Annotated in this window: 55 protein-coding genes, 3 tRNA genes and 1 pseudogene (1 of these 59 running past the window's edge); 51 read left to right on the top strand and 8 right to left on the bottom strand. The window is 43.4% G+C overall.

Annotated elements, in window-relative coordinates; all coding sequences use genetic code 11:
- Window positions 1-128: 128 nt before the first annotated feature.
- From OCV47_RS02165 to OCV47_RS02175, 3 genes are all read left to right on the top strand, one after another.
- Window positions 129-200, top strand: a tRNA-Asn gene (locus OCV47_RS02165).
- Window positions 201-235: 35 nt separating this feature from the next.
- Window positions 236-307, top strand: a tRNA-Glu gene (locus OCV47_RS02170).
- A gap of 58 nt (window positions 308-365) precedes the next feature.
- Window positions 366-437: transfer RNA gene (locus OCV47_RS02175), tRNA-Cys, on the top strand.
- A 118-nt stretch (window positions 438-555) separates the two neighbouring features.
- Here OCV47_RS02175 and OCV47_RS02180 read toward each other — a convergent pair.
- Window positions 556-729 carry a hypothetical protein gene (locus tag OCV47_RS02180; RefSeq protein ID WP_256299671.1) on the bottom strand — a complete coding sequence of 58 codons (174 nt, stop codon included), beginning with the start codon at window positions 727-729 and terminating at the stop codon, window positions 556-558.
- Between the two features lie 55 nt (window positions 730-784).
- The gene (locus OCV47_RS02185) at window positions 785-1,936 is read right to left on the bottom strand and encodes an IS91 family transposase (RefSeq protein ID WP_262653456.1); all 1,152 of its coding nucleotides are present in this window, start codon (window positions 1,934-1,936) and stop codon (window positions 785-787) included.
- 412 nt (window positions 1,937-2,348) lie between these two features.
- Here OCV47_RS02185 and OCV47_RS02190 point away from each other — a divergent pair, with 412 nt between their 5' ends.
- Both OCV47_RS02190 and OCV47_RS02195 read left to right on the top strand, forming a co-directional pair.
- Complete coding sequence (locus tag OCV47_RS02190) at window positions 2,349-2,618, top strand: hypothetical protein (protein ID WP_256298449.1); 270 nt, start codon at window positions 2,349-2,351, stop codon at window positions 2,616-2,618.
- The gene (locus tag OCV47_RS02195; RefSeq protein ID WP_256298451.1) at window positions 2,615-2,971 is read left to right on the top strand and encodes a hypothetical protein; all 357 of its coding nucleotides are present in this window, start codon (window positions 2,615-2,617) and stop codon (window positions 2,969-2,971) included. The genes OCV47_RS02190 and OCV47_RS02195 overlap by 4 nt, the downstream gene beginning before the upstream one ends.
- Window positions 2,972-2,980: 9 nt before the next feature.
- Here the strand turns inward: OCV47_RS02195 and OCV47_RS02200 are convergent, their stop codons facing one another.
- A complete protein-coding gene (locus tag OCV47_RS02200) occupies window positions 2,981-3,235 on the bottom strand; it encodes a GIY-YIG nuclease family protein (protein ID WP_262653461.1) in 255 nt (84 codons plus the stop codon).
- Window positions 3,236-3,404: 169 nt separating this feature from the next.
- Entirely contained in the window at window positions 3,405-4,100 is a 696-nt protein-coding gene (trhA, locus tag OCV47_RS02205) for a PAQR family membrane homeostasis protein TrhA (protein WP_117448104.1), read from the bottom strand.
- A 255-nt stretch (window positions 4,101-4,355) separates the two neighbouring features.
- Here trhA and OCV47_RS02210 point away from each other — a divergent pair, with 255 nt between their 5' ends.
- From OCV47_RS02210 to OCV47_RS02285, 16 genes are all read left to right on the top strand, one after another.
- Window positions 4,356-5,627 (top strand): 5-bromo-4-chloroindolyl phosphate hydrolysis family protein, encoded by a 1,272-nt coding sequence (locus OCV47_RS02210; protein WP_262653463.1) that lies wholly within the window; start codon window positions 4,356-4,358, stop codon window positions 5,625-5,627.
- Between the two features lie 47 nt (window positions 5,628-5,674).
- Window positions 5,675-6,835 (top strand): toxic anion resistance protein, encoded by a 1,161-nt coding sequence (locus OCV47_RS02215; RefSeq protein WP_256298456.1) that lies wholly within the window; start codon window positions 5,675-5,677, stop codon window positions 6,833-6,835.
- A gap of 113 nt (window positions 6,836-6,948) precedes the next feature.
- Window positions 6,949-7,410, top strand: a complete 462-nt coding sequence (gene mscL, locus OCV47_RS02220; RefSeq protein WP_262653465.1) for a large conductance mechanosensitive channel protein MscL — start codon at window positions 6,949-6,951, stop codon at window positions 7,408-7,410.
- Window positions 7,411-7,440: 30 nt separating this feature from the next.
- Entirely contained in the window at window positions 7,441-9,279 is a 1,839-nt protein-coding gene (gene glmS, locus OCV47_RS02225; protein WP_256298460.1) for a glutamine--fructose-6-phosphate transaminase (isomerizing), read from the top strand.
- A 48-nt stretch (window positions 9,280-9,327) separates the two neighbouring features.
- Complete coding sequence (locus tag OCV47_RS02230; protein ID WP_262653471.1) at window positions 9,328-10,230, top strand: hypothetical protein; 903 nt, start codon at window positions 9,328-9,330, stop codon at window positions 10,228-10,230.
- Window positions 10,220-10,465 carry a transcriptional regulator gene (locus tag OCV47_RS02235; protein ID WP_117448011.1) on the top strand — a complete coding sequence of 82 codons (246 nt, stop codon included), beginning with the start codon at window positions 10,220-10,222 and terminating at the stop codon, window positions 10,463-10,465. The genes OCV47_RS02230 and OCV47_RS02235 overlap by 11 nt, the downstream gene beginning before the upstream one ends.
- Window positions 10,466-10,469: 4 nt before the next feature.
- Complete coding sequence (locus OCV47_RS02240) at window positions 10,470-10,985, top strand: hypothetical protein (RefSeq protein WP_117448012.1); 516 nt, start codon at window positions 10,470-10,472, stop codon at window positions 10,983-10,985.
- Window positions 10,986-11,050: 65 nt separating this feature from the next.
- Window positions 11,051-13,255, top strand: a complete 2,205-nt coding sequence (locus OCV47_RS02245; RefSeq protein WP_262653474.1) for a DNA topoisomerase III — start codon at window positions 11,051-11,053, stop codon at window positions 13,253-13,255.
- Window positions 13,256-13,271: 16 nt separating this feature from the next.
- Window positions 13,272-14,624: a M18 family aminopeptidase gene (locus OCV47_RS02250; RefSeq protein WP_262653476.1), complete on the top strand. Its 1,353-nt coding sequence runs from the start codon at window positions 13,272-13,274 to the stop codon at window positions 14,622-14,624.
- Between the two features lie 17 nt (window positions 14,625-14,641).
- A complete protein-coding gene (pfkB, locus tag OCV47_RS02255; protein WP_262653478.1) occupies window positions 14,642-15,568 on the top strand; it encodes a 1-phosphofructokinase in 927 nt (308 codons plus the stop codon).
- 47 nt (window positions 15,569-15,615) lie between these two features.
- Window positions 15,616-16,488, top strand: coding sequence for a YitT family protein (locus tag OCV47_RS02260; protein WP_262653479.1), 873 nt, complete (start codon window positions 15,616-15,618; stop codon window positions 16,486-16,488).
- 115 nt (window positions 16,489-16,603) lie between these two features.
- Entirely contained in the window at window positions 16,604-18,457 is a 1,854-nt protein-coding gene (locus OCV47_RS02265; RefSeq protein ID WP_262653481.1) for an ATP-binding protein, read from the top strand.
- A 267-nt stretch (window positions 18,458-18,724) separates the two neighbouring features.
- Entirely contained in the window at window positions 18,725-19,522 is a 798-nt protein-coding gene (locus tag OCV47_RS02270) for a hypothetical protein (RefSeq protein WP_256298474.1), read from the top strand.
- Between the two features lie 298 nt (window positions 19,523-19,820).
- Window positions 19,821-20,213: a Fur family transcriptional regulator gene (locus tag OCV47_RS02275; protein WP_117448017.1), complete on the top strand. Its 393-nt coding sequence runs from the start codon at window positions 19,821-19,823 to the stop codon at window positions 20,211-20,213.
- Window positions 20,214-20,365: 152 nt separating this feature from the next.
- Entirely contained in the window at window positions 20,366-20,953 is a 588-nt protein-coding gene (locus OCV47_RS02280) for a rubredoxin-like domain-containing protein (protein WP_117448018.1), read from the top strand.
- A 218-nt stretch (window positions 20,954-21,171) separates the two neighbouring features.
- On the top strand, window positions 21,172-21,393 hold the full coding sequence (locus OCV47_RS02285) for a hypothetical protein (protein ID WP_256298477.1): 222 nt from the start codon (window positions 21,172-21,174) through the stop codon (window positions 21,391-21,393).
- Between the two features lie 62 nt (window positions 21,394-21,455).
- On the opposite strand, the gene typA is transcribed toward OCV47_RS02285, so the two are convergent.
- Window positions 21,456-23,291 (bottom strand): translational GTPase TypA, encoded by a 1,836-nt coding sequence (gene typA, locus OCV47_RS02290; protein ID WP_256298479.1) that lies wholly within the window; start codon window positions 23,289-23,291, stop codon window positions 21,456-21,458.
- 262 nt (window positions 23,292-23,553) lie between these two features.
- Between typA and OCV47_RS02295 the strand changes: the two genes are divergently transcribed.
- The 10 genes from OCV47_RS02295 (at window position 23,554) to OCV47_RS02340 (ending at window position 33,009) form a co-directional block, all read left to right on the top strand.
- Entirely contained in the window at window positions 23,554-24,180 is a 627-nt protein-coding gene (locus OCV47_RS02295; protein WP_117448021.1) for a single-stranded DNA-binding protein, read from the top strand.
- 52 nt (window positions 24,181-24,232) lie between these two features.
- A complete protein-coding gene (locus tag OCV47_RS02300; protein ID WP_256298481.1) occupies window positions 24,233-24,811 on the top strand; it encodes a cob(I)yrinic acid a,c-diamide adenosyltransferase in 579 nt (192 codons plus the stop codon).
- Between the two features lie 176 nt (window positions 24,812-24,987).
- Window positions 24,988-25,881: a 4-hydroxy-tetrahydrodipicolinate synthase gene (dapA, locus tag OCV47_RS02305; RefSeq protein WP_262653482.1), complete on the top strand. Its 894-nt coding sequence runs from the start codon at window positions 24,988-24,990 to the stop codon at window positions 25,879-25,881.
- Between the two features lie 100 nt (window positions 25,882-25,981).
- Window positions 25,982-26,737: a 4-hydroxy-tetrahydrodipicolinate reductase gene (dapB, locus tag OCV47_RS02310; RefSeq protein ID WP_256298484.1), complete on the top strand. Its 756-nt coding sequence runs from the start codon at window positions 25,982-25,984 to the stop codon at window positions 26,735-26,737.
- Window positions 26,738-26,914: 177 nt separating this feature from the next.
- Complete coding sequence (locus OCV47_RS02315; RefSeq protein WP_262653483.1) at window positions 26,915-27,991, top strand: hypothetical protein; 1,077 nt, start codon at window positions 26,915-26,917, stop codon at window positions 27,989-27,991.
- A 145-nt stretch (window positions 27,992-28,136) separates the two neighbouring features.
- The gene (locus OCV47_RS02320) at window positions 28,137-29,000 is read left to right on the top strand and encodes a DegV family protein (protein WP_256298488.1); all 864 of its coding nucleotides are present in this window, start codon (window positions 28,137-28,139) and stop codon (window positions 28,998-29,000) included.
- 31 nt (window positions 29,001-29,031) lie between these two features.
- On the top strand, window positions 29,032-30,363 hold the full coding sequence (locus OCV47_RS02325; protein ID WP_262653485.1) for a polysaccharide deacetylase family protein: 1,332 nt from the start codon (window positions 29,032-29,034) through the stop codon (window positions 30,361-30,363).
- Between the two features lie 10 nt (window positions 30,364-30,373).
- Complete coding sequence (locus OCV47_RS02330) at window positions 30,374-30,871, top strand: hypothetical protein (protein ID WP_262653486.1); 498 nt, start codon at window positions 30,374-30,376, stop codon at window positions 30,869-30,871.
- Window positions 30,872-30,950: 79 nt separating this feature from the next.
- Window positions 30,951-31,649, top strand: coding sequence for a polysaccharide deacetylase family protein (locus OCV47_RS02335; protein ID WP_256298494.1), 699 nt, complete (start codon window positions 30,951-30,953; stop codon window positions 31,647-31,649).
- A gap of 40 nt (window positions 31,650-31,689) precedes the next feature.
- Window positions 31,690-33,009 carry a replication-associated recombination protein A gene (locus OCV47_RS02340; RefSeq protein ID WP_262653490.1) on the top strand — a complete coding sequence of 440 codons (1,320 nt, stop codon included), beginning with the start codon at window positions 31,690-31,692 and terminating at the stop codon, window positions 33,007-33,009.
- Between the two features lie 45 nt (window positions 33,010-33,054).
- Here the strand turns inward: OCV47_RS02340 and mnmM are convergent, their stop codons facing one another.
- Window positions 33,055-33,618 (bottom strand): tRNA 5-(aminomethyl)-2-thiouridylate-methyltransferase MnmM, encoded by a 564-nt coding sequence (gene mnmM / locus OCV47_RS02345; RefSeq protein ID WP_262653493.1) that lies wholly within the window; start codon window positions 33,616-33,618, stop codon window positions 33,055-33,057.
- A 139-nt stretch (window positions 33,619-33,757) separates the two neighbouring features.
- Between mnmM and mnmL the strand changes: the two genes are divergently transcribed.
- The 6 genes from mnmL to OCV47_RS02375 all read left to right on the top strand — a co-directional run bounded on the left by mnmL (window position 33,758) and on the right by OCV47_RS02375 (window position 40,288).
- Complete coding sequence (mnmL, locus tag OCV47_RS02350; protein ID WP_262653495.1) at window positions 33,758-34,711, top strand: tRNA modification radical SAM protein MnmL/YtqA; 954 nt, start codon at window positions 33,758-33,760, stop codon at window positions 34,709-34,711.
- Window positions 34,708-35,220 (top strand): DUF4364 family protein, encoded by a 513-nt coding sequence (locus OCV47_RS02355; protein WP_117448031.1) that lies wholly within the window; start codon window positions 34,708-34,710, stop codon window positions 35,218-35,220. The genes mnmL and OCV47_RS02355 overlap by 4 nt, the downstream gene beginning before the upstream one ends.
- A gap of 19 nt (window positions 35,221-35,239) precedes the next feature.
- Window positions 35,240-37,003 carry a B12-binding domain-containing radical SAM protein gene (locus OCV47_RS02360; protein ID WP_262653498.1) on the top strand — a complete coding sequence of 588 codons (1,764 nt, stop codon included), beginning with the start codon at window positions 35,240-35,242 and terminating at the stop codon, window positions 37,001-37,003.
- 189 nt (window positions 37,004-37,192) lie between these two features.
- A complete protein-coding gene (locus OCV47_RS02365; RefSeq protein WP_262653499.1) occupies window positions 37,193-38,773 on the top strand; it encodes a VanW family protein in 1,581 nt (526 codons plus the stop codon).
- Window positions 38,774-38,777: 4 nt separating this feature from the next.
- Window positions 38,778-39,782 (top strand): AIR synthase-related protein, encoded by a 1,005-nt coding sequence (locus tag OCV47_RS02370; RefSeq protein ID WP_262653501.1) that lies wholly within the window; start codon window positions 38,778-38,780, stop codon window positions 39,780-39,782.
- A gap of 5 nt (window positions 39,783-39,787) precedes the next feature.
- A complete protein-coding gene (locus tag OCV47_RS02375; RefSeq protein WP_117448035.1) occupies window positions 39,788-40,288 on the top strand; it encodes a tRNA (cytidine(34)-2'-O)-methyltransferase in 501 nt (166 codons plus the stop codon).
- 50 nt (window positions 40,289-40,338) lie between these two features.
- Here OCV47_RS02375 and OCV47_RS02380 read toward each other — a convergent pair whose 3' ends face one another.
- Entirely contained in the window at window positions 40,339-41,025 is a 687-nt protein-coding gene (locus OCV47_RS02380; protein ID WP_117448036.1) for a response regulator transcription factor, read from the bottom strand.
- Between the two features lie 42 nt (window positions 41,026-41,067).
- A complete protein-coding gene (locus tag OCV47_RS02385) occupies window positions 41,068-43,449 on the bottom strand; it encodes an endonuclease MutS2 (RefSeq protein ID WP_262653503.1) in 2,382 nt (793 codons plus the stop codon).
- Between the two features lie 167 nt (window positions 43,450-43,616).
- On the opposite strand from OCV47_RS02385, the gene OCV47_RS02390 reads away from it, so the two are divergent.
- The 14 genes and pseudogenes from OCV47_RS02390 to OCV47_RS02455 all read left to right on the top strand — a co-directional run.
- The gene (locus tag OCV47_RS02390) at window positions 43,617-44,564 is read left to right on the top strand and encodes a 3'-5' exoribonuclease YhaM family protein (protein ID WP_262653505.1); all 948 of its coding nucleotides are present in this window, start codon (window positions 43,617-43,619) and stop codon (window positions 44,562-44,564) included.
- A gap of 14 nt (window positions 44,565-44,578) precedes the next feature.
- On the top strand, window positions 44,579-45,955 hold the full coding sequence (gene rlmD, locus OCV47_RS02395; RefSeq protein WP_256298512.1) for a 23S rRNA (uracil(1939)-C(5))-methyltransferase RlmD: 1,377 nt from the start codon (window positions 44,579-44,581) through the stop codon (window positions 45,953-45,955).
- 265 nt (window positions 45,956-46,220) lie between these two features.
- Complete coding sequence (locus OCV47_RS02400; RefSeq protein WP_055181289.1) at window positions 46,221-46,910, top strand: response regulator transcription factor; 690 nt, start codon at window positions 46,221-46,223, stop codon at window positions 46,908-46,910.
- On the top strand, window positions 46,886-48,151 hold the full coding sequence (locus OCV47_RS02405; protein WP_262653508.1) for a sensor histidine kinase: 1,266 nt from the start codon (window positions 46,886-46,888) through the stop codon (window positions 48,149-48,151). The genes OCV47_RS02400 and OCV47_RS02405 overlap by 25 nt, the downstream gene beginning before the upstream one ends.
- A gap of 113 nt (window positions 48,152-48,264) precedes the next feature.
- Window positions 48,265-48,939: an ABC transporter ATP-binding protein gene (locus tag OCV47_RS02410; RefSeq protein ID WP_262653510.1), complete on the top strand. Its 675-nt coding sequence runs from the start codon at window positions 48,265-48,267 to the stop codon at window positions 48,937-48,939.
- A complete protein-coding gene (locus OCV47_RS02415) occupies window positions 48,936-51,365 on the top strand; it encodes an ABC transporter permease (RefSeq protein WP_262653511.1) in 2,430 nt (809 codons plus the stop codon). Before OCV47_RS02410 ends, OCV47_RS02415 begins: the two co-directional genes overlap by 4 nt.
- A gap of 16 nt (window positions 51,366-51,381) precedes the next feature.
- Window positions 51,382-51,513 (top strand): Maff2 family mobile element protein, encoded by a 132-nt coding sequence (locus tag OCV47_RS02420; RefSeq protein ID WP_117448107.1) that lies wholly within the window; start codon window positions 51,382-51,384, stop codon window positions 51,511-51,513.
- Between the two features lie 147 nt (window positions 51,514-51,660).
- Window positions 51,661-52,032, top strand: a complete 372-nt coding sequence (locus tag OCV47_RS02425; protein WP_028087677.1) for a GntR family transcriptional regulator — start codon at window positions 51,661-51,663, stop codon at window positions 52,030-52,032.
- A gap of 15 nt (window positions 52,033-52,047) precedes the next feature.
- Complete coding sequence (locus OCV47_RS02430; RefSeq protein WP_262653513.1) at window positions 52,048-52,911, top strand: ABC transporter ATP-binding protein; 864 nt, start codon at window positions 52,048-52,050, stop codon at window positions 52,909-52,911.
- Entirely contained in the window at window positions 52,899-53,531 is a 633-nt protein-coding gene (locus tag OCV47_RS02435) for an ABC-2 transporter permease (protein WP_262653514.1), read from the top strand. The genes OCV47_RS02430 and OCV47_RS02435 overlap by 13 nt, the downstream gene beginning before the upstream one ends.
- Before the next feature lie 41 nt (window positions 53,532-53,572).
- Window positions 53,573-53,959 (top strand): annotated as a pseudogene (locus tag OCV47_RS02440) (radical SAM family protein); the annotation flags it as partial.
- A gap of 490 nt (window positions 53,960-54,449) precedes the next feature.
- A complete protein-coding gene (locus OCV47_RS02445) occupies window positions 54,450-55,379 on the top strand; it encodes a reverse transcriptase domain-containing protein (protein WP_331481126.1) in 930 nt (309 codons plus the stop codon).
- Between the two features lie 83 nt (window positions 55,380-55,462).
- The gene (locus OCV47_RS02450; RefSeq protein ID WP_262653516.1) at window positions 55,463-56,503 is read left to right on the top strand and encodes a ParA family protein; all 1,041 of its coding nucleotides are present in this window, start codon (window positions 55,463-55,465) and stop codon (window positions 56,501-56,503) included.
- Window positions 56,504-56,775: 272 nt separating this feature from the next.
- Window positions 56,776-57,671, top strand: the 5' portion of a protein-coding gene (locus OCV47_RS02455) for a virulence RhuM family protein (protein ID WP_262653517.1). 97 nt of this gene lie beyond the right edge of the window; 896 of the gene's 993 nt are visible here — the first part of the coding sequence; the start codon lies at window positions 56,776-56,778; its stop codon lies beyond the right edge, outside the window.

Consider the following 57,671-nt stretch of genomic DNA (forward strand, 5'->3'; position numbering starts at 1 on the left):
GAGGTGGAAGTGCAGTAATGTATGGAGCTGACTGTCACTAATAGGTCGAAGGCTTGACCTAAATAGTCTGGGAAACACGGATGAAAAAGTATTTACCGTATGCGGTTTTGAAGGTACAACCTTCATATTCCTCGATAGCTCAATGGTAGAGCACTCGGCTGTTAACCGAGGGGTTGTTGGTTCGAGCCCAACTCGGGGAGTTTTTTCATATAAAGCTATATGAAAGATATCTTTTGGCTCCATGGTCAAGCGGTTAAGACACCGCCCTTTCACGGCGGTAACAGGGGTTCAAATCCCCTTGGAGTCATTAATCTATGAAAATAGATTGACAAACATAGCAGTATCTGCTATAATATATTTGTTACGGCGCAGTAGCCAAGTGGTAAGGCAATGGTCTGCAACACCAGTATCCACCGGTTCAAATCCGGTCTGCGCCTCTTAAGAGTTCGAAGAGATTCGAGCTCTTTTTTACTTTATAGGAAAGACCGCCTTCGGCGCTCTCTTGAATTAAAATAGCCCGCGCAAAGGCGGGCATGACAAAACGATGATCATGAATCAGAACAGGAAAAAATCTTCTTCTGCAAATTCATCATCAAAAATATCTTCATTTAGGAAATAGTCCATATCCAGAAGTTCCTCCTCGCTCATATGGCGGATGTCCGCAGAGGTCATACCTTCTGGTGGATTATTTATATATTTTTCGCGTAGTTTCTCTATATCAGGTTTCATAAGCACACAATCCTCCTTTTCGAGAATTGTACCATAAAACAAGGAAAAGAGGAAACTATGCAGAAGACCTTTTTCCACGAGAACGGGACATTGCTTTCTCGTACATTTCTTCAAGAGAAACACGTTTATGAGCATAATAGAGTTCCAGAAACTCCATTTTATGCTTACAGACAGGGCATTCCAGAGGATCATAGCCAAAAGAAAGAAGAATAGATGTGCGCCACTGATGAAAACTCTGGTAAATACGATGTTTTTCTTTGGAAATGGATCTGCGAAGTTTTTTATCAATATCCCGGTGTCTCGCATAAATACCGCCGTAGCGGATCATTTTGAAATGTTTTTCAGGAATATGCCGGATAAGGCGTTGAATAAATTCCATGACAGGAATGGTTTCTTCCACATATTTGTTATCTTCATGACGGTTATAATGGAAAGTTACGTACTTTCCGTCGTAACGGTCAATGCGGGAAGTAGCAATCACAGGCCGCCCGAGGTAACGACCGATGTATTTCGTAACGATTTTCGGGTCACATTTGTTTGGCTTGGCGTAGACATAAAAGCCTTTTTTGTGCTTGTCATAGCATCTGGCTTTCTGCTTTTTGAAAGAGGGACCTATAACAGTCTGCATTTCATTAAGAAGGGCAGTGCGAAAAGCGTTACGCAGGAAAGTATAATCAAAATGGGAAACATTACGCCAGAAACCGTCATCACTGTAGCCGCCTTCAGAGATAAGGCAGTGGATATGGGGATTCCATTTCAAATCCCTGCCAAAGGTGTGAAGAACCATAATAAATCCAGGAGTAAAATTTTGGGATTTATTGAGTTTGTGAAACATACGGCAGATCACGCTGGTAACAGAGTGGAAAAGGCAGTGAAGAAGATCGGGATAGTCTAGAAAAAAATGTCTGAGGTCTTCATCAATAGTAAAAACACAGTGCCGGTGCTGGACAGGAATGAGCTTAAAGGACATACTGGTAGCACGTTCCATAGAGTATTTGTTCCCGCAGGTAGGACAGAAACGGCTGTGACAGCGGAAAGGGACAAATTTCATGTTCCCACAGTGAGGACAACCGTACATGGCACCACCAAAAGCGGGATCGCCGCAATGGATCATTTTATCTACGTTTTCTACAACAGAATGATGTGGATGTAATGTATAGATCATTTCTTCATAATAGTCAGTAAAGATTTTCTGTAAGATATTCATAAGAGTATTATGAAGGAAAATGAAGCAAAAAGAAACCCCCTATCCCCTCAAGATTGAGGGGCAGGGGAGTTGAAGTGTCGAAGACACTTTTTTATTGTTATACCAGGAAGGCTTTTTTTCGGTGCCTTCCTATATGAAATAATATCGTTCAAATCGATTTGCCCATACAAAGACTTGAAAAAGGACATAAGTGGTTGGGCGTCTATGTATTCTAAGGTAAGAATTTTTTGTTTCAGCATCCGGTGACAAATAAAAAATATGTATTTCGTATCAATTATGGAAGCCAAATGCACCTGGAAAATCAAATTGCCTACGAATTTGGAACACTTCAGTTATTAAAAACATCTGGCAGAACACCAATACCGGTTTTTTAGATGACAGCAAACAGTTTTTTTTACATGGGATTTTGGTGATGGAATTTATAGAAGGACGTCCGCTTTCTTATGAAACAGATTTAAAGAATGCAGCAATCTGTCTTGCGGATGTTCATGCAATGGAGATTAGCGAACCAGATAAACTTATTGAAATTAAGAATCCGATTATGGGCATTTTGAATGAATGCGAGGAAATGTTTAAGGTTTACAAAGAGTCTGACGTTTCCAACCCAAAAACAGTTCAGACAATTAAAAAACTGATGGAGCTTGCTTATGAAAAAGCAAAACTACTGGTTTTGTATCAATGATTGATTGGGAAAAGCCACTTTGGGGTGATCCGGCACAGGATCTTGGACATATGCTGGCACCAACGACAACTTTTTGGAAAACGGATGTGATTTTGGAAGATTGCATCGTGCAGGACTTTATCACAGAGTATCAGGTAGCCGTGAATGGAAGAATCAACATGGGAGACTTACGCACGCGGGTAAACATTTTTTTGCCAGTAACCTGCCTGCGAGGAATTACCTGGTGTGCTATGGCGTATGTAGAGTACAGGAAACCTGGACGTGCAATTGCTAATCCAGAAACATTTGAAAAAATAAAAGCATATTTATCAGATGATTTCCTGGAGAAAATTCATTTATTTTTATTAAAATAATGCAGTATGCTATTTTGGTGATAACTGATTAGAAATTAAATGTTCTTTTTGATGACGGGAAAGATGTTTAATGGCATATTCTCGGCGCATTGCTTCTTGCTTTGTAGCAAAAGCTTCATAATAAACAAGGGTAACCGGAAGACGGGGACGGGTGTATTTGGCACCCGTCCCTGCATTATGTGATTTGATACGTTTTTTCAGATCATTGGTCCAGCCGGTGTAGTAAGTACCATCGCTGCACTGGACAATATAAGTGTAATTCATAACAAGCTCCTGAAATCTATCAGATTAAGCAATCGGGATTGCGGTATCTTGACTGGGAATCAGATAAAGAAGATTCGGATTGAAGAATGTAACACTGCCAGACGATTGCTAATGATATCTGATTTATTATACGCCATTTAGAGAAATTTGTGTGGAGAATTCTACTGTTCTAGGCCAGATAACAGAACATAAAAATATAATGGCACAGGCTGCCGCCCATCACGAACAGATGGAAGATCTCATGGGATCCGAAGTATGGATGCTTTGAGTTAAAAATCGGCAGCTTCAGTGCATAGATCACACCTCCAATGGTGTATATAATGCCGCCGGTCAGCAACCAGAAGAATGCACCAGGTGTCAGAGAGCGTACGATCGGCCCGAAAGCCAGAACGCAGGTCCATCCCATGCCAATGTATAATATAGAAGAAAACCATTTTGGACAATAAATCCAGAAAGCTTTGATCAGAATGCCAGTGATTGCCAGTCCCCAGACAATGCCAAGAAGGATCAGACCAAGACGGTCGTTCAGAACCAGCAGGCACACTGGCGTATAACTTCCTGCAATCAGGACAGATATCATCATATGATCCACCTTTTTCAGTAATTTGTTGACAGATGGTGAAACATCAAAAGTATGATAAGTGGTGCTGGCGGCATAGAGCAGAATCATACTGGCCATGAAGACTGCCATGGAAATCATATAAATCGGGCTGTCGTGGCGGCCTGCCCGGACAAGTAATGGGGCAGTTCCAAGAGCAGCCATAATTAATCCAATAAAATGGGTGATCGAACTTCCGGGATCTTTAATTGTCATTTTGCGAATCGGAGTAGATGGAATAGTCCGATATACGCTGGTTGATGTCATATCTTTCATGGAAAACCTCCTTACATGCAATCAATATTGATAACTATTATATGTAGTATTCAAAACTACATCATATAATACACAAATAATATCTCTTTTTGAACAGAATTGCAAGGGGAAAATCATGATTCATAAATATTTTGTAATTCATGCCGGATAAGTCCTGGTGCAAGAAAGCTAAGGTATTCTTGAAACCTGGTATGATTTGCGATATACTTGAAACTATAGCAAAACAGATAGAAAAGGCGGTAAACAATGTCAGATTCAAAATATAGCAACCTTGGCAGTGAGATCAGTGATATGGTGCAGAAGGCCATAGACAGTCAGGATTTCAGCCAGTTGAGTACAACAATACAGAATTCGGTCAGTCAGGTAGCCAATATCGTAGCAGATACGGTGGCTTCTTCTGTAGTGGATGAACCACAGAAAGATCATCGGCCAGATTATATGAAGAATGCACAGCACAAGATGGAAGCTGCGCAGAATCCATGGAAAAGCGCAGTAAAATCAGTGCCTGAGATGGCAGAGACGACTGCGGTATCAGAACGGGGGCTTTATTCACCGGGAGGAAACGGACGATTAAAGGGATATTTTCTGTTTACTTTGGGACTGGCTGGAATTCTTGGGTGTGCAGCAGGCCTGCTGACCCTGGCGATTGCCAGCAAGATTACAGGGGTGTCACTGATGGTGCCGGAAGTGATATTGCTTATTGGAGTGGTTGGATTTGGGGGTATGAGTATAAAGGGCAGTGGAACCCTGAAGCAGATTCGCAAATTCAAGAATTATGTGAAAAAGATTGGAAAACGAGATCATATCTCTATAGAAGAACTGTCCTCTGCCAGTGGACGGAATGAAAAAGAGGTCTTAAAAGATATTCAGGATATGCTGCAGGAAAATATGTTTCTGCAGGGACATCTGGATCAGGAATCAAAGACACTGTATGTGACGGATCAGGGATATCAGACTTTTTTACGGGAGAAGAATCGGAGGCTGGAACAGCAGAACAGAGAAAAAGAAGAACAGGCCAGAATAGAGAGGGAAACACAGGAGCTTCCACCGGAAGTGAGAAAGCTGATTGCAGATGGAAATGCTTATATTGAGAAGATCCGCAGAAGCAATGAAGCAATCAGTGATGAGACAGTATCCAGAAAATTATATGATCTGGAGACAGTCACCCGGAAGATCTTTGATTATGTAAAGACACATCCACAATGCGCAGATGATACCAAGAAAATGATGAAGTATTATCTTCCAACCACGATCAAGCTGCTGGATTCTTATGAAAAACTGACTGAAGAAGAACTGAGCGGACAACATCCGGATCAGCTGACCAATATTGCAAAGTCCAAGAAAGAGATCGAGAACACGCTGGATACTTTGAATCTGGCATTTGCGAAGTTGTTCGATAATCTGTATCAGGATACGTCTATGGATATTACAGCAGATATCTCTGTGCTTCACACATTGCTGGCACAGGAAGGTCTGACGGGTGAAGAGATCAGGGATGCCATGAAAGGCATAAAGTAAAAGAGGACATGAAAGCAGAAATTATTCGATGAAAAAGGAGAACAAAGATGAGTGATGAATTTGAAAAACTGGCAGGAACCGCACCGACTTTAACATTGACTCCGTTTCCGGAGAAAAAAGAAGAACTGCCGCAGAAGACAGAGGAACAGGCCGTGGCAGAAGTGAAGGAGAAGATGGAAGAAGAATCCAGATTTACAACGGAGGAGCAACAGCAGATTCAGGCATTTTCTCAGCAGATTAATATCTCTGACAGTAATATGATTCTTCAATATGGTGCCGGAGCACAGCAGAAGCTGGCAGATTTTTCAGAAAAAGCATTGGAGAATGTGAAATCCCAGGATCTCGGTGAAGTAGGAAATATGCTGACGGATGTGGTAGCAGAACTGAAGAACTTTGATGTGGACAATGAGAAAAAAGGGTTCCTTGGGCTTTTCCACAAAGGAGAAAATAAGCTGGATGCCATGAAGGCAAAGTACGATAAGACAGCTGTGAATGTGGACAAGATCTGTGATGCACTGGAAGAGCATCAGGTACGTCTGTTAAAGGACACTGCCATGCTGGATCAAATGTATGACCTGAACCTTACTTATTATAAAGAACTTTCCATGTATATTGCAGCAGGAAAGCAGAAACTGGAAGAGGTAAGATCTACGCAGTTGAAGGAACTGATGGAAAAAGCACAGTCCGGCAATGACCAGGTATTGGCACAGGAGGCGAAGGATCTGGCCAGCTATTGTGACCGTTTTGAAAAGAAGCTGCATGACCTGGAACTGAGCCGGATGATTTCCATGCAAACCGCACCACAGATCCGCCTGATCCAGAATAATAATACTATGATGGTAGAAAAGATTCAGTCTACATTGGTGAATACCATCCCGTTGTGGAAGAATCAGATGGTGATAGCACTGGGACTGGAGCATGCACAGAGAGCAGCAAAGGCGCAGAATGCAGTGACCGATATGACCAATGAACTGCTGAAGAAGAACGCAAATGCGCTTCATGAAGCAACTGTTTCTACGGCAAAAGCATCCGAGCGGGGCATTGTGGATATTGAAACACTAACCCAGACCAATGCAGAGCTGGTGAAGACCTTTGATGAGGTATTGCAGATCCAGAGTGAAGGACGTCAGAAACGTTTGCAGGCTGAGGCAGATATGGTCAGAATGGAAAACGAGTTAAAGCAGAAGCTGTTGGAGATTCGCAAATAGTGTGGTGACGAATGCAGGGAGAATTTGACGATCGTTCACAGATTGACAGTATTACCTGCAAAGTTTATAATATTTGACGGTAAAGTGTAAGAAGAGACAAAGGGTCAGGGAAGATGAAGAACTTTATAGAAGAATTTAAGAAGTTTATTATGCGTGGAAATGTCATGGATCTGGCAGTCGGTGTTATCATCGGCGGTGCATTCCAGGCCATTATCAATTCACTGGTAAATGATGTGATTATGCCTCTGATCGGGCTGATTACCGGAGGACTGGATTTTTCCAATCTGTTTATTCAGCTCAGTGGTGAAAAATGCGCAACACTGGCAGAAGCACAGGCAGCTGGTGTGGCTGTATTTGCATATGGAAATTTTATTACAGCAGTATTGAATTTCCTGATCATTGCATTCGTGATTTTCCTTATGGTAAAAGGAATGAATCATTTGGCGGAAGGCAGACAGAAGGATAAGAAGGAAGAAGAACCAGTGACGAAGATCTGTCCGTTTTGCCAGAGTGAGATTTCTATAAAGGCAACTCGCTGCCCACATTGTACTTCTGTGCTGAAAGAAAAAGCATAAGATAAAAGATGAAGAAGATTGGAGATATGTATGTGTGGAATAGTTGGATATGCAGGTGAGCGTCAGGCTGCACCGATTCTGTTAGACGGACTGGCAAAGCTGGAATACCGTGGTTATGATTCAGCGGGGCTGGCCGTACGTAACGGAGCGTCCGATCCGGAAATTGTAAAGGCAAAAGGAAGACTGAAGGCGTTGGCTGAGAAGACCAATGATGGAAAGTCTCTACTGGGAGACTGCGGTATCGGTCATACCAGATGGGCAACTCATGGAGAGCCGTCTGTAGAAAATGCACATCCGCATTGCAGTGATGATAAAAATGTGGTGGCAGTTCATAATGGAATTATTGAAAATTATCAGGAATTAAAAGATAAACTGATCCGTAAAGGATATCAGTTTTATTCGGAAACGGATACAGAAGTAGCAGTAAAACTGATCGATTATTACTACAAAAAATACGAAGGAACACCGGTGGATGCACTGAATCATGCCATGATTCGTATTCGTGGCTCTTATGCACTGGCGGTAATGTTCAAAGATTATCCAGAAGAGATCTATGTGGCAAGAAAAGACAGCCCGATGATTCTCGGCCTGGGAGATGGAGAAAGTTATCTGGCATCAGATGTACCGGCTATTTTAAAGTATACCAAGAAAGTGTACTATATTGGTAATCTGGAGATCGGACGCCTGCAGAAGGGAAATATTACCTTTTACAATCTGGATGGCGATGTGATCGAGAAAGAACTGGTAGAGATCAAGTGGGATGCCAAGGCCGCAGAAAAAGCAGGATATGAGCATTTCATGATGAAAGAGATTCAGGAACAGCCAAAGGCAGTATTGGATACCCTGAATTCTGTGATCAAAGATGGACAGATTGACTTAAGTGAACTGGGGCTGGATGAAGAGGAAATCAGGAAGATATCTCAGATCTATGTGGTAGCCTGTGGATCTGCCTATCATGTAGGTGTGGCCGCACAGTACGTGATAGAGGATCTGGCAAGGATTCCGGTTCGTGTAGAACTGGCATCTGAATTCCGTTACCGTAAGCCGATTCTGGATCCGAACGGACTGGTGATTATTATCAGTCAGTCTGGAGAGACTGCTGACAGTCTGGCTGCACTGCGTGAGGCCAAAAGCAAAGGAATCCGTACGCTGGCAATCGTCAATGTGGTAGGATCTTCCATTGCAAGAGAGGCGGATAATGTATTTTATACATTGGCCGGTCCGGAGATTTCTGTGGCAACCACCAAAGCTTACAGTACACAGCTGATAGCAGCATATTGCCTGGCAGTACAGTTTGCTCTGACAAGAGGAGAAATCACAGAAGAATATTACACTGAGCTGATTGCAGAGATGCAGACAATCCCGGATAAGATCAGAAAAGTACTGGCTGATAAAGAACGTATTCAGTGGTTTGCAGCAAAGCAGGCAAATGCAAAAGACATCTTCTTTATTGGAAGAGGACTGGATTATGCAATTTCCCTGGAAGGCAGTCTGAAGATGAAGGAGATCAGTTATATTCATTCCGAGGCCTATGCAGCAGGAGAACTGAAGCATGGAACGATTTCTCTTCTGGAGGATAATACTCTGGTTATTGGTGTACTGACTCAGGCAGACTTATACGAAAAGACACTGTCCAATATGGTAGAGTGTAAGAGCCGTGGCGCATATCTCTGCGCGGTAACCAGCTATGGCAACTACAGCATGGAAGATACAGCAGACTTTGTAACATACATTCCGAAGACAGATGCACATTTTGCAACTTCTCTGGCGGTGATCCCATTGCAGCTCATGGGATATTATGTCAGCGTTGCGAAGGGTCTGGATGTGGATAAACCGAGAAATCTGGCGAAGAGTGTGACGGTAGAATAAAGATCTGTAACCGTCCGGTCAGAATATGAAGTAAAGAGGACGGGTAGTATGCTGGACAGAGAGCAGTTTTTTAAAGAATATAAAGTGGAGCAGGAATTCCTCTATTCCGGTTTAAGCTGGGAAGTACTGGAGGAGATTTATGATGATTATTGCAGGCGCCAGCCAGAGCTGGAGGCCTGCTGTGATGCATTCGTAGATTATTTCCTGGAGGGAATGCCGATACCGATTCATTCCATCAGAACGCGGGCGAAAGATCCAAAACATCTGATAGAGAAGATCATCCGTAAGCGGGGAAAATATCAGAATAAAAAATATCTGAATATTAGTGTGAATAATTATATGGATATTGTGCAGGATCTGGTGGGAGTCCGTGTATTGATCCTGGCAAAGGAAGAATGGGAAGGGGTCTTTGACTGGATCATGGAGAGATTCCAGACAAAAGCTACATCGGAAGCTTATCTGGCAGAGCCACCGGTAGCCTATACCAGATACGGGGACCGGAATATTTTTGGGGATAAAATCTACCGGGAGCATACCGACCGGGGATATCGTTCCCAGCATTATATCATTCGTTTTCAGAAGTATTTCTGCGAAGTACAGGTGCGTACGCTGGCAGAAGAAGTCTATGGAGAGTTTGACCACAGAGTCAAATATCCATACCGCAATGAGAATCATTTTCTGCTGCGTTATACCAATACCGTAGCGCAGCTGGCAGATTCTATTGATGAGATTATTTCTACCTGTTTTGAAATGGGAGAGCAGGGATGGGAAAGCTGTGCACAGTATTACAGTGGAGATACTTATGCAGACTGGCGCCATATTTCTCAGTCGGGAACTACTGAGCGAAAGAAAGAGAAAGAACCGACAGACTCAAATGAGGAAACGGTGATCGATGCAGCGGCTTATATTCATTCTGTGTTGCTGCGAAAGGGAAAGCAATATGCAAAGTAGGAAAAGTCAGGGACGTCAGAATCATTTTCGGAAATTGGTATCAGAGGCATTGAATGGGGAATATCCAATGGAGAAACTCCCAAGTCCGGCCTATGATTTCGCAGAAGAGCGACAGGCAGTGTATTATTCCAAGATGCGCTATAATATGGAGTCGGACATGAGTGTTATGGTGATGAAGCATCACCAGCAGCTTACGGAACTGGAGCTGATGAAAAAATGGAAAAAGGAAGCGTGAACACATGAATTCCGAGTACAGCTATGAAGATATGATTGAGAAAATCGGGGAAGACAGACTTCACGAAAAATATACAGAGGTACTGGCTTCCGCCAATCATTTTATTGAAGAAGCAGGGTATGAGTCTCATGTAGAATGTAATGAAAGAATCCTGTTCAGTCTGATTCTGGATTATTATGCAGATCTGTTTCGTTTGAAAGATTTTCATGGTATTGAATGGATTCGGACGGAGAAGAGTTTTGCCTATCTGATTGCCTGGATTGTACGAAGAAAGCCTCTTCAGTTTGTACATTATACAGAGGATGAAAAAGATATCTATATTAATGAACGATTTGCCACATTTTTGATGCTGAATGAATGTCTGTTGTGTGGTGAAAAACGATTTGTTGGAAGAGAGAATCAATCCAGACTGGATGAATACATCAATTTACTGTTTTATTATTTCAAATATCGGGAATGCAATCCGCAGGTGATTGAGCTTGCGATTGAATCCTTCAAAATGGGAACCCTGGTGTCTTAGAAAATGAAAGGCTGTTGCACAATATACTGTAGCAGTCTTTTTTATCATATAGGAGTATAAAAGAGATGAAATCACTGGTGATAGCAGAAAAGCCGTCTGTAGGACGGGACATTGCAAGAGTGCTGCATTGCAGCAAGCCTTCCGGGGGTGCACTGGAAGGGGATCAATATGTAGTTACCTGGGCGCTGGGCCATCTGGTAACACTGGCGGATCCGGAGGAATACGATAAGAAGTATCAGAAATGGGATATGGATACGTTGCCGATGATGCCGGAAAAAATGCAGCTGGTCGTGATCCGTCAGACTGGGAAGCAGTTTCAGACGGTGAAGACACAGCTGTATCGTAAGGATATCGGAGAGATCATTATTGCAACAGATGCAGGACGGGAAGGCGAGCTGGTGGCCAGATGGATTCTGGAAAAAGCCAATTGCCATAAGCCAATCAGGCGGCTGTGGATCTCATCTGTAACAGATAAAGCCATTCGGGAAGGGTTTGCTCATCTGGAGGATGGGAGAAAGTACCAGCATCTGTACGAAGCAGCAGTATGCCGTGCGGAGGCAGACTGGCTGGTGGGTATGAACGGAACCAGAGCACTGACCTGCAAGCACAATGCACAGCTGTCCTGCGGAAGAGTGCAGACACCGACCCTTGCGATGATCGCAAAAAGAGAAGCACAGATAAGAGAATTTGTGCCACAGGAATATTATGGAATTTCCCTGCGTGACGGTCAGGTATGCTGGACCTGGCAGGATAAAAAAAGTGGTGGATACCGCAGCTTTGATAAAGAACGCATGGAAAAGATCTGCAGGGAATTAAAGGGAAAACAGCTTACAGTAACAGAAGTCAAAGAGAGTAAAAGCAGCGTACCGTCCCCGGGGCTGTATGACCTGACCGAGCTGCAGAGGGATGCCAGCCGTAAGTTTGGCTATTCAGCGAAACAGACACTGAATATTATGCAGCAGCTTTATGAACATCATAAAGTGCTGACTTATCCACGGACAGATTCCAGATATATCTCAGCAGATGTGGCAGAAACTCTGAAGGAGCGGCTTCGTGCCATCAGCATCGGACCATATAAGAAGCTGGCCGGCAGTCTGATTATGCAGCCACTGCGTCTGAACAAGAGCTTTGTGGATGATAAAAAAGTCAGTGACCACCATGCCATCATTCCTACAGAGCAATTTGTACAGATGGACAAGATGAGTACAGAGGAACGAAGAATTTATGATCTGGTAGTACGAAGATTTTTAAGTGTGCTGTATCCGCCGTGTGTCTATATGCAGACCTCTCTGAAGGGAGAAGCAGCAGGGGAGAACTTTGCAGCCAGAGGAAAAGTGATGCTGGAGCAGGGCTGGAGAGTGGTTTATGACCAGCAGGACAAAGAGGAAAACGAAGAAACAGAAGAGAGCCTGCGGGAACAGACGCTGCCGGTGATGAAAAAAGGCGAAACCAGAAACATCCAGAAGATGGAGCTGACGAAGGGAAAAACGAAGCCGCCAGCTTATTTCACAGAGGCTACCCTGCTGTCAGCAATGGAAAATCCGGTGAAATACATGGAAAGCCGGGATGCACAGGCTGTGAAGACTCTGGGAGAGACTGGAGGACTGGGAACCGTGGCCACCCGGGCTGATATCATCGAAAAGCTGTTCAACAGTTTCCTTATGGAAAAGCGTGGCAATGAGATTCATCTGACTGGAAAAGCACGCCAGCTGCTGACCCTGGTACCGGAAGATTTGAAAAAACCGGAACTGACCGCAGACTGGGAGATGAAGCTTTCCAGAATTGCAAAAGGCCAGATGAAGAGAGATGTCTTTATGAAAGAAATCGATGCCTATACCAGAGAGATTGTGGAAGAGATCAAGGCAGATGATGGAGTGTTCCGCCATGATAATCTGACCAGTCATAAATGTCCGGTATGTGGCAAGCGTATGCTGGCGGTGAATGGAAAACAGGCAAAGATGCTGGTCTGCCAGGATCGGGAATGTGGTCATCGAGAAGTGATCTCCAGAGTGACGAATGCCCGTTGTCCAAAATGTCATAAGAAAATGGAGATGTACGAAAAAGGCGGTGAGAAAACCTTTATCTGTAAGTGTGGATATAAGGAACGGCTCTCGGCATTCCAGGCCAGAAGAGAAAAAGAAGGCGCCGGAGTCAGCAAGAAGGATGTTCAGCGCTATTTAAATAAGCAGAAAAAAGAAGCTCAGGAACCGGTGAATAATGCGTTTGCTCAGGCGCTTGCCGGAATTCGGCTGGATCAGAAACAGAAATGAAAATGAGGATAAGAATATGAAGAAAACAGCAGAAAAGCTGATTGCATTTATCAAGGAAAGCCCGGATGCTTTTCATGCGGCAGCAGCGGTAAGTGAAAGATTGGAAGAAAAAGGATATCAGAAGCTGGCAGAAAAGGATCACTGGTCTCTGGAAGCAGGAAAAGGATATTATGTGACAAGAAACGAGTCCGCAGTGATTGCATTTCGTATGCCGGAAAAAGAGATTACCGGATATCAGATCATGGCCAGCCATAGTGACTCTCCTGCCTTTAAGATTAAGGAACGGCCAGAAATGGTGATAGATGGACATTATGTAAAGCTGAATGTGGAGAAATACGGCGGCATGCTGATGGCGCCATGGTTTGACCGTCCACTGTCAGTATCCGGAAGAGTGATGGTAAAAGAGACGACACCGGATGGCAGAAAGAAGATGGTATCTAAACTGGTAAATATTGACCGGGATCTTCTGCTGATCCCGAGTCTGGCTATTCATATGAACCGGGAAGTAAATGGAGGTTACAACTATAATGCACAAAAAGATATGCTGCCACTGATGTCCTGCGGATGTGAACCAGGACAGTTTCAGAAGCTGGTAGCAGAAGCTGCAGGTGTAAAAGAAGGGGACATCTGTGCACAGGAGTTATTCCTGTACAGTCGCTCTCAGGGAAGTATCTGGGGTGCTGAAGAGGAATTTATCTCCAGTGGAAGACTGGATGACCTTCAGTGTGCCTATGCGGGGCTGATGGGATTTTTGGAGTCAGGAGACCACAGGCTGAAAGAAATGGATGGATCAGTTTATGATACCTGGCAGGCAGGCGGTGTCGTACCGGTATATTGCATGCTGGATAACGAAGAGGTGGGAAGTGGTACCAAGCAGGGAGCGGCATCCACATTTTTGAAGGATGTACTGACCAGAATCAATCTGGCAGCAGGCGGCAGTGAAGAAGAATATCTGCGTGCGCTGGCAGGCAGCTTTATGGTATCTGCGGATAATGCCCATGCGCTGCATCCAAATTATGCAGATAAGACAGATCCGACTAATCATCCATTTATGAATCAGGGAATTGTAATCAAACACAGTGCCAATCAGAAATACACCACAGACGCTGTTTCGGCAGCAGTATATCGTTCTATTTGCGAGGCCGCAGAAGTACCGGTACAGGATTTCTTTAACCGGTCGGATATGCCAGGTGGCTCTACACTGGGCAATATTGCCAATACGCAGACTCCAATGAATACAGTAGACATTGGACTGCCACAGCTGGCGATGCACTCTGTTTATGAGACCGCAGGGGTAAAAGATACGGAGTATCTGATTCGCGCAACCACATTGTTCTACCTGAGTAATGTGGCGGAACTTTTACAGTAGGCGAAGGAGGAAGATTGATGATCACAACAATAACCCTGAATCCGGCCATTGACTGCATCATAAAAGTAAAGAAATTACAACCAGGAACCCTGAACCGGGCAGTGGAAGAAGCTGTATTTCCAGGGGGAAAGGGTGTCAATGTGTCTCTGGTACTGTCTGAACTGGGTATGGATACCTGTTGCTGTGGATTCCTGGCAGGAGCTACCGGAAAGGCTTATGAAGCCATGCTGGAAGAACGGGGGCTAAAGCAGCAGTTTCAGTTTGTGACAAATGGGTTTACCAGAATCAATACCAAGGTCAGTGCAATGGAAGAGACAGAGATCAATGGAGCAGGACCGGTTCCTGGATGGGAAGATGTAGATCGTCTTTGTCAGGTGATACAGAGCCTGGCGGATGGGGATTTCCTGGTGCTGTCTGGGAATGTACCATCCAGCATCAAAGGAGCATATGAATATATACTGAAAAATATGCCGGAAGGAAAAGTAAAGCCGGTGGTGGATGTGACCGGGGAGGAACTGAAAAAGACCCTGCCATATCATCCATTCCTGATCAAGCCCAATCTGGAAGAACTGGGAGATCTGTTTGGTGTCCGTATAAAAACAGAGGAAGAAGTCAAACACTATGCGGGAGAACTTCAGAGTGCAGGAGCCAGAAATGTGCTGGTTTCCATGGGGGCATTGGGCATGTTGCTGCTAACAGAAGATGCACGGGCTTTCTTTGCAGAAGGCGTAAAAGGTGAGGCTGCCAATACTGTAGGAGCCGGAGATTCAGCAGTGGCAGGATTTCTGGCAGGCTGGGAGCAGAGTCATGACTGGGAAAAAGCGCTTCGTCTGGCGGCTGCAGCAGGAACCGCTACTGCTTTTACGTATGGAACGGCAGATGGCGCGGCGATCCGCAGGGTGGAAGGACAGATACAGATTCGTATGTTAGAGGCTCTTGATTAGAGAACAAAGGCGGCATGCTTTATATCACATAAGAGATGGGGGAAATCATGAAAGAAAATGCAAAAAGAATCAGTATAGATGTGCTGGTGGATATTATAGGCGGCATTTTGCTGACCATAGCAACCTATAGCTTTGCTGTTCCGGCAGACTTCCCGATGACTGGGGTATCCGGTGTGGCACTGATCTTTTATCAGTCATTTGGTCTGCCGGTAGGTGCACTGACAGTGATCCTGAATATTCCAATTATTATCTGCTGTTACAAGACACTGGGAAAGCAGTTTTATATAAAGTCCCTGCGATCTACACTGATTACATCAGCGGTGATGGATATTTTGGGACCGCAGCTGCCGCTGTATCAGGGCGATCTGATTCTGGCAGCTATCTGCACCGGTGTCTTGCTGGGAATCGGTTATGCAATTATCTTTATGAGGGGATCATCCACCGGAGGATTTGATTTTATTATGATGGCAATCAAATACTATCGCCCACATCTGTCTCTGGGTAAGATTGGATTCGCTCTGGATGCTATGGTTATCCTCATCGGAGCAGTCACTATCGGAAATGGTATGGACAGTGTGATCTATGGACTGGTGCTGAATTATCTTTATTCCACTGTGCTGGACCGGCTGATCAGTGGTACCAGTTCTGGAAAACTGACGCTGATCATATCGGATCATCCACGGGAAATTGTAGATGAGATCGATAAGCTGGTGGATCGGGGCTCCACACTTTTAAAGGCGATTGGCGGATATACCGGGGAAGAAAAAGAAGTGGTCATGTGTGCCAGCAGCAGTAAGGAAATGTATGCGATTCGTAAAAGGGTACATGAGATCGATGAACGGGCTTTTGTCATCGTGGTAGAATCCAATGAAGTGATCGGAGAAGGGTTCCGTTTGCCGGACGACACAAATTTGATGTAAAGAATATTTACAATGGTTATGAAACGTTATAAAATAAAAAGTAACGATTTATAACCATTTTTTGATGCATGAACATCTGAGAAAATACGGATTTTGTCAGAAAGGAGGAGCAGAAATGCCAAGTCCAAAAGAGAGGATTCAAGAGATTGATGTGATGTTAAGTCATGGGATGATATTGGAATGGAAAAAAAGGCGGGAACTAGTCAGAGAAAAAAGACGGTTAATAGCTTATATAAAGACCTTGACGGGTATATTGAACGAAAATCCATATCTGGATGCCAGTGTGGGGTGTGGATACCAAAATTTTCAGGATTTTGCCTGCGGCAGACAGTTCTATGTAGATAAGACGCACTTTATTGCAGAATGGTTGAAGAGCATAGCGAAAGTGACTTTGATTACAAGACCGAGGCGTTTTGGAAAAACAATTATGCTCAGTACAGTAGAGAATTTTCTGGATCCCAGATTCACCGGTCATCCGGAATATTTTGACAGGCTGAAGGTATGGAAGGATGAAAAAATCAAAAAATACTATGGAAAAATACCGGTAGCTTCTGTTACATTTGGCAACTGTAAGGGGAGGGACTACAGGCAGGCTATTCAGGGAATGACTGACAGCCTGGCTATACTTTATGAAGCACATAGATATTTACTTCATAGTACAAAGCTGGATGAATACGAGAAAAATGAGTATCGCTATATTCTGGACGGTTTGCGTAAAGGAGAGGAAGCGAACGTTGGAACTGCGATATCACGCTTGTGCCGTCTTCTTTATCGCCATTATGATGTAAAACCAATGATTCTGATTGATGAATATGATACGCCATTGCAGGAGGCATATACAGATGGTTACTGGGATGATATGATCGGAACATGCCGCCAGCTTTTTCATGGTACATTAAAGGAAAATCCTTATTATGACCGGGCCATTGTCACTGGTGTGACAAAAATTACACGGAATTCGCTGTTTTCGGATTTGAATAATGTGGAAGTGAATACAGTGACTTGCGAAGCATACAGTGACTGCTTTGGATTTACAGAAAAAGAAGTAATGGATGCACTAAAATGTCAGAACATGGACAGCCTGCAGGAAGTGAAAGCCATGTACGATGGATTTATCTTTGGCAAACGAAAGGATATCTACAATCCATGGTCTATCTGTAATTATCTACGCCATGGGGAATTATTGTCTTACTGGACGAATACCAGCAGTAATAAGCTGATCGGGGATATTATCCGAAAATATCCGGTACGCAGTAAGTATGAGATCGAACAGCTCATGACAGGAAAGACAGTGCATAAAAAGATTAATGAGAATGTTGCATTTCAGTATCTGGATGGAAGTGAGAATAGTCTCTGGTCCTTACTGCTGGCAGTTGGTTATATTAAAGCAGATCATGTGAAGAAATATGGAGAGATTACGGAATGTGATGTGTCAGTAACCAATCGGGAAGTCATGGAGATGTTCCGATATGAGATCCTTGCCATGTTTGAAAATGGAAATGAGATCTATAGCAGCTTTATACAGGCTCTTTTATCCCATAATGTGGAAGAACTGGAAGAAATTCTGATGGACATTTCCTATACATCCATGAGCTATTTTGATGTGGGAAAGAGACCAGGCCAGGCACCGGAAAACTTTTACCATGGTCTGGTGCTGGGATTGATTGTGTCATTGAAAGACAGATACCGGATTGTGTCTAACCGGGAAAGTGGGCGTGGACGGTATGATATTGCCATGTATCCACTTCAGGCCGGGGAGGATGCATTTATCATCGAATTTAAAGTCTGTGATGGAAAGAAAGGGGAGACGCTGGAAAAAGCAGCAGAGAATGCTTTACAGCAGATAGAAGAAAAAAGATATGAAGCAGATCTCCTGGCAGAAGGAATTCTGAAGGAAAGGATCTATAAGCTTGGAATAGCGTTTTCGGGAAAGGATGTATATGTGAAGCAGGCAGCAGCGAGAGCATAGGATGAACAAAAGAACATGCGTATTTTGCATTGCTTTTTGCACAAATATACGATATCATGGGCTCATACGGATATAAGAAATATCGTAACGGTTCAGTACCTTCACAGTTACGAGTCAAAATCCATTGAAAATCGCCTATGGCGATGGGATTTTGCCTTGCCTGCCTCGGGATTTTGGCATTTTCATGCCAAAACACCTCGCGGGACAGTGGGTTCTGAATAGTTACGAAATATCCAAAAATCTATAGTTTCTGGGAGGGAGAAAGCTATGAAGACAAAGAGAAGCAACAAAAGATGGATGCCGATGTTACTACTGAGCATGCTGATGGCAGTATTGTTTGGTATGAGTGCGCTGGCAGCGGGAAATGTAGTTGACATGAAGGATGAGGGAAAAGGAATATATTCTTATTCCGAATTTTCAGGGACCAATACCGGTGATGTATACCATAAGATTACAATTCCGTATTCAGGAGATGTGATTATAACCGGGAATGCAATTACTTCATTGGGTTCAACTTACTCTATGCGAGTCGTTCTCTGCAATACCAAGGGAACTGAGCTGACCGATGCTGCCTATGTAGACAGCAACGGAGAAAAAGCTATTCTTTATGGCGTAAAGAAAGGTACTTACTACATTAAGACAACCGGTAAGAAATACTATGCATTGGTTGCGAAGATCGAAAAACGTACGGATAAAGGTGGCACCAGGAAGAATAAAGCAACTACAATCAAGCATAAAAAGCAGATCATGGGTGTAATGCCGGCAGGCGAAAAAGCAAGTGCAGCAGACTGGTACAAGATCAAGATGCCAAAGAAGAAAAAGCTGGAATTATCTATTTCACAGGAAGGAAGCGGAGCATTCCAGTTCTATCTTTATGGTCCAAGTTATAAAAAGGGTATTCGGATTGACACATTAGAAAATGCATCTGGCAAATATACCAGCATTGATGCAAGAACAAGAAAGGCCTCTAAGATTAAAGGCGGTACATATTATATCAAAGTATGTCGTCCATCCTATGATAGAAAGGCAAATGGTATCTACACCATTAAATGGAGAGCAAAATAGAATCACGGAAAGCCAAAAAGGCCCCCGAAGTGTGAAAGCTTTGGGGGCTGTCTTGTTGGATACTGTTGTATTTTTATACACGAAGATATTCCATCACTTCTTCAAATCCTTCATCGTTGCAATGAACGGAATATCCCCGTCCAGCCTGGTACAGAAAGAAAGTCTCCTTTCTGGTAATAGAGAACGTTAGCAAATTTTATATTTTACTGTTGACAAATCTGTTTAAGGATACTATACTGATATCAATAACAGTAATAGTTATTATTTTTAAAATTAGTTTTCAGAAAGGAAGGATCACATGAACTATAGTCGTCAGAGAGAATCCATCAAAGACTTCTTAAGTACACGGAAAGATCATCCTACTGCTGATACAATCTATATGAATATCAGAAAGCAATTTCCAAATATCAGCTTGGGAACAATTTATCGCAATTTAAACCTTTTATCTGATATTGGAGAAATCACCAGATTGACCACCGGAGATGGATGTGACCATTACGATTTCAATACTGCTCCACACAACCATTTTGTATGCACCAGATGTCACAGTGTACTCGATCTGGAGATGGACAGCATTGATGATATCGTAGAGGTGGCACGGAAGAACTTTCCGGGTAGGATTGACCGACATTGCACATATTTTTATGGAATTTGTGCAGAATGTATGGACACATCCGAAGAAGCAAGCTGACAGAGCAAGTTATTTGTCAAAAGTAAAAAGTAAGAATAATTACTGATTTTACTTGACATAAGCAAGAAGATGTGATAATCTAAAATCAGTAAACAATACTGATTTTAAAACAAAATAAAATATAAATTCAAAAAGAAAAGGAGAACAAAACAATGGCAAAATTTGTATGTAAAGTATGTGGTTATATCTATGAAGGCGAAGCAGCACCGGCTGAATGTCCAGTCTGTCATGCAAAATCCGACATGTTCCAGAAAGTAGAAGGAGAACTGGTTCTGGCTGCTGAACATGAATACGGTATCTATGCAAAAACTGTAAAAGACAACAAAGACATCAGCGATGAAGATAAGAAGTTCATCTTCGATCAGTTAAAAGCTAACTTCAATGGTGAATGTTCAGAAGTAGGTATGTACCTGTGCATGGCTCGTATTGCTCATCGTGAAGGATATCCGGAAATCGGTCTCTACTGGGAAAAAGCAGCTTACGAAGAAGCAGAACATGCAGCAAAATTCGCTGAGATGCTGGGCGAAGACCTTGAGCCAAACATGAAAGCTACTACAAAAGACAACCTGAAATGGAGAGTTGACTGCGAATTCGGTGCAACACAGGGTAAATTCGATCTCGCAAAATGTGCAAAGAAAAACAACCTGGATGCAATCCATGATACAGTACACGAAATGGCTAAAGACGAAGCCCGTCATGGACGTGCTCTGAAAGGCCTGTTAGAAAGATACTTTGGCTAAGCTACAAGCCATGCAAAATAGTGAAAATAAGGCTCTGCGAGTTTACTCGTAAGAGCCTTATTTTTGCTATTTTATACGGCGACAGCCGTCCATGAAATAGCCCGTAGGGCTATGAATAGAGCATGGCGTTGGGCAGGAGGCAAAAGAAGCAACAGGAATAGAACAGGAATATCTGGGCAATACTCCATACATGAATCGAGATAGAACAGGAGCAGCCCATGAAGACGAAAAGAAAGATCTGGCTGATCGCAGCCATATTTGTGATGACGGAAGCACTGGCATTTCCGGAGGCTTTATTCCCAGACTGTATCAGAGTCAAAGAAGTGCAACAGGAAGAACAAAGTGTAGACGAAAGCCAGAAATGGATGCAAAAGCCAGAGAGGCAGACAGAATTTAAATGGAAAATCTGGTTTTTGAAAAATATCAAAAAAGCCGGCTGATATAGGAGGCATACAAGATGCTTCCTGTCAGTCGGCTTTTCTCTTATTTCAATATAGTAATTTTACTGTGCGTTTTTCTTTGCGAATGCAGCACGTTTTCTCATGGTAGGATCCAGAATCTTTTTACGGATACGTAAGGATTTCGGAGTAACCTCCAGGAGTTCATCGGTATCGATGAAGTCCAGAGCCTCTTCCAGGCTGAGCACCTTCGGTACCGTCAGCTTCAGGGCATCATCAGATCCTGATGCACGGGTGTTGGTCAGATGCTTGGTCTTGCAGACATTCAGTTCGATATCATCTGTCTTACCGTTCTGGCCGATGACCATTCCAGAATATACAGCTTCACCAGGTCCGATAAACAGAGTACCACGTTCCTGAGCATTGAACAGACCATAAGTAACGGATTCACCAGTTTCAAAGGAGATCAGGGAACCCTGCTTACGATACTGAATCTCACCCTTGAAAGGACCATATCCGTCAAAAGTAGTATTCAGAATACCATTTCCCTTGGTATCCGTCAGGAAATCTCCACGATAACCGATCAGACCACGGGATGGAATAGAGAATTCCAATCTGGTGTAACCGCCGGTAGTCTGGCTCATTCCCTGGAGCTCACCTTTACGCATACTCAGTTTATTGATTACCGTACCGGAAAATTCATCTGGAACATCCACGTAAGCGATCTCCATTGGCTCCAGCTTCTTGCCACGTTCATCCTGCTTATAGATAACTTCAGCTTTGCTGACTGCGAATTCATATCCCTCACGACGCATATTCTCAATCAGAACAGACAGATGCAGTTCGCCTCGTCCGGATACTTTGAAACAGTCCATATCATCAGTCTCTTCCACACGAAGGCTGACATCGGTATTCAGCTCACGGAACAGACGGTCACGCAGATGACGGGAAGTAACAAACTTACCTTCACGGCCTGCCAGTGGGCTGTCATTGACACGGAACTGCATGGAGATTGTAGGCTCGGAAATCTTCTGGAATGGAATCGCTTCTACTTTTTCCGGAGAACACAGAGTATCACCAATGTGAAGATCTGCGATACCGGAGATCGCTACGATAGAACCAGTTCCGGCTTCGGTGACATCTACTTTATTCAGTCCGTCGAACTCATATAATTTACTGATCTTTACTTTCTGGAACTTGTCCGGATCATGATGGTTCACCAGAACCACATCCTGATTCACACGAATAGAACCATTATCAATCTTACCAACACCGATACGGCCAACATATTCGTTATAATCAATGGTACTGATCAGAACCTGAAGCGGTGCATTTTCATCTCCCTTAGGAGCAGGAATGTAATTGATAATAGTCTCAAACAGAGGAGTCATATCCCTGTGTTCATCGCTCAGTTCCAGAACTGCATAACCTGCCTTGGCAGATGCATAGACGAATGGGCAGTCCAGCTGTTCGTCAGAAGCGTTCAGATCAATGAACAGCTCCAGAATCTCATCAATGACTTCTTCCGGGCGTGCTTCCGGACGGTCGATCTTATTGATACATACGATAACCGGAAGATCCAGATCCAGTGCTTTTCTCAAAACGAACTTTGTCTGAGGCATAGAACCTTCAAAGGCATCTACCACCAGAATAACGCCGTCTACCATCTTCAGTACACGTTCTACTTCGCCTCCGAAGTCAGCGTGTCCAGGGGTGTCTACAATATTGATCTTATAGTCTTTATAATAAACTGCTGTGTTTTTAGATAAAATAGTGATTCCGCGTTCACGTTCGATATCATTAGAATCCATGACACGTTCCGCTACTTCCTGATTGGCACGGAATACACCGCTTTGCTTTAATAATTCATCAACGAGAGTCGTCTTACCGTGGTCAACGTGTGCGATAATCGCAATATTACGGATGTTTTCTCGATTCATACAGTACCTTCTTTCCTTCATTCTCCGAATTATTCTACCACATATTATTCATTTTACAAGATTTTTTCTGTCAAACTCTTCTTAATAAGAAGGATTTTGTCAGATAAGCATAAAAAAATGCCAAAAAACCGCAGATTCTGCGATATTTTCCTCATAAAACCGAGGACTGCTTCGTTCTAAAGAGTATGCGCAGGGAATAAACATATGTATGTAACGCAATACGAATAAATACTTTGCGATGAAGAAGGGAGCATGCATACATATGTCTGACAAAATTATTGAAAATAACCAGGTATCAATCATAGGAGAAATCGTGTCTGAATTCGTATTCAGTCATGAAGTGTTCGGAGAGGGATTTTATCTCGTGGATGTACAGGTAAAGAGACTCAGTGAGTCCTGTGACCGAATTCCGGTCATGGTATCCGAGCGGCTCATCGATGTAAATGAAGATTACAGAGGGGAATTTGTGAAGGTGACGGGACAGTTCCGTTCCTATAACCGACATGAAGAAAAACGGAACAGACTGGTGCTGTCCGTATTCGCAAGAGAAATCTGTTTTACGGAGGAGGAGACAGATAAGGTAAAAACCAATCAGATCTTCCTGGATGGCTACATTTGCAAGGTGCCGGTGTATCGGAAAACCCCTCTCGGAAGAGAAATCTCTGATATGCTGATTGCTGTGAACAGACCGTATGGAAAATCAGACTATATCCCGTGCATCTGCTGGGGAAGAAATGCAAGATTTACTGCCGGGTTTGAGGTGGGGAGTCATATCCAGATCTGGGGAAGAATTCAGAGCAGAGAATATGTGAAAAAGACAGAGGGAGACTGTGCAGAAAAAAGAACAGCCTATGAAGTATCAGTAAGTAAACTGGAATGGCTGAGATAGCTTGCATTTTGAAACAAAATGTGATAAAGTGTCTTGGCAACTGAGGTATAATATGAGAATTCGTAGCTGCCAGGGAAGTGCGATCTGCGCAGGACGGAACAGATATGAGGGAGAAATACGAGCAATCGTAAGTAATGTACAAATGATAAAAGGTCATACAATGATATTTTGTGGAGATGGAAAAGGAAAAAGTATGGCAGCGCTGGGTAAGGCTATGCTGGCGGCCAGCCATGGAAAGAGTGTCATGATCATTCAGTTCCTGAAAGAGAAAGAAATCGAGAATATGGAGTATTTTCGACGCCTGGAACCAGAGATCAAATTATTCCGTTTTGAAAGATCCGAAAAATGTTATCTGGATATGAATGAAGAAGAACGGGAAGAAGAAAAACTGAATATCCGCAATGGATTGAATTTTGCCAGAAAAGTTCTGGGAACACAGGGGTGTGATGTATTGATTCTGGATGAAGTTCTGGGACTTCTGGATACGGAGATCGTTTCAGAAGAAAATATTCTGGAACTGATGGATCAGAAAGCAGATGAGATGGATCTGATCCTGACAGGTCTGTATCAGGCACCGGAACTCTGGGACAAAGCAGATGAAGTGACTGTCATGCAGAAAAAGAAGCCTTAAGAGGGGAATGCGGCGAAAGGAAAAACGCATTGACAAGGCATTTCAATAATGTTATGATGAAAAAAAGCTGGGGCAAGGTCGGTGGGCCTGGCCCCATTATCATATGAAGAAATTTTCCATATGATAATGAAAAGCAGATTGTCAGGATACGATGGACGAATAACAAGGAGGATGTTATGGCTATTTTTAAGGGAGCAGGTGTAGCGATCGTTACGCCAATGTTTGAAAATGGTGAGGTAAATTACGATAAACTTGGTGAATTACTGGATTATCAGATTGAGAACAGCACAGATGCGATCATTATCTGCGGAACGACAGGAGAAGCAGCAACACTGTCACATGAAGAACATCTGGATGTGATTAAATATGCAGTGGATAAAGTAGCAAAGAGAGTTCCGGTGATTGCGGGAACAGGATCCAACTGTACAGAGACCGCAATCTATCTGTCACAGGAGGCAGAAAAAAGAGGCGCAGATGCTCTGCTTCAGGTAACACCATATTACAATAAGGCAACACAGAAAGGACTGATTCGTCATTTCACAGCAGTAGCTGAATCGGTAAATCTGCCGATCATTCTGTATAATGTACCAGGAAGAACAGGATGTAATATTCAGCCTGAGACAGCGGTTTATCTGGCAAAGAATGTGAAGAATATTGTAGCCATTAAAGAAGCATCCGGTAATATTGCACAGGTTGCTAAGATGATGAGTCTGGCAGACGGATGCATTGATCTGTATTCCGGAGAAGACGGACAGGTAGTACCGGCACTGTCACTGGGCGGAATCGGAGTCATCTCCGTACTTTCCAATGTGGCACCAAAGGAGACACACGACATGGTAATGTCTTATCTGAATGGAGACGTGGAGACCAGCCGTAAGATTCAGCTGAAGGCCATTCCACTGGTGGATGCGCTGTTCTGTGAAGTAAATCCAATTCCGGTAAAGACTGCTTTGAATCTGATGGGCATGAATACAGGAGCTTTTCGTGGACCGATGTGTGAGATGGAAGAAGAGAACAAACAGAAGCTGATTCAGGCAATGAAAGACTTTGGAATTAAGTGCTGTGAATAATGTGCACAGGAAGGATGGCGGCGAAACCTGAGAGGGTCACGCCGCCTTTCATCGTTGATGACTTTTGACCTAATTTAATAAGTTTCAGGAGGATAAAAGAATGGTAAAAGTAATTATGCATGGCTGCAATGGTCATATGGGACAGGTAATCACAGATTTAATCGCAAAAGATGAAAATGCACAGATCGTGGCAGGAATCGATATGGTAGATAACCGTGATAATGGATATCCGGTATTTACTGATATCAAGGCCTGCGATGTGGAAGCAGATGTCATGATTGATTTTTCTTCTTTTAAAGCAACAGATGGTGTACTGGATTACTGTGTAGAGAAACAGCTTCCACTGGTTCTGTGTACCACAGGCCTGACAGAGGAACAGCTGGCGAAGATGAAAGAATGCAGCAAGAAAACAGCGATCCTCAAATCTGCCAATATGTCTCTGGGGATTAACACGCTGATGAAGCTGCTTCAGGATGCAGCAAAGGTACTGGCTACAGCAGGTTTTGATATGGAAATTGTAGAGAAGCATCACAGACTGAAATGCGATGCACCGAGTGGAACGGCACTGGCGCTGGCAGATTCTTTGAATGAAGCAATGGATCATCAGTATCATTATGTATATGACAGAAGTCAGGTACATCAGCAGCGAGATGACAAAGAAATTGGTATTTCGGCAGTCAGAGGAGGAACGATTGTGGGAGACCACGATGTGATTTTTGCCGGACCGGATGAGGTGATTACGTTCAGTCATCGGGCTTATTCCAAGGCTGTTTTTGGTAAGGGAGCAGTAGAAGCAGCGAAATATCTGGCAGGCAAACCGGCAGGTTTATACGATATGCAGGATGTGATAGGTTAAATCTTAGGATTTACTTAATGGTATTGATTTCTTTTTTACCAGAAGATATAATTTGTGTAATTACAGAGTAAAAGGCTCTGTATTACCTGCATTGGCACAAGAATGTGGCAAAGAACATAAATGAATTCATGTATAAAAATGGAAAAATGGGGAATATAAGTAACAGGAGGTAATCACATGAAGAAGAAAAGTTTTATCATACCAGCGCTTCTTGCATGCATGATTTTCACAGGATGTGGAAAGAAGGCAGCTGAGACAGAAGCTCCCACAGAAGCACCGACTGAGGCTGTGACCACAGAAGCAGCTACAGAAACAGAACCGGTGACGGAAGCACAGACAGAGACCGAAACAGAAAAAGAAGACAGCATGAACCGTACAAGATCCCTGAAAGGCCTGGTTGTATCCTCAGATGCCAGCCAGCTGACGATTCAGACCGAGAGGGGCAAGCAGCTGCAGTTTTCTCTGACCGGAGCAGATATTCAGGTAACCGGCGGTATCGCAGCAGGCAACAATGTAACAGTTCTGTATAAGGGGGCTGTCGATGGCACCGATACAGCAAATGCAAAAGTACTGATGGTAAAAGATCTGGCACAGGGTGAGACACCGGTGACAGAAGGAGAGCCGATGACAGAAGCAGAAGAAGCCAATCCAGAGGCAGGAGCAGGCACGCTGGAAGGAACGATTTCTGATATCAACCCGGACAGAATCGTGATCCTGGCTAATGATGGAGATTCTTACTACTTCTCCATTTACGAAGCAGATATCAATCTGACGAATGGTACCCAGGTGGGCAATTATGTAACCGTATCTTACAATGGAGACATTTATGGACCGGAACTGGTGCCGGCTACTTCCATTACGGATGCTCAGGACGAAGCAGATAAAGCACCTTATGGTGGATCCGAGGGAGAAGATTATTCTTACATCGGTGGATCTGTAACAGACTGCACAGCAACTACCATTACGATATACACTGACAACGAAGAAGAGATTACACTGGATACTTCCAGTGCAAGACAGGTATATCGCAGTGGTCTGACCTATGGTACCTATATTATTGCAGAGTACAAGGGGGACGATCCAACAACTGCACAGATGACAGCCGTTTATGATTATACAGGAGAAAGCTCTTCTGATGGAAGTGAAGATCAGCAGAGCGTCTCTGACGAAGGAGCAGATAATGCCGACGCTGCAGCAGAGGAAGGACAGTCAGCTGTACAGGTTGAAGGTCAGGAAGACGGACAGTCAGCATAAAGAAAAGGTATTTATAAAAAGGCGATACATGGGGTATCGTCTTTTTTGCTTGTATTATCCAGGGAATTATTTTAAAATAGAGGGAAGATAACTGATCAGGCACAGAACAGTTAGAAAAGAGTTAGATACATGTGAGGTTAGATATATGAAGAAGATAGCAGTCGTAACAGACAGTAACAGCGGAATTACACAGCAGGCAGCGAAAGAATTAGGTGTGTTTGTACTGCCGATGCCTTTTTATATTAATGAAGAATTGTTTCTGGAAGATATTACCCTGACACAGGAGGAGTTCTATAAAAAGCTTCTGGAGGATGCAGATATCAGTACTTCTCAGCCCACTCCACTGGATGTGACAGAATTGTGGGACAAGGTGTTGGAGGATCACGATGAACTGGTGTATATTCCAATGTCCAGCGGCCTGAGCAATGCCTGTGAGACAGCAATGGCATTGGCCAGAGATTACGAGGGCAAAGTCTTCGTGGTAGATAATCAGCGTATTTCCGTAACACAGAGACAGTCGGTGCTGGATGCTCTGAAGCTGATCTCAGAGGGCAAAGATGGAGCAGAGGTGAAACAGATTCTGGAAGAGACGAAGATGTCAGCCAGCATTTATATCACCCTTGAGACTTTGAAATATCTGAAAAAGGGTGGTCGTATTACCCCGGCTGCAGCTGCTGTTGGAACCATTCTGAATCTGAAGCCAGTATTGCAGATTCAGGGAGAAAAACTGGATGCTTATTCTAAGTCCAGAGGAAAGATGAAAGCAAAGAAGATTATGCTGGAGGCCATTCATCATGATCTGGAGACACGATTTGCAGAAGAATGGAAAGCTGGAAAGATGACAATTCAGGCAGCGTATACGGGCAATCTGGAAGAAGCAGAGCAGTGGAAGAAAGAGATCGAAGCAGAATTCCCAGGCGTAGACGTACATATGGATCCATTGTCTCTCAGCGTGTCATGCCATATCGGACACGGTGCGCTGGCCATTACATGCTGTCTGGTACTGTAGGAAGACAGTTTATAGAATGAGGGGGATGAGCATGAAGACATTCAGAAGGTTTGGAGCAATTCTGATGTTGATGATGCTGGTTGTGCTGATACCGGTGCAGGGAGTGCTGGCAAAGACAACCAAAGCGAAGGATACTCCGTTAAAAGATGTCCGTAAGGCTGTGGAGGCAGAAGGACAGTGGGAGACAAATTCTAAGGGTGTGCGTTTCCTTACGGTTTCCGGAAAGTATATCAAATCCAGCTGGATCAGATCCGATGGCAATATTTATTATCTGAACAGTCAGGGCTATCGTGCCAGAGGATGGGTACTCTACCGAAAGAACTATTATTATATGGACAAAAACGGTAAAATGTATACCGGATGGCTGAAGGATCAATACTATCTGAAGAGAAATGGCATCCGGGCAAAGAGCCTGACGAAGATCGGAAAGAATACGTACTTTTTCAACAGTAAAACCGGGAAGAAACAGACCGGCTGGATCACAGTCAAAAAGAAGAAGTATTATTTTCTTCAGGCAACCGGACGAATGGCCAGAGGTGTGTGGGTAAAGGCCGGAACAGACTGGCTGTATGTGAATGCAGAAGGCGTCTTGCAGAAGAACAGATGGATTACGCTGGGAACCAAGACCTATTACCTGAATAGCAAAGGAGCCAGGCTGACCGGAGAACAATATATCAAGGGCAAGTGGTATTATTTTGACAGCAGGGGTGTATACGATCCCAAAGTAAAGCTGACACCAGCGGTGGATCCTTCTAAGAAGATGGTAGCGCTGACATTTGATGATGGACCGGGTCCCTATACAGACCGATTACTGAGCTGCCTGAAGAAGAACAATGCCAGAGCAACCTTTTTTATGGTGGGAACCAGTGTAGATCGGTATAAGAGCACGATTAAGAAGATGGTAAAACAGAAATGTGAACTGGGGAATCATTCTTTTGATCATGCAAATCTGACACAGATATCTACGGCTGCGGTTCAGTCTGAGATGACCAGAACCAGCCAGAAGATAAAGGCAGCCTGTGGAAAGGTGCCAACAGTAGCCAGACTTCCTTATGGAGCGGGAAATAATAACAGCAGTGTGCTGAATGCGCTTGGACTTCCATCGATCTACTGGTCGATTGATACCAGAGACTGGGCCAATACCGGCAATCCGCAGCATACAGTAAATGAAGTGCTGAACAATGTACAGGATGGAGATATTATTTTGATGCATGATATTCATCAATCATCTGTACAGGCAGCAGAGACGATCATTCCGGCTTTGAAGAAAAAGGGGTATCAACTGGTAACAGTCAGCGAACTGGCAAAATATAAAGGAAAGACAAGTCTGAGAACAGGAAAGACTTATTATAATTTTAGATGAGGACAGGAACATGGAACAGAAAAGAACGATAAATAATAAACTGAGCTGGGTATTTACGATCCTCTCCATTGGAGAACTGGCGGCAGCCCTGGCTATTGTGGCATATGGGCTTTTGAAGGGGCATATGTCAGGGCTGACCTGTAATGTGATTATGGGGGCTGCACTTGGCATTTACTGGCTGCTGGCAGATGTGGCAGAGCCATTTGCCGTACATCGTTTTGATGGAATTACCCAGGCACAGAAAGAGGCCTATGTGAAGTATATTTTGCTGGATCTGGTGGGCTTTGCAGGGATCGCTTATTTCCTTTTTGGAGTAGGAGGCAGTACATCCGGCAGCAGTGGTGGAATCTTAGGAGCAGTAGTTTATGTAGTTGTGATGAAGCCAAAACGCACTAACCAGCAGATTTTTTATGGATATATTGATCCGGAAGCAGAGCAGACAGATGAGGAAGAGTCTGAAGAAGCAGTGGAGAATACACTGGAAAAACCGGAGAAAGAACAGGAGTAGAGTCTGGAAAGTAATCGGTACGAATAAGAAAAAGAAAAGTGGCATATCATGGGAGTAAGGGATCTCAGGGGAATGCCATATGAAGAAGAAAACATGCCGGCAGATTTTATATTGTATTTTTCTTGCAGTGCTGATTTTGATGGGGCTTTTTCTGAAAAAAAAGTCAGATCGGACACAGGCTGTGAACAGTCAGAGTGTATTGGCAATGCAGGCGGAAGAGCTTCCGCCAAGAGTGGCGCTTACCTTTGATGATGGCCCGCATCGAATTTATACGAGAAATCTTCTGGATGGATTAAGAGAACGTGGTGTAAAAGCCACGTTCTTTGTAGTAGGCGAAAATATTCCTGGTAACGAAGAACTGATCCGGCAAATGGAAGAAGATGGACATCTGATTGGGAATCATACCTATGATCATGCAGATATCAGTAAAATGAGCGATGAGGAAAATTGCAGAGAACTGCGAAAGACCAGTGAACTGGTAAAGCAGATCACCGGTCATCAGACGGCCTATGTACGGCCGCCCTTTGGAAACTGGAAGGAAAGCATGGACTGCCGGATATCGATGATTGCTGTGAAGTGGACCATTGATACATTGGACTGGAAAAGCAAAAATGTAGAAGAGATTATCAGGAAAGTAATGCAGCAGGTATCCGATCATGATATCATATTGATGCATGATTATTATGCCACATCAGTAGAAGCTGCACTTCAAATCGTTGACAGACTGAAGGCAGAAGGATATGAATTTGTGACAGTGGAAGACCTGATATTGACGTAGTAAAATATGATTCGCTAATGAGGAAAGGAGAAGAGTACTCATGGATTTATTTGATTATATGAGAAGCAATACAATGGAAAAAGAAGCACCTCTGGCATCCAGACTTCGACCAAGAACGCTGGAAGAAGTAGTGGGACAGCAGGAGATCATCGGAAAAGGCAAGCTGCTTTATCGTGCGATCAAGGCCGATAAGCTGGGTTCTATCATCTTTTATGGACCGCCAGGAACCGGAAAGACCACGCTGGCAAAGGTGATTGCCAATACCACCAGTGCAGAATTTACCCAGATTAATGCTACCGTAGCCGGGAAAAAAGACATGGAAGAAGTGGTGCAGAAAGCGAAAGACAGCATGGGAATGTACGGCAAACGGACGATTCTGTTCGTAGATGAGATCCATCGTTTTAATAAAGGACAGCAGGACTACCTGCTTCCGTTTGTGGAAGATGGTACCTTGATTCTGATTGGAGCAACCACAGAAAATCCCTATTTTGAAGTCAACGGAGCGTTGCTTTCCAGATCTGTTGTATTTGAGCTGAAGCCATTGTCCAAAGAGGACATCAAGATATTGATATCAAGGGCTGTTTATGATGTGGAACGAGGCATGGGATCTTATGATGCAGTGATTGATGAGACGGCAGCGGACTTCCTGGCAGATATGGCAGATGGAGATGCCAGATCCGCATTAAATGCAGTAGAACTGGGTGTATTGACTACCGAACGCAGTGAGGACGGCAAGATTCATCTGACTCTGGATGTGGCGGCGGAATGCATTCAGAAACGAGTGGTACGGTACGATAAAACCGGGGACAACCATTACGATACCATCTCTGCTTTTATCAAAAGTATGCGTGGTTCGGATCCGGATGCAGCGGTGTATTATCTGGCCCGGATGCTGTATGCGGGAGAAAGTGTCACCTTTATCAGCCGCCGTATTATGATCTGTGCGGCAGAAGATGTGGGAAATGCAGATCCGCAGGCACTTCAGGTAGCGGTAGCGGCGGCTCAGGCAGTAGAACGGGTTGGTATGCCGGAGGCACAGATCATTCTGTCGCAGGCAGTTCTCTACGTGGCGACTGCTCCAAAGAGCAATTCTGCTACGAATGCTATCTTTGAAGCAACTCAGGCAGTTAAGGAATATAAGGCAACCGTACCGGTACATCTTCAGGACTCTCACTATAAGGGAGCGGCCAAAGTGGGACATGGAATCGGATACGAATACGCCCATGATTTTCCGAAGCACTTTTCCAGACAGCAGTATCTGCCGGATGAGATCAAAGACAAGGTCTTTTATCGTGCCTCAGATAACGGATACGAGAAGCAAATCAAGAAGCATATGGAATGGCTGCACTCGGAAGAGTGAGCCATTGGGGATCCATTGGGGACGTGTAAAAGTGGCTTTTTCAATCTACAGCTTTAAGATAAATACCGGAATGGGTGGATTGTTTGGACGATTATAGTAACAGGACAGCAGTACCATATACTGCTTTGGATCCAGCTGCTTTAAATAATCCAAAATGGCATCCCGTTCCTCAAATCCGGTATCGCCACCACTGTAGATACACAGGCTCATCATGCTCTGTTTTTTCAGAAGCGTAAGGCCATCATGGATAGCTGCAAGACTGGTATCTGCATGAGTGCAGAGCTGATGATTACCGCCTGGAAGATAGCCGAAGTTAAACATAATACAGTCTACCGTACCTGCTTCGGCATAGAGATGCATATTGGCATGGCTCTCCAGAATGGCTGTCCCGATGTCAGAAAATCCGGCGGCAAAGAGCCGTTCATTGGTGGCATCTACGGCAGCCTGCTGAATGTCAAAGGCCAGAACCCGGCCACGGCTGCCTGTAAGCTGACATAAAAATTCTGTGTCATTGCCCTTGCCAGCAGTGGCATCGATACAAAAATCTCCCGGGTGAACATGCTGTTCAAGGAAGTGGTGGCAGAATTCAGTGATCTGGTAATTTTTCAAAAAAGGCACCTTCTTTCAAAAAATGGTATAATACACGTATGCAAATATATCACGCTTGCAAGAAAGGGTCAAATACTATATACTCAAAATAGTGACGTAAATTTTCTGATATGTAGCGTTCTATATAAGGAGAGTATTTATGCAGAAAATCTGGGGCGAGAAGCCTTATCGTTCGCTGGACTGGCAACTGAAGAACCAGTTTGGTGAAAAAGTCTATAAACTGGCCTTGAATGGCGGCATGAGCTGTCCGAACAGGGATGGTAAAGTCGGCAGAGGAGGCTGTATTTTCTGCAGTGAAGGTGGAAGTGGCGATTTTGCAGCGGATGGGCATCTGTCCGTAACAGAGCAGATTGCATTCCAGAAAGAGTCCCTTCGGAAGAAGAAGCCGGCGAGGAAATACATTGCTTATTTTCAGGCCTACACCAATACGTATGCACCGGTAGAATATCTGAGAAAGATATTCACAGAGGCGATCGCAGATCCGGAAGTAGTCATCCTGTCGGTGGCGACCAGACCAGATTGTCTGCCGGAGGAGGTACTGGATCTGCTGGCTGAGCTAAATGAACAGAAGCCGGTCTGGATCGAACTGGGTTTGCAGACCATGCATGAAGAGACGGCACAGATGATTCACAGAGGCTATGATCTGGCCTGCTTTGAACAGGCGGTAAAAGAACTTCGAAGACGAGATATCGATGTGATTGTCCATACGATTCTGGGACTGCCGATGGAGGGCACAAAGGAAGTACTGGAAACAGTCACATATCTGAATCAGATGGATATTCAGGGTATAAAACTGCAATTGTTACATATTCTGAAAGGAACAGAGTTGGGCCGTATTTATCTGGAGCAGGAAAAGGAAACAGAAGTCATTCGTCCAATGACGATGGAAGAATATATTGATCTGGTGATCGCATGTGTGGAACATCTGTCACCGGAGATTACGATACACCGGTTGACCGGAGACGGACCGAAGGACCTTCTGATTGCTCCCTTATGGAGCAGCAGAAAGAGGACGGTTCTGAATGAAATACACAGCGAACTGAAGAAAAGAAATGTCTGGCAGGGAAAGATGCTGGGAAGGAGCGCATTATGAAAGAAGTCCATACACTTTACAAACTGATTTTCTTATATTTACTGGACAGAGTAGAGTTCCCTCTGACCAATGGACAGATTTGTGCATTTGTGGCAGAAGAACAGTATACGGATTATTTTACGGTTCAGGAGACTCTGGCAGATATGGTGGAATCAAAGCTTCTGGAGACGGAACTTGTGAGAAACAGTACATTTTACAGCCTGACAGATAGTGGAAAAGAGACTCTGAGCTACTTTAAGGATGATATTTCCACTGCTATTCGGAAAGATATTGAGAATTACCTGAAAAAGAATAAAATGAAGCTGCGCGATGAAAATGCAGTTCTGGCAGATTACAGCAATCTGGATGAAGGCAGATTCAGTGTGAAGCTTCAGATCAAAGAAAAAGATAACTACATTGTAGATATGACATTGGTAGTGCCGGATGAACGGCAGGCGATTATGCTTTGTGACAACTGGAAGAAAAAGAGTTCAGAGATTTACCGTCATCTGATGAAAGAACTGATGTAGGAGAACGGGATAACAAAAAATGAAAGTATTACTGACAGCAGTGAATGCAAAATATATTCATTCCAATCCGGCAGTTTACAGTCTGCAGAAGTTTGTGACAGCCTATGCACCGGAGTATGGAAGGAATGTGGAACTGGCAGAATTTACCATCAATCATTATGCAGACGATATTTTGCAAGAGATTTATCGCAGAAGGCCGGATGTAGTGGCCTTTTCCTGTTATATCTGGAATCTGCAGATGATAGAACGTGTACTGGAAGATCTGCCAAGGGTACTGCCGGAGGTGCAGATCTGGGCTGGTGGACCGGAGGTCAGTTATGATGCTCCGGAGTTTTTGAAAAAACATGATTGTATGACCGGTGTCATGATGGGAGAGGGAGAAGAGACATTTCTGGAATTGATGGAATACTGGCATGGAAAGAAGAAGCTGAATGAGATTCCAGGGATTACCTGGAGAGATGGCGAAGGGGAGATAAAAGTCCAGCCTGGGCGTCCGCTTCTGGACATGAACCGGATCCCATTCCTGTATGATGAGCTGGATGACTTTGAGCATCGGATTATCTATTATGAAAGTAGCAGAGGCTGTCCTTTTTCCTGTAGCTACTGCCTGTCTTCGATTGATAAAAGTGTGCGCTTCCGTGATGCGCAGACAGTGGTGAAGGAACTTCAGTTCTTTCTGGACAGAAAGGTACCACAGGTAAAGTTTGTAGATCGTACCTTTAACTGCCGTCACAGCCATGCACTGACGATCTGGAATTATATCCGGGAACATGATAATGGGATTACCAATTTCCATTTTGAGATAGCAGCAGATTTGCTGAATGAGGAGGAACTGGCGCTTTTGAATACCATGCGGCCTGGACTGGTGCAGCTGGAGATCGGAGTGCAGTCGACCAACCAGAAGACCATAGAGGCGATTGATCGTGTAATGGATTTTTCACATTTGTGCAGTGTGGTGAAACGTGTGCAGTCGGGACACAATATTCATCAGCATCTGGATTTGATCGCCGGACTGCCATGGGAGAACTTCGACAGTTTCCGACAGTCTTTTAATGACGTTTATCATCTGTACCCGGATCAGCTTCAGCTGGGATTTCTGAAGGTTCTGAAAGGTTCCAGGATGCAGGAAAAGGCAGAAGAATATGGTATAGTTTATCACAGTGATCCGGTGTATGAAGTCTTTTATACGAACTGGATCTCCTACCAGGAGATTCTGGAACTGAAGCAGATAGAAGATATGGTGGAGGTCTACTACAATAGTGGACAGTTTCCGAATACCATACGGCATCTGGAAAAAGAATTCAGTGATCCTTTTACCATGTATCAGCGGATGGCTGCATTTTACGGGCAGCAGGGCTGGTGGGGACAGAGCCATTCCAGAATGCAGAGATTTGAGATGCTGCGGGAATTTATCCACAGTATCAGTGAAAACGGGATATATGATGAATTATTACTTTTGGATCTGTATCTGAGAGAGAACAGTAAAAGCCGGCCGAAATGGGCACCGGATCTTCAGAATGAGAAAAAGCAGTTTCTGGACTGGTTCAGACAGGAAGAACAGGAACATCAGGTATTGAAAGGCTATGAAGGATTCAGCGCAAGGCAGATGATGAATATGGTACATCTGGAGCGTTTTTCGATTGAAACAGCACAGCTGTGCGGCTGGGAACAGCAGAAGGAGGATACACAGGAATGCTGGGTACTGTTTGATTACCGGAATCGGAATGCACTGGATCAGAATGCAGGGATATACTTCATAAAAAGTTCACTTGCCAGCTTGTAAAAAATGGCATAGAATAAATAAGAATATGAAAATACGAGGTGAATATTATGTTAGATATGAGAAATACAAAAACAAAACGTACAATTGCGGCAGTGGTTGCCATCTTACTTATCGTGGCTATGGTCGTTACTATGATCATTGGCGCATTTATGTAATCGAACAATCGGGGAGACAGTTCGGGAGGTAAATATGATATTTGGGAAAAGAATCCTGGCGGCTGCAGCCGCAGTAGTCTGCATCGGGACTGCGGGAGGTCTTGTACAGGCGGAAGACCAGATCGGTCAGGGGATTTCGATTGAAGGCATTGATGTATCTGGAATGACTTATGACGAAGCGAAGTCTGTGGTACAGCAGAAGGTTTCAGATATGATGAATTCTACGATTAAGGTTCAGATCAATGACGAGAGTGTGGATGCCAGCGCAGTGGATTTTGGACTGCAGTGGAAGAACCGGAATGTAGTGCAGGAGGCAGTCGATATCGGGAATTCCGGCAATGCGATCAAGCGCTACAAGGACAGCAAGGATCTGACACAGGAAAAAAGAGATCTTCAGCTGGAATTTGCAGTGAATGACAGCGCTGTGAAGGAGTTTGTGGAAAAGTGCAAACAATATGATCAGGATCCGGTGGAGGCATCCATTGAATCAGACGGCAGCGGCGGCATTAATATGCAGCCCGGACAGGCAGGTATTGTGGTAAATGTGGATGAATCCGTGCAGATTCTGGAGGACTACATAGCGAATAACTGGACCGGTGCAGCAGATTCCAGCGTGGAACTGTCTGTTCAGGTGCAGGAGCCGAGCGCCAGTGAGAAGGATCTGGAGTCCATCACAGATGTGCTTGGTACCTATACCACTTATTACGGATCCACTTATGGACGCAATACCAACGTAGAACGTGGAGCGGAATTGATCAACGGACATCTGATTCGTCCGGGCGAAAGCTTTTCCGTGTGTGATCACCTGGTTCCATTTAGTGCAGAGAATGGCTATGAACTTGGCGGTGCTTATGAGAATGGCCGTGTTGTACAGGAGTACGGCGGCGGTATCTGTCAGGTATCTACCACTCTATATAATGCCCTGCTCCTGGCAGAGATCGAGATTGACGAGAGACATAATCATACGATGAGTGTACATTATGTTCCACCATCTATGGATGCAGCGATTGCAGAAGGAAGTATGGATCTGGTATTTACGAATAATCTGGATACACCGATTTTCATTTCCGGATATGCCTATGGCGGTGTGTTGACGTTCACTGTATGGGGCAAGGAGTATCGTCCGGAGGACCGTTATGTGTCCTATGAAGGTGTGGAGACCAGTACGATTCCGGCACCGACTACCACACTTCTGTATGCAGATAATGAACAGAATGTGGGATACTTTAACCAGGTGCAGACAGCATCTCCTGGAAGTACCGCGGTATGCTATAAATACGTAACTTATAATGGAGAGACCACACAGGAGCAGATCAATTCCAGTACCTATGAGGCAGCTTCTAATATCTATGAAGTGGGGACCATTGGTGCATCTGATGCACTCTTAACAGCGATTGCCAATGGGGATCTGGCAGCAGCACAGCTGGCGGCTACCGGTACGGTGACCATTGATACCAATGCCACAGAAGCTGATGACACACAGCAGAGTGAGTCCTCAGCACAGACTGACGGCTCCACAGATACCAGTGGCGGTACCTATATGGATACCACGGATGGAGAAGTATGGATAGATAATGGTGGAACAACCGATGATGGCGTTGTTTCATGGGAGTAAGTACATGAAGACCGGAAAAATATCAGAGAATGTATTAAAGCGTTCTGTTCTAAAAAGATGTAAGTCCGGAAGAGAGGAAGTGGCGCAGGGATCAGGAATCGGTCAGGACTGCGCCATTGTCCGCTCAGAAGGACAGAAGTTCTGTGTTCTGCATACGCAGGCTTTTACAGTAGAACGGATGGAAAAAATCAAATATCAGGTTTACTGTGGTGTGAATAACCTGTGTTGTTCTGGCGGAGAAGCGGTGGCTTTGATGATGGCGGTGATGATGCCGGAGCAGGGAGAAGAAGATCTGCTGCGCAGCATAATGGACAGCGCAGATACAGTCTGCCGTGAATGTGGGATTCAGCTGTCAGGAGGTCACACGGAGATCTCTGGGGCAGTGCAGGTACCAGTAGTGACGATGACCCTGATGGGCTATGCAAAAGAACCACATCTGACAAAGGATATCCGTCAGGATCTGGAACTGGTGATGGCCGGGTATCCGGCTTTGACTGGAACGGCGCTTCTGGCCAGAGAAAAAGAAGAAGAATTAAAGCTGCGTTTCCCACTGGAACTGGTGGAGACCGCAAAAGAATTTGACCAGCTGATGGTGGGAAAAGAGGCGGCACAGATTGGCTGGGATTGTGGGGCTGTGGCCATGCATGATATCTCCCAGGGTGGTATCTTTGGTGCGTTGTGGGAGTTCTGTGAAAGTAATGGGATCGGTATGGATGCAGACCTGAGAAAAATTCCAATTCGTCAGGAGACGATTGAGATCTGTGAACAGTATGGATGGAATCCGTATCAGTTACTGAGTGGCGGCAGTTTTTTGATGGCAGTGCCAGATGGACAGAAGACTGTGGCACAGCTGAAGCAGGCAGGAATCTGCAGCGCTGTGATAGGAAGAACTACGGATAAGAGAGAAAAGGTACTACATAACGGAGAAGAGATGCGTTATCTGGACAAACCGGCACAGGATGAGATCGAGAAGCTGGTTTATCGGGATGCAAGGCAGGAGAGTGAATAGAATATATGTCAAAGCTGAATATTGTATTATTTGAGCCGGAGATTCCGGCCAATACCGGTAATATCGGGAGAACCTGTGTGGCGACCGGCACCAGGTTGCACCTGATTGAGCCATTGGGCTTTCGGCTCAATGAGAAGTCGGTAAAGCGGGCAGGAATGGATTACTGGGAACATCTGGATGTGACCAGATATATTAATTATGAGGATTTCCTGGCGAAGAATCCAGGAGCAAAGATTTATATGGCAAGCACCAAGGCTCCAAGATGCTATACAGAAGTACAGTATGAGCCGGACTGTTTTATTATGTTTGGAAAAGAGAGTGCAGGGATTCCAGAGGAGATTTTGCTGGAAAATCAGGAGACGGCAGTGCGGATCCCGATGATGAGTGAGATCCGTTCTCTGAACCTTGGAAATTCAGTGGCGATTGTCTTGTATGAGGCACTGCGTCAGAATCAGTTTTCTCAGATGCAGCTGGAAGGTCATTTGACCAAATATGACTGGAAGTAAAGATAAGGCGCACATAGGATATATGCAAAAAGGCATAGCGAGATCATCTGCTATGCCTTTACTTCAAACTTATAGCCCACACCCCAGACGGTGGACAAAGACCATGTTTCATGGTCTTTTATTTTTTCACGGAGACGTTTGATGTGGACATCGACTGTGCGTGGATCTCCCATATAGTCATAGCCCCAGACATAGTCCAGAAGCTGTTCTCTGGTGAATACCCGATTGGGAGATGCTGCCAGACAGTAAAGCAGTTCCAGTTCCTTTGGAGGAAGAGCCAGAGGCTCGCCGTCCAGCTTTACAGTATAACTGGTCTGACTGATAAACAGACCAGGATATTCTACATAGTCACCGATCGCATCGTCCGGGGAACCAAAATTCATCTCTGGATGGTAGCGGCGGAGAACTGCATGGATGCGCGCTTTCAATTCGTCTGGGTCAAATGGTTTTTCTATATAATCATCGGCGCCAAGTTCCAGCATACGGATCTTGTCTGAGGTTTGAGTATTGCCTGACAGGACAATCATTGGGGTATCAGAGATTTTTCGCATACTGATGCATACTTCCGGGGCATTCATACCAGGAAGAAAATAATCCAGCAGAACAAGATCCGGGGAGTAGGAGGTAAAATCAGCCAAAGCCGATTCTCCATCCAGATAGACTTTGGTCTCATAACCGTCATTCCCCAGAAAAGTAGAGATCTGCCGGGCTGTCACCATATTATCCTCAATAATCATTAATTTTTGTTTCAATATAAACAGCCTCTCTTTGATGTCAATTTATTTTTTAAAGGTTACAATTGTAACACCGGCATCACCTTCACCGAATTCTCCAAGGCGGTAAGATTCTACATGTTTTTGTTTACGCAGGTAGTTATGAACAGCCTTACGAAGTGCACCGGTACCCTTCCCATGAACTACCCGGACACTTGGCATATGGGAGATATAGGCATCATCCAGATACTTATCCAGTTCAGCCAGTGCTTCATCTACCGTCTTGCCAAGAAGATTGATCTCAGTGCTGACGGATGCCGACTTAGATATTTTGATCTTGCCGGTTCCGGTACGTGTGGTTCTTGGGTTCGCAGTTTCCACATCTGGAATCAGTTCCAGATCCCTGATATTGACCTGTGAACGCATAATACCCATCTGTACAAACAGATCTCCTTTTGCATTAGGCAAGGTGCTGATGGTTCCTTTTAGATTCAGGCTGAGCACCTTTACACTGTCACCGATATGCAGATCTTTCGGCTGCAGCTGCTTTGCAGCTTTTGCCTTGGCTGGTTTGATTGCCAGCTTCTTCTCTACGCCAGACATTTTTTCACGGAGACGGTTACGTTCCTGTTCCATGGCACGGGAGTCGATGCTGGCTTTTCCAAATTTATTAAAGTTCTTGATGGTGGTATCCGCATATTCCTTGGCATCCCGAAGAATCTTATGGGCCTGTTCATTGGCTTCCCGTAAAATGCGTTCCCTACTGGCATCCAGAGATTCCTGCTTCTGTTCCAGACGACTCTTCAGCTGCTCAATCTCCTGTTTGTAATGATTGATCTCATCCTGTTCTTTGGCAATAGTTACACGGCTGTTTTCCAGATCAGCCAGGAGAGATTCAAAGTCTTCATCCTGCTGGCTCAGATTGCCTTTTGCCTCTTCAATGATATAATCATCCAGACCAAGCTTGGAGGAAATGGCAAATGCATTACTTTTTCCTGGAATACCGATCAGCAGATGATAGGTCGGGCTTAAAGTCTCTACATTGAATTCACAGCATCCGTTTTCCACACCCGGAGTGGTGAGGGCAAAGACTTTCAGTTCACTGTAATGGGTAGTGGCCATCGTTCGGATCCCCTGCCGGTGCAGGTTGGATAAAATGGCGATGGCCAGAGCAGCCCCCTCGGTTGGATCGGTTCCGGCACAAAGCTCATCAAAGAGTACCAGAGAACGAGGCGTTGCTTTTGCCAGAATGTTTACAATATTCGTCATATGAGAAGAAAAGGTACTCAGACTCTGTTCAATGCTCTGTTCGTCTCCGATATCAGCAAATACATCATCAAAAACAGCCAGTTCAGACTGATCAAAAGCCGGAATGTGAAGTCCGGACTGCCCCATCAGGGTAAAGAGTCCCACCGTTTTCAGGGAAACGGTCTTACCACCGGTATTTGGACCAGTGATGATCAGAAGTTCAAATTCTTTTCCAAGACGAATATCGATCGGTACCGCTTTTTTCTTATCCAGCAGAGGATGGCGGCCTTTTTTGATGTTGATGATGCCTTTTTGGTTAAAAATCGGTTCACTTCCGTTATAAGAACGGGACAGCTGAGCCCGGGCAAAGATAAAATCCAGACGGGTAAGAAGCTCCAGATTGGTTTCCAGTGGTTCCAGCTCGGCAGCGGCACGACTGCTTAAGGTAGAAAGAATCACTTCGATTTCTTTTTCTTCTTTCAGCTCCAGTTCATGTAATTCATTATTCAGTTTTAAAACAGCCATTGGCTCAATAAACAATGTAGAGCCAGTGGAGGACTGGTCATGGATCATACCCTGTACCTGACTGCGGTATTCTGCTTTTACCGGAAGACAGTAGCGGCCGTTTCGCATAGTGATCACGGCATCCTGAAGATAAGTTCTGGCAGAGCCATTCACCATGGAAGTCAGCTGGGCATGGACTTTATCGTTCATCTGTCCGATGGAACGGCGGATACTCTTCAGAGTCGGACTGGCATCGTCGCTGATCTCATCTTCGGATAAAATACAGCGGCGGATCTCGCCAGCCAGAGGCGCCAGAGGCTGCAGTGCCTGAAACATCACATCCAGTGTATCAGATTCAGCTTCGTCATTGTCTTTACGGTCATAGGATTTGGCACGGCTGCACACATCCAGCATCTTACTGATATGAAGCAGTTCCTGGGTACTTAAAATGCTGCCAACTTCCAGTCTCTTTAGAGAACCGCGGATGTCATAGACACCAGAAAAAGAAAGACTGCCCTTCTGATAAATACGTGCCAGCGCCAGAGAAGTCTCATGCTGCATGGTGCGGATCTCTTCAATATCAGAGGAAGGAACCAGATGCTTACACAACTCCTTTCCCAGAAGAGAACCGGCACAATTCACCAGCTGGTCGATAATTTTTTCATATTCTAAAGTTTTTAAAACCTTACTGTTCATGTAAATCTCCTAAATCAATTATTTGGTAGGGTTACGGCTCACCTCGCGAAACATTGACCGTGAACAGTAACTTAGCGGGTACATTATACCACAAAAAGATTGAAATTCCCATAGAAGATGTTGTATCATTTAGAGTGAAGTTGAAGTAGAAAAGAGGAAAATGATTTATGAAATTTATCGGACAGCTCCATGAGGGAGACCGTATCAGTGATATTTATCTCTGCAAGCACAGACAGGCCGCTGTGACAAAGAATGGCAAGTCCTATGAGAATGTGATTCTGCAGGATAAGACAGGAACCATCGACGCCAAAATCTGGGATCCGAATTCCAGTGGAATTGATGATTTTGACGTATTGGATTATATTGATGTAGTGGGTGATGTGAGCAATTTCCAGGGCTCGCTGCAGGTATCGATCAAGCGGGTACGCAAGGCCCATGAAGGAGAGTACGATCCTGCAGATTATCTTCCGGTGACAGAAAAAGATGTGGATGAGATGTATCAGGAACTGCTGAACATTCTGGGCAGTGTAAAGAATCCATATCTGACTCAGTTAAATGACATGTATTTCCGGAACAATGAGTCTTTTGCGAAAGCATTCAAGTTCCATTCTGCAGCAAAATCGGTACATCATGGTTTTGTAGGTGGTCTTCTTGAGCATACCTTAAGCGTGGTGAAGCTGTGCGACTATTATTGCACTTGCTATCCGGAGATGAACCGGGATCTGCTGTTGACAGCGGCGGCCTTTCATGATGTGGGAAAATTAAAGGAATTGTCCACATTCCCGGAAAATGATTATACGGATGACGGTCAGCTGCTGGGACATATCTATATGGGGACAGAACTGATCCGTGCCAGCATCCGCCGGATTTCGGATTTCCCGAAGAAGCTGGCCAGTGAACTGTGCCACTGTATTCTGGCTCATCATGGGGAACTGGAATATGGATCTCCGAAGAAGCCGGCGCTGATGGAAGCAGTAGCACTGAATTTGGCTGATAATACGGATGCGAAGCTGGAGTCCTTCAGGGAAGTACTGAAGTCTGCCAAAGAAAATGACGGCTGGCTGGGATATAACAGACTGTTTGAAAGCAATCTGCGTAAAAGCAGTAACGAATAACTAGTGGAGTGAAGATGAAAAAAGACGATTTGATACAGGTACAGATAGAAGATATCGGCTCAGACGGACAGGGAATCGGAAAAGTGGATGGGATGACTATTTTTGTCAAGGATGCCATCACAGGTGATCTGGTGGAAGCCAGGATCATGAAGATGAAAAAGACCTATGGATTTGCCAGACTGATGAAGGTGCTGCAGCCGTCTCCTTATCGTGTGGAACCGAAATGTCCGGTGGCGAAGCAGTGCGGCGGATGTCAGATCCAGGAAATGGATTATGCAGAGCAGCTGGCGTTTAAGGAGAATAAAGTCAAAAACAATCTCATGCGTATCGGAGGGTTTGCAGAAGAAGAGATCCCAATGGAGCCAGTGGTTGGCATGGAGGATCCGTGGCGCTATCGTAATAAAGCGCAGTTTCCTATTGGAAGAGATAAAAATGGCAATATTGTGGCAGGATTCTATGCAGGAAGAACGCACAATATCATCAGTAACCGGAACTGTTATCTGGGGGTAGAACAGAATCAGAAGATTCTGGACATCGTGATTGCCCATATGGAGCAGTATGATATCGATCCGTATAATGAAGTGACGGGCAAAGGGCTGGTGCGTCATGTGCTGATTCGTTATGGGTTCACCACCAAAGAGATTATGGTGTGTCTGGTGTGTAATGGATCCCATATCCCATATGCAGAATTATTGTGCGAGACACTGAGCCATATTCCTGGTATGACCAGCATTTCGCTGAATATCAACCGTGAAAAGACGAATGTCATTCTTGGAAATAAAGTGAAGACGTTGTGGGGACAAAGCTACATTGAAGATTATATCGGCAATGTAAAATATCAGATTTCTCCATTATCTTTCTTCCAGGTAAATCCAGTGCAGACTGAAAAGCTGTACGGACTGGCACTGGAGTATGCAGATCTGAGGGGAGAAGAGACTGTCTGGGATCTATATTGTGGGATTGGAACCATCTCGCTGTTTCTGGCACAGAAGGCAAAACAGGTCTATGGAGTGGAGATCATTCCACAGGCGATTGAAGATGCGAAAAACAATGCCAGAATCAATGACATTACCAATGCAGAGTTTTATGTAGGAAAATCCGAAGAAATCCTGCCGCAGAAATACCAGAACGAAGGCGCTTATGCCGATGTGATCGTAGTCGATCCGCCAAGAAAAGGCTGCGATGAAGCACTGCTGTCAACCATCTTGCAGATTGCACCGAAGAGAGTGGTCTATGTCAGCTGCGACAGTGCCACACTGGCCAGAGATCTGAAGTTCCTGTGCAGCCAGGGATATAAGCTGGAACGCTGCCGGGCTGTTGACCAATTCCCGATGAGCGTGCACGTTGAGACGGTTGTTCTTTTGTCCCAACTGAAACAAAAGCCGGCATGAAGGTTTCCAATCTGTATATCTCACAGGTAAAGAGAAAATGCGGAATTGAGGTTGGAAAGAATTTGCGCGTTGCAACGAGGAGAATGGACTGCTTGCAGGGCAATTCGACGACTGCCGCGACAGACTTGGAACTTGTTCCAAGTCCTAATTTACTTAAAAATGAAGATAGCAGGCAACCGCAGTGTCCAGAAGATAAAGAGAGTGCAATTGTGGAGGCATTGAAGCGTTTTAAGATGAATAGTTAATAAAGAGAGGTGCAGATGCTATGCCAGGTATACTCGTGGTTGAAGATGATGAAAATTTAAATCGTGGAATTACATTTTCACTGAAAAAATCCGGATATGAGGTTTTTTCAGCAGAATCAGTGAAAAAAGCGAAAAGAATTGCAAGTGATCATAATGTGGATGTTACCATTTGTGATGTGAATCTTCCGGATGGGAATGGACTGGAATTTGTAAGGTGGATGAGATGCAATTATAATACATACATTATTTGTCTTACAGCACTAGATCAGGAGATGGATCAGGTCATGGGATATGAAGCAGGGGCAGATGATTATATTACAAAGCCGTTTAGTCTTTCGGTACTTCTTTTGAAAATAGAAGCACATTTCCGCCGCAGACAGGAGAAAACGGAAGCCGGAAAGATGATTTCGGGAGATATCGTATTTATCGCAGGAGAAATGAAAGTCCTGATAAAGAGTCGTGAAATCAGTCTGACAAAAACGGAGTTGAAAATGCTGACTTTTTTTCTTCAGAATCCGAAACAGATTCTTTCAAAAACACAAATATTGGAAAATGTGTTTGATCTGGAAGGGGATTTTGTGGATGAAAATACAATCGCTGTCAATATCAGAAGACTCCGTGAGAAAATCGAAGACAATCCGGCTGCACCGGTCTATATAAAGAATATCAGAGGTCTTGGGTATATATGGAATCAGGAGGTAAGGCAGTGACAAAGAGATATCGCAAGAAGATTACAGTAGTGCTCTCCTTGGTATTACCTGTCATATTATTGTTTGCAATATTAAATTGCTTTACCACGTATGTGTTTTATGAAGATTATAAATATAAAATGAATCTTATGACAGAGATTGCTGCAAAGGAAGAATTTTCCGGGCTGGATGCTGTTTCGGAATTGCTTAAGGATAAGGGTATTGAAACTAACGAACAGGGAAGGCGATTATTGGAGCAATATGGATACTGGGGGAATAAAGGGAATGCATTTTATTCGCAATTCCGGCATCAGGTTATGGTGACCGGTGCTGTAAGCACTGTGATATGCGTGCTTCTTTTGACTTTTTTACTTTATTGGAAGAAAAAAGAAGATGCGTGTCATCAGAAAATTTTAGACCAGTTGGAAGAAATTCTGATCAGATTCCGTGAAAATAAATTTAATGATTTACTGAAAACGGAAAATCATGCAGAACTGGAAAAATTGAATGACCAGCTTGAAGCAATCGGACATCATATTCAGTTGATAAAGGAAGAAGCAAGGGCAGAAAAGGAGAACACGAAAGAAATGGTTTCTGATATTTCTCACCAGTTAAAGACACCGGTTGCAGCTTTGGATACATGTTTTAGTGTGCTGATGCAGAATGACTTAAGTGCCACAGAACAGGAGGAGTTTCGTATCCGTTGTCGGAGTGCTCTGGATGGACTGGAGACATTATTGCAGTCGCTTCTTGAAATATCCAAGATGGAAACTGGACTGATTCAGATTAATAAGAAAAAACTTCCGCTTATGGATACTGTCATATCTGCTGTGAACCGCACTTATCCTAAAGCGGATGAGAAAAAAATTGAATTCGTTTTTGACTATGAAAAAGAGCTGGAAACATGCATGGTTATGCAGGATAAAAGGTGGCTTGGTGAAGCTGTGATCAACGTTCTGGATAATGCGGTCAAGTACAGTCCGTGTGGTTCAAAAATATTTATCCGGTTACAAAAAAGAAACGATCTTGTAAGAATGGAAATTGAGGATCAGGGAATTGGTATTCCGCAGAATGAGTATCACAAAATTTTTCAACGATTTTACAGAGGAAGTTCCAAGGAGGTCATGGAAAAGAGTGGTACAGGAATCGGACTTTTTCTATCGAGAGAAATTATCGAAAAACACGCAGGTACGATTACGGTAACCTCCGGCAAAAAGAAAAAAGGAAGCACGTTTGTGATTCAATTACCATATGTTGGTTAAATTTTAAGTGAGCAGAAATCTTACAATTCTGTAAGACTTCTGCTCGTTTTTTGAAAGTGAAATGAAAGATTGCCCTGATACAATTTGGATGTAAGATGAAAAGGAGGCAACACATGAGTGTGATATTAGAAACAAAGCAGCTTTGTAAGTTTTATGGCGCAGGTGAGAATCAGGTCAAAGCGGTCAATCAGGTGGGCATTCAGATTGCGCAGGGAGAATTTGTCGCAATTGTTGGAAAGTCAGGTTCCGGTAAAAGTACATTACTTCATATGCTTGGAGGGCTAGACACCCCGACAAAAGGCAGTGTTACTTTAGCAGGGAAAGATTTATACAGGATGAAGGAAGATGCCCTTGCTGTTTTCCGCAGAAGAAAAATCGGATTTGTTTTTCAGGCATTTAATCTGGTTTCATCTGTTAATGTCTGGGAAAATATTGTACTGCCACTGGGGCTGGATGGAAGAAAAGTGGATGAAGCGTATGTAAATGATATTATTGCAACTCTGGGGATTGAAAACCGGATTTATAATCTGCCAAATCAGTTATCCGGAGGACAGCAGCAGAGAGTAGCAATTGCAAGAGCACTGGTGAATCGTCCGGAAATTATATTTGCAGATGAGCCGACAGGAAATCTTGATTCTAAGACCAGTGATGAGGTAATCGCTCTGCTTAAGATGACAGCAAAAAAATATGGACAGACAATTGTAATGATTACCCATGATGACGAAATTGCACAGGTCGCTGACCGTATTCTGATGATTGAGGACGGACAGGTGGTGGATTTCAGATGAAGACAATAAGCAGGATTGCATATAGCAATGACAAAAGGAACAGGACAAGAAGTATACTGATCATGATGGCAATCTGTCTGACCACGATGCTGCTTGTTATCATCAGTACTGTGGGAAATGGGGTAATTCATTTACAGAAAAGTCAGGCGGCAGGATCATATGGAAGCAATTATGGTCTGTTTGTTTCCGCAGACGGATCGCAGTTAAAAGAAGTAAACCGCCGTGCGGAAATAGATGCTACAGGCACTATGTGCACCGAAGGTATCATAAAAGGCAATGAAAAAGGCGGGTTTGTCTGCATGGATGAGACTGCAAGAAAAATGCTTCCTTATAATAAAGAATATGAGTTGAAGGAAGGAAAGTATCCGGAAAAAATGCAGGAAATTGCCGCAGGACGCGCTTTCTTTGATGCAGTGGGATACCATGATGTAAAGGTCGGAGACACCGTAACATTGGAGTACCGTTCCGGCATGCAGTCGGAATACGCACCGGTGGAATTTACTGTCAGCGGGATTTTATATGACCGGGATGAATATACCATCGAGGCTTCCTATGTTGTATTCGGTTCGCAGGATTTTTATAATGAGCGTGTTGCGGAGGGTGACAGGCAATATAATATCTATTTTACCTTGAGCGATTCTGCAAATGTATCTATGAATAATGTTGCGCCTGTTATAAAAGAAATCGCGGATTCCTGCGGCATTGACCAGAAAAACGTGATCATCAATGACCTCTACCTGCAGTGGGTATTGCAGCCGAGCTATGAAATGATTGTGGTTTGTGGAACCCTGATCATCGGAATCGTGCTGTTTTCCGTTGTGGTCATTTATAATATCTTCCAGGTCGGGATCGCCCAGAAGGTTCAGGAGTACGGAAAAATCAAGGCGCTGGGTGTAACCAGAAAGCAGATGAAGCAGTTGATCTTTCGTGAGGGCATTCTTCTGGCGGTCCCTTCGATACCGCTGGGGCTGCTGTTTGGTTTCCTGATTGCAAAAGTCAGCTTCAACTGGCTGGTGGAGCAGGGAAATCAGGTATCGTCCGGAATCAAGAACCATCAGGTGCCTTTGTTTTCACTGACAATTATGCTCATCTGCATTTTTGTATCGTTTCTTACGGTCGTTCTGGCTCTGCGCAAACCCATGAAAATTGTTTCCCGGATTTCACCCATCGAAGCGACACGGTATCTTGACGGCTCCAAAACGCAAAAACAGGGCAGACGAAAAGGCAGAAAAGATGTCACCGTTTTCTCCATGGCAATGGCAAATGTGACAGGCAATCCGAAAAGAACCATTGCTACGATTCTTACCATGGGGCTTTCCTGTGTATTGTTTGTAATTATCTCTAATTATGTTGGGAATATTGACACGAAGCACGAGGCGCGGATTGCAATCAACCATGGACAATTTGAGTTGCAGCTGGATTATTCCCAGAATTATGATGAAGCCTATCCGGAGAATAATCTGGATACGATTCTGACGGATAATCCATTGAATGATTCAATGATTGAAGAAATCAAAAGCATTCCAGGAGTGACAGATGTCATGACGAGAGAGATTGTCTCTGTAAATCTGAACGGAACAAGATTTCCGGCTGAGATTGTGAGTAAAAATGATTTTGATTTTATGCGCCAAGACGGGGATATTGGCTCTATGGACTATGATCAGGCGGTAAAGAATGGTGAAATTTTCTTTGGCTGGTCGGCGTGGATGGAACAAGATGGATATGCTCCGGGTGAATCTATTGTATTTGACTTTGAGAATGGAAGTGAAACCTATACCTATCAGGGAAAGATTGCAGGATCCTTTGTAAGCGCGGACACTTATCTTGTAATTCCAGAAGGTGTATACCGTTCCATGAATCCGAGGGGAACAGCCTATGGCTATCTGTGGGTGGACTGTGATAAAAAAGATGTTGCATCTGTGGAACAGAGTCTGAATACTTTGATTTCTAATACTTCGCATATAAAAATGGATACCTATCATGCACAGTTACAATCTGCAGAATACGCAAGCCGTATGATGAAGCTTGGCTGCTATCTGTTCATGGCAATTGTCGGTCTCATTGGGTTTATGAATCTGGCAAACACCATGATCATCAATATCACCACGAAGAAGCAGGAATACGGTGTGCTGCAAGCGGTAGGCATGACCAATAAGCAGTTGAATCTGAGCTTACAAATACAGGGCTTGATTTTTACAATTGGCACCATCTGCGTCGCACTTGCTGCCGGTCTGCCCCTTGGCTATGCACTGTTTTCCTATGCGAAGCATAATGGGATTTTTGGAATGAACGTTTATCACGTTCCTCTTATCCCGATTCTTGTTATGATTCTTCTGGTTGGTATTCTACAAATTGTGCTTTCCTGTGTTTTAAGCAGTAATCTGAAAAAGGAAACGCTGGTAGAAAGAATAAGGTATCAGGGATAGCAAGTATTGCTGGGATATCCTCAGTATCATAACAGGACTTAAAACAGTAGTAACCGCAATCGGCGCAGGTGTGGGTGTATGGGGCGTTATCAATCTTCTTGAAGGATACGGAAATGATAATCCCGGTGCAAATGCTCATGTGCGGTAAAGTAACACACAAGAATTTGATAGACAGCCACTCACTTTTCCGAATGTATTTACATCTTTTCTCTTGACAGGTTCACACAAATCGCCTATACTGTTCTTATCGAATAAGTACGCTTATTACGATAAGTACGCATGGTGAGGTGAGCAAGTGGAGATTATCATAAGTAATAGCAGTGATAAGCCTATTTACGAACAAATCTGTATGCAAGTAAAAAGTTTTATTATGGACGGCACATTATCTGCTGGCGAAGCCCTCCCTTCTATGAGAGCTTTAGCAAAAGATTTACATATCAGTGTTATTACCGTTCAGAGAGCATATGAAGATTTAACGAGAGATGGATTTATAGAAACTGTATCTGGAAAAGGCAGTTTTGTAGCATCACAGAATAGGGAATTTATTCAAGAGGAACAGTTACGAATTGCTGAAGAACTTTTACAAAAGGTCGCAGAAATTGGTCGAGCACATGGCATTAGTCTTGGGCAAATGACGAATATTCTAAAACTATTTTACGAGGAATAGCGAGAGGTGACAGGCATGGATAACAACATTTTGGTGCAGAATTTATGCAAGCAATTCGAGGATTTCTCTTTGGACAATGTTTCGTTCAAAGTCCCTAAAGGCAGGATTGTAGGTTTTATTGGCGAGAATGGTGCAGGAAAAAGCACTACTATCAATCTGATATTAAATGAACTAAGCAAAGATAGCGGACAGATACAAGTCTTTGGAATAGACCATACAATTCCAACTGTCAAAGAAAATATTGGCGTCGTTTTTGATGAATGTAATTTTCATGATGTGTTTACAGCCGCAGATATTGAAAAAATCTTGAAAGGAGTTTATAAGACATGGGATAGTAACCTTTTTTCACAATACTTGAAAAAATTCAAAATCCCGACCAAGAAAACGATTGGCACATTTTCTAAAGGCATGAAAATGAAGTTGTCTATCATTTGTGCTATGGCACATAGACCTAAACTGTTGATTTTGGACGAAGCAACAACAGGTCTTGACCCCGTTGTGCGTGATGAAGTATTAGAACTATTTTTGGAATTTATCCAAGATGAAGATTGCTCTATCTTCTTTTCGTCGCATATTACTTCGGACATACAAAAAATTGCAGACTATGTGATTTTAATTCATCAGGGAAAAATCATTTTCGAGGAACAGAAAGATAATCTTGTTTATAATTATGGCGTGGCAAAGTGCGGAAAAGAAAAATTTGCACAGCTTTCCTCTGATGATTATATCATACACCGAACTACAAATATGAGCGTGGAGTGTCTTGTTCATGACAAGGAAGCATTCAAACGAAAATACAAAAACATCATTGTGGATAATGCCACATTAGAAGATATTATGCTTTTCTATGTTAAAGGAGGTACATCATGCGAGGATTGATATATAAAGACATATCCATTTTCTTCAAGAGTATTGATAAGAAACTTATTCTGATTGCAGCAGCAGCTATTGTTCTGCTTATTTTCAATGCTGGAATTTATGCTGGTTTATTTGCTTCCGTTATGTTTGCCATGACAATCGGTATGCAAAATATTATGAGTTTCGCAAGTGATGAAAAGGCAAGCTGGAAAAAATATCAATTAGCTATGCCGATAAGCAATTTTACTGTTGTTGCAAGTAAATATGTTTCCGTAATATATACTGTTGCAATCAGCATTTTGGGAAGCATTGCGTTCAATAGTTTATCCAGCATAATTTTTCAAAACTTTGATATGCTTATCTGGTTATTTTCGATTGCAGCAGCAATTATTATCCCATTATTATGGACAGGAATTTGCTTGCCATTAACTTATTGGTTTGGTTTTCGTTCTGCGCAAACTATGGGATTGATTGTGGTAATTCCAATGTTTTACTTTGTAAAATATTTTGAAGATGGGCCGGGAATGGCTGCTATGGTAAATTCTGTTCATTCATATGTGCTAATCACAGGGATAGCGGCAATTTTGATTTTTGGAATTTCCCTCATGATAAGCACCATTGGATATAGTCGCAAGAATTAAATCTGCAATTACCATTCAAAAATAGCAAACCCAGCCGAGCCACACTAGATGAAAATTTCAAGAACGATATGGATTCTGCTTCGAGCATTGAGCACCGTATCGCTGCTATGAAGCAGGTATATGAGGCAGGTATCCGTACAGTCTGTTTCGTATCCCCGGTATTCCCCGGTATCACGAATTTTGAAGCAATCTTTGAGCGGGTAAAGGATCAGTGCGATCTGTTCTGGCTCGAAAATCTCAATCATAACCGCAGCTACTTTGAAGCACTTGAAGTAAAAGCTGAGAAAATGGCTAAGAAGTATGATTGTGCCTTTGTGGATAATGAAATGCCTTATGGCAGAGTCCCGCAGGGGCATCCGGTGATCGTAGATTATTTCTATCATGAGGAAATCCGTGGGACAGAGAATACCGGAAAAAGAAATCGCTAACTTCCAGTTGTGCGCCCAGCTAAGGGTGTGTAGTCAAGCCGGTGGGATTCCGGTTTATCCAAGGTTTAGCCAACCAGATAATAGCGAGTCTTGGGATGATGCCGGTAACGGCATCTGACAAGTGTAGACAGCAAGAAAGCAGGGTTGAATAGTGATTGAGCTTCGAAACGTTAACTTCAGTCGGTCGACGTCTTAACTGGTGCGGAAGACAATAGCATGTAATGCGATATGGCGAGTATTATGTGGCACTGCGGAGTCAGAGAACCAATCATGTTTTACATTGTGAATACACATCAACTGGGGAGAACCTGCCATTTCTCGAAGAAGAGTATGAAGTTGCAACTGAAAACGGAGGATTTCAAATGAATGGTAGGTGGTCGGACAATCCCATAGTACTGTAGAAATCGGGCAATGCCGATGGAGAGAAGGGGATTGCATAGTAAAGGTCTTACTGAGGACACATTATCCGTACTCAGGGACGGAGGAAATAATGGAAACGAAATTAGTAAGAATAGCTGAGATATCGGCTACATCAAAACATCCTATATTTACATCAGTGTACCACTTGATAAATGAAGATATGCTAAAGCAATGCCATAAGGAATTAGATGGGAACAAAGCAGTCGGAATTGACAAGGTAACTAAGGATGAGTATGGGAAGAACCTTGATAGAAATATCAAGGAACTGGTGCAGAGGTTGAAAAACAAATCCTTTAAGCCATTTCCGTCACTGAGGGTATATATACCTAAAGGAAATGGAAAGAAACGACCATTAGGGATTGCTTCCTATGAAGATAAGATTGTACAAATGGCAGTGAAGAAAATACTGGGAGCTATTTATGAACCGAGATTCCTAAACTGCATGTATGGATTCAGACCGAATAGGGGGTGTCACGAAGCAATAAAAGAAGTATACCAACGGATAAGCTATGGAAAAATCAGCTATATCGTAGATGCCGATATCAAAGGTTTCTTTGACCATATCGACCATGATTGGATGATGAAGTTCCTTGAATGGAATATACAGGATAAGAACTTATTGTGGCTAATACGTAAATACCTTAAAGCAGGAATAATGGAGCAAGGAAAATTCGAGCCAACAGAGGAAGGTTCGGCACAAGGCTCAGTAATGAGTCCGATGCTTGCAAATATATACATGCATCATGTGCTGACGCTGTGGTTTAAGCTGGTAGTGCAAAGGGAAATGCAGGGAGAGTGTTTTCTCGTCAACTTTGCGGATGATTTTGTTGCAGGATTTCAATATAAGTCAGAAGCTGAAAGATACTATAAAGAGTTAAAGGAACGAATGGAAAAGTTTGGACTGGAGCTGGAAAGTAGTAAAAGCAGACTGATTGAATTTGGGAGATTTGCAGAGCAGAATCGTAGAGCAACTAAGAGCAATTTTTCTATAAGTTTATAACAAAGAATAGAAGAAATATGGCAAAAAAGGAAATGATAAGAGATTTGTATGAAGTAATGCACTCGCCATAATAGGAGGAAAAGATGGGAAATACAAAGATAATTGCATTGTTTAATAATAAAGGTGGTGTTAGTAAAACAACAACAACTTATAATTTGGGATGGATGTTATCGCTTATGGGTAAAAAAACCTTAATAGTTGATAGTGATCCACAGTGTAATCTTACAGGAATATGTATAAATAGCACGAAAGAAAATAAATTAGAAGATTTGTACAAATCGGATTTGTCTAATATTAAGTCTTCTATAGAACCTGTTTTTAGCGGAGATCCTGAACCGATAAAAGCAGCGAATTGTGTGGAGTTTAAGGAAAATGATAATCTATTTCTTTTGCCTGGACATATACAATTTTCTAGTTATGATACTACATATAATATTGCTGAAACAATGACTGGAAGTTTGAACTTAATGAAAAATGTTCCTGGGGCATTAAGAAGAATGTTGGAGTTAACTGCGGAAAAATATTCGTTAGATATAATATTGATAGATATGAGCCCAAGTATTTCGGCAACAAATGCAAACATTTTAATGCAGAGTGATTATTTTATCGTGCCATGTGCTCCAGATTATTTTTGTTACATGGCAATAGAATCATTGGTTTCTATTTTCCCTAAATGGTGTGAGACTTACAAAAAAATGGCTTTGAATGAGATATTCCAAAGTGCTACTTATAAAATGAAAGATAAACCACCAGTTTTTTTGGGGACGATTCAACAGAGGTATCGTCCAAGAAATGGTTCTCCTGCGCGGGCATTTGCTGATTGGATTGCTGATATAAATAATTTAGTGGCTGATAAGTTGATTCCGGTATTAACGGCGAATGATATGTTTTGTGAAAGCGGCAATAAGGGATCTTATGAAGAACCGTATAATTTGATTAATATTGCTGACTTTAACAGTCTTATCGCACAGTCGCAAGAACACAATACGCCGGTATTTCTGTTAACCCAAGAGCAGGTTCAAAAATCAGGCACGGTTTGGGATAATATGAAACGTAACAGAGATGAATTTTACAACACTTTTCAAGTATTAGCAACTCGTATTATTAAGGCAATTGAGATGTAGGATAACTATTTATAAATTGTTATTCCCCTTGGAGAATGATAAACTTTTTCGTAAAAGGTGACGGTTTCGCTATTTAGTATAAGAAGTAACTTTCACCGCATGTGGAAACGATATGCCTCTTGGGCAAACGAAAACCAGATACCACGGTAAAACTCAGCGTGGATATGGATGATTACTATCGTATTATAAATGGTAAAGATGAGGAATGATGATTTCGCCATAGTGACTCGTTCACGTTGATAAAGTATCTGATTTTGGAGGAAAATTAATTTATGGATAAAGAAAAAGCAGATATGATTATTTATACGACAGAGGATGGTCTGACGAAAGTTGAGACTACTTTTGATGGTGATACAGTTTGGTTGTCTATTGATCAGATGGCAGAATTGTTTCAGAGAGATAAATCAACCATTTCCAGACATATAAAAAATATATTTACAGAAGGTGAATTACAACGGGATTCAGTTGTTGCAAAATTTGCAACAACTGCTTCTGATGGAAAAGTTTACAATGTAGACTATTACAATCTTGATGTTATTATTTCTGTTGGCTATCGTGTAAAATCAAAACGAGGAACACAGTTTAGAATCTGGGCAACCAGAATTTTAAAAGAATACATGAGAAAAGGTTTTGCACTTGATGATGATCGTTTGAAAAATCTAGGTGGCGGTGGATATTTCAAGGAATTGTTGGAGAGAATCCGTGATATTCGTGCATCCGAGAAAGTATTTTATCGTCAGGTTCTGGAAATTTATGCAACGAGCATAGATTATGATCCGAAAGCGGAAATATCCATTGTATTTTTCAAAAAAGTGCAAAACAAAATTCATTACGCAATTCATGGACAAACTGCAGCAGAAGTAATTTATACCAGAGCAGATGCAGAAAAAGAATTTATGGGACTTACTACTTTTAAAGGCAATCAGCCAACTTTAAAGGAGGCTGTAGTTGCCAAGAATTATTTATCTGAAAAAGAATTACGTGCAATGGGACAGCTGGTATCGGGATATCTTGATTTTGCAGAACGTCAGGCAGAACGAGAACAGGCTATGACAATGAGGAACTGGGCAGAACATTTAGATAGGATTCTGACAATGAGCGGTGAACAGCTTTTGCTGGGGAATGGAAGTATATCACACAAACAGGCTGTTGATAAAGCAACGGATGA

It is taken from the genome of Muricoprocola aceti, assembly GCF_025567005.1.
Lineage (GTDB): Bacteria > Bacillota > Clostridia > Lachnospirales > Lachnospiraceae > Marvinbryantia > Marvinbryantia aceti.

What these genes read in the sequence shown, in the direction of transcription:
- OCV47_RS02180 (WP_256299671.1), bottom strand. Translation starts at nt 729, where the DNA reads ATGAAACCTGATATAGAGAAACTACGCGAAAAATATATAAATAATCCA.
- OCV47_RS02185 (WP_262653456.1), bottom strand. Translation starts at nt 1,936, where the DNA reads ATGAATATCTTACAGAAAATCTTTACTGACTATTATGAAGAAATGATC.
- OCV47_RS02190 (WP_256298449.1), top strand. Translation starts at nt 2,349, where the DNA reads ATGGAATTTATAGAAGGACGTCCGCTTTCTTATGAAACAGATTTAAAG.
- OCV47_RS02195 (WP_256298451.1), top strand. Translation starts at nt 2,615, where the DNA reads ATGATTGATTGGGAAAAGCCACTTTGGGGTGATCCGGCACAGGATCTT.
- OCV47_RS02200 (WP_262653461.1), bottom strand. Translation starts at nt 3,235, where the DNA reads ATGAATTACACTTATATTGTCCAGTGCAGCGATGGTACTTACTACACC.
- trhA (WP_117448104.1), bottom strand. Translation starts at nt 4,100, where the DNA reads ATGACATCAACCAGCGTATATCGGACTATTCCATCTACTCCGATTCGC.
- OCV47_RS02210 (WP_262653463.1), top strand. Translation starts at nt 4,356, where the DNA reads ATGTCAGATTCAAAATATAGCAACCTTGGCAGTGAGATCAGTGATATG.
- OCV47_RS02215 (WP_256298456.1), top strand. Translation starts at nt 5,675, where the DNA reads ATGAGTGATGAATTTGAAAAACTGGCAGGAACCGCACCGACTTTAACA.
- mscL (WP_262653465.1), top strand. Translation starts at nt 6,949, where the DNA reads ATGAAGAACTTTATAGAAGAATTTAAGAAGTTTATTATGCGTGGAAAT.
- glmS (WP_256298460.1), top strand. Translation starts at nt 7,441, where the DNA reads ATGTGTGGAATAGTTGGATATGCAGGTGAGCGTCAGGCTGCACCGATT.
- OCV47_RS02230 (WP_262653471.1), top strand. Translation starts at nt 9,328, where the DNA reads ATGCTGGACAGAGAGCAGTTTTTTAAAGAATATAAAGTGGAGCAGGAA.
- OCV47_RS02235 (WP_117448011.1), top strand. Translation starts at nt 10,220, where the DNA reads ATGCAAAGTAGGAAAAGTCAGGGACGTCAGAATCATTTTCGGAAATTG.
- OCV47_RS02240 (WP_117448012.1), top strand. Translation starts at nt 10,470, where the DNA reads ATGAATTCCGAGTACAGCTATGAAGATATGATTGAGAAAATCGGGGAA.
- OCV47_RS02245 (WP_262653474.1), top strand. Translation starts at nt 11,051, where the DNA reads ATGAAATCACTGGTGATAGCAGAAAAGCCGTCTGTAGGACGGGACATT.
- OCV47_RS02250 (WP_262653476.1), top strand. Translation starts at nt 13,272, where the DNA reads ATGAAGAAAACAGCAGAAAAGCTGATTGCATTTATCAAGGAAAGCCCG.
- pfkB (WP_262653478.1), top strand. Translation starts at nt 14,642, where the DNA reads ATGATCACAACAATAACCCTGAATCCGGCCATTGACTGCATCATAAAA.
- OCV47_RS02260 (WP_262653479.1), top strand. Translation starts at nt 15,616, where the DNA reads ATGAAAGAAAATGCAAAAAGAATCAGTATAGATGTGCTGGTGGATATT.
- OCV47_RS02265 (WP_262653481.1), top strand. Translation starts at nt 16,604, where the DNA reads ATGCCAAGTCCAAAAGAGAGGATTCAAGAGATTGATGTGATGTTAAGT.
- OCV47_RS02270 (WP_256298474.1), top strand. Translation starts at nt 18,725, where the DNA reads ATGAAGACAAAGAGAAGCAACAAAAGATGGATGCCGATGTTACTACTG.
- OCV47_RS02275 (WP_117448017.1), top strand. Translation starts at nt 19,821, where the DNA reads ATGAACTATAGTCGTCAGAGAGAATCCATCAAAGACTTCTTAAGTACA.
- OCV47_RS02280 (WP_117448018.1), top strand. Translation starts at nt 20,366, where the DNA reads ATGGCAAAATTTGTATGTAAAGTATGTGGTTATATCTATGAAGGCGAA.
- OCV47_RS02285 (WP_256298477.1), top strand. Translation starts at nt 21,172, where the DNA reads ATGAAGACGAAAAGAAAGATCTGGCTGATCGCAGCCATATTTGTGATG.
- typA (WP_256298479.1), bottom strand. Translation starts at nt 23,291, where the DNA reads ATGAATCGAGAAAACATCCGTAATATTGCGATTATCGCACACGTTGAC.
- OCV47_RS02295 (WP_117448021.1), top strand. Translation starts at nt 23,554, where the DNA reads ATGTCTGACAAAATTATTGAAAATAACCAGGTATCAATCATAGGAGAA.
- OCV47_RS02300 (WP_256298481.1), top strand. Translation starts at nt 24,233, where the DNA reads ATGAGAATTCGTAGCTGCCAGGGAAGTGCGATCTGCGCAGGACGGAAC.
- dapA (WP_262653482.1), top strand. Translation starts at nt 24,988, where the DNA reads ATGGCTATTTTTAAGGGAGCAGGTGTAGCGATCGTTACGCCAATGTTT.
- dapB (WP_256298484.1), top strand. Translation starts at nt 25,982, where the DNA reads ATGGTAAAAGTAATTATGCATGGCTGCAATGGTCATATGGGACAGGTA.
- OCV47_RS02315 (WP_262653483.1), top strand. Translation starts at nt 26,915, where the DNA reads ATGAAGAAGAAAAGTTTTATCATACCAGCGCTTCTTGCATGCATGATT.
- OCV47_RS02320 (WP_256298488.1), top strand. Translation starts at nt 28,137, where the DNA reads ATGAAGAAGATAGCAGTCGTAACAGACAGTAACAGCGGAATTACACAG.
- OCV47_RS02325 (WP_262653485.1), top strand. Translation starts at nt 29,032, where the DNA reads ATGAAGACATTCAGAAGGTTTGGAGCAATTCTGATGTTGATGATGCTG.
- OCV47_RS02330 (WP_262653486.1), top strand. Translation starts at nt 30,374, where the DNA reads ATGGAACAGAAAAGAACGATAAATAATAAACTGAGCTGGGTATTTACG.
- OCV47_RS02335 (WP_256298494.1), top strand. Translation starts at nt 30,951, where the DNA reads ATGAAGAAGAAAACATGCCGGCAGATTTTATATTGTATTTTTCTTGCA.
- OCV47_RS02340 (WP_262653490.1), top strand. Translation starts at nt 31,690, where the DNA reads ATGGATTTATTTGATTATATGAGAAGCAATACAATGGAAAAAGAAGCA.
- mnmL (WP_262653495.1), top strand. Translation starts at nt 33,758, where the DNA reads ATGCAGAAAATCTGGGGCGAGAAGCCTTATCGTTCGCTGGACTGGCAA.
- OCV47_RS02355 (WP_117448031.1), top strand. Translation starts at nt 34,708, where the DNA reads ATGAAAGAAGTCCATACACTTTACAAACTGATTTTCTTATATTTACTG.
- OCV47_RS02360 (WP_262653498.1), top strand. Translation starts at nt 35,240, where the DNA reads ATGAAAGTATTACTGACAGCAGTGAATGCAAAATATATTCATTCCAAT.
- OCV47_RS02365 (WP_262653499.1), top strand. Translation starts at nt 37,193, where the DNA reads ATGATATTTGGGAAAAGAATCCTGGCGGCTGCAGCCGCAGTAGTCTGC.
- OCV47_RS02370 (WP_262653501.1), top strand. Translation starts at nt 38,778, where the DNA reads ATGAAGACCGGAAAAATATCAGAGAATGTATTAAAGCGTTCTGTTCTA.
- OCV47_RS02375 (WP_117448035.1), top strand. Translation starts at nt 39,788, where the DNA reads ATGTCAAAGCTGAATATTGTATTATTTGAGCCGGAGATTCCGGCCAAT.
- OCV47_RS02380 (WP_117448036.1), bottom strand. Translation starts at nt 41,025, where the DNA reads ATGATTATTGAGGATAATATGGTGACAGCCCGGCAGATCTCTACTTTT.
- OCV47_RS02385 (WP_262653503.1), bottom strand. Translation starts at nt 43,449, where the DNA reads ATGAACAGTAAGGTTTTAAAAACTTTAGAATATGAAAAAATTATCGAC.
- OCV47_RS02390 (WP_262653505.1), top strand. Translation starts at nt 43,617, where the DNA reads ATGAAATTTATCGGACAGCTCCATGAGGGAGACCGTATCAGTGATATT.
- rlmD (WP_256298512.1), top strand. Translation starts at nt 44,579, where the DNA reads ATGAAAAAAGACGATTTGATACAGGTACAGATAGAAGATATCGGCTCA.
- OCV47_RS02400 (WP_055181289.1), top strand. Translation starts at nt 46,221, where the DNA reads ATGCCAGGTATACTCGTGGTTGAAGATGATGAAAATTTAAATCGTGGA.
- OCV47_RS02405 (WP_262653508.1), top strand. Translation starts at nt 46,886, where the DNA reads ATGGAATCAGGAGGTAAGGCAGTGACAAAGAGATATCGCAAGAAGATT.
- OCV47_RS02410 (WP_262653510.1), top strand. Translation starts at nt 48,265, where the DNA reads ATGAGTGTGATATTAGAAACAAAGCAGCTTTGTAAGTTTTATGGCGCA.
- OCV47_RS02415 (WP_262653511.1), top strand. Translation starts at nt 48,936, where the DNA reads ATGAAGACAATAAGCAGGATTGCATATAGCAATGACAAAAGGAACAGG.
- OCV47_RS02430 (WP_262653513.1), top strand. Translation starts at nt 52,048, where the DNA reads ATGGATAACAACATTTTGGTGCAGAATTTATGCAAGCAATTCGAGGAT.
- OCV47_RS02435 (WP_262653514.1), top strand. Translation starts at nt 52,899, where the DNA reads ATGCGAGGATTGATATATAAAGACATATCCATTTTCTTCAAGAGTATT.
- OCV47_RS02445 (WP_331481126.1), top strand. Translation starts at nt 54,450, where the DNA reads ATGGAAACGAAATTAGTAAGAATAGCTGAGATATCGGCTACATCAAAA.
- OCV47_RS02450 (WP_262653516.1), top strand. Translation starts at nt 55,463, where the DNA reads ATGGGAAATACAAAGATAATTGCATTGTTTAATAATAAAGGTGGTGTT.